General features: G+C 69.5%; 56 protein-coding genes, 3 tRNA genes and 4 pseudogenes (1 of these 63 running past the window's edge). 24 read left to right on the top strand and 39 right to left on the bottom strand.

Annotation, left to right across the window (positions count from 1 at the left end; genetic code table 11):
- The 3 genes from ileS to SALMUC_RS12500 form a co-directional block, all read left to right on the top strand.
- A protein-coding gene (gene ileS, locus SALMUC_RS12510; RefSeq protein ID WP_020039728.1) for an isoleucine--tRNA ligase crosses the window boundary here: on the top strand, positions 1 to 2,408 show its 3' portion. 580 nt of this gene lie to the left of the window's left edge; the window shows 2,408 of its 2,988 coding nt (coding positions 581–2,988); its start codon lies beyond the left edge, outside the window; the stop codon is at positions 2,406 to 2,408.
- Positions 2,409 to 2,484: 76 nt separating this feature from the next.
- On the top strand, positions 2,485 to 2,970 hold the full coding sequence (locus SALMUC_RS12505) for a histidine phosphatase family protein (protein ID WP_020039729.1): 486 nt from the start codon (positions 2,485 to 2,487) through the stop codon (positions 2,968 to 2,970).
- On the top strand, positions 2,967 to 3,206 hold the full coding sequence (locus SALMUC_RS12500) for a DUF3253 domain-containing protein (RefSeq protein WP_020039730.1): 240 nt from the start codon (positions 2,967 to 2,969) through the stop codon (positions 3,204 to 3,206). Before SALMUC_RS12505 ends, SALMUC_RS12500 begins: the two co-directional genes overlap by 4 nt.
- A 4-nt stretch (positions 3,207 to 3,210) precedes the next feature.
- On the opposite strand, the gene SALMUC_RS12495 is transcribed toward SALMUC_RS12500, so the two are convergent.
- Entirely contained in the window at positions 3,211 to 3,645 is a 435-nt protein-coding gene (locus SALMUC_RS12495; protein ID WP_020039731.1) for a Fur family transcriptional regulator, read from the bottom strand.
- Positions 3,646 to 3,774: 129 nt separating this feature from the next.
- Here SALMUC_RS12495 and SALMUC_RS12490 point away from each other — a divergent pair, with 129 nt between their 5' ends.
- Genes SALMUC_RS12490 through SALMUC_RS28920 form a run of 4 tightly spaced genes read left to right on the top strand, consistent with a single transcriptional unit; the run spans position 3,775 to position 7,266 of the window.
- On the top strand, positions 3,775 to 4,662 hold the full coding sequence (locus SALMUC_RS12490; protein WP_020039732.1) for a metal ABC transporter substrate-binding protein: 888 nt from the start codon (positions 3,775 to 3,777) through the stop codon (positions 4,660 to 4,662).
- Entirely contained in the window at positions 4,659 to 5,531 is an 873-nt protein-coding gene (locus SALMUC_RS12485; protein WP_020039733.1) for a manganese/iron ABC transporter ATP-binding protein, read from the top strand. The genes SALMUC_RS12490 and SALMUC_RS12485 overlap by 4 nt, the downstream gene beginning before the upstream one ends.
- Positions 5,528 to 6,385: a metal ABC transporter permease gene (locus SALMUC_RS12480; protein ID WP_020039734.1), complete on the top strand. Its 858-nt coding sequence runs from the start codon at positions 5,528 to 5,530 to the stop codon at positions 6,383 to 6,385. Before SALMUC_RS12485 ends, SALMUC_RS12480 begins: the two co-directional genes overlap by 4 nt.
- Positions 6,385 to 7,266, top strand: coding sequence for a metal ABC transporter permease (locus tag SALMUC_RS28920; RefSeq protein ID WP_156883494.1), 882 nt, complete (start codon positions 6,385 to 6,387; stop codon positions 7,264 to 7,266). The genes SALMUC_RS12480 and SALMUC_RS28920 overlap by 1 nt, the downstream gene beginning before the upstream one ends.
- On the opposite strand, the gene SALMUC_RS12475 is transcribed toward SALMUC_RS28920, so the two are convergent.
- Together SALMUC_RS12475 and SALMUC_RS12470 are read right to left on the bottom strand one after the other, a co-directional pair.
- Positions 7,230 to 7,306, bottom strand: a tRNA-His gene (locus SALMUC_RS12475). The genes SALMUC_RS28920 and SALMUC_RS12475 overlap by 37 nt on opposite strands.
- A 53-nt stretch (positions 7,307 to 7,359) precedes the next feature.
- Positions 7,360 to 7,842, bottom strand: coding sequence for a GNAT family N-acetyltransferase (locus SALMUC_RS12470; RefSeq protein ID WP_020039735.1), 483 nt, complete (start codon positions 7,840 to 7,842; stop codon positions 7,360 to 7,362).
- A 78-nt stretch (positions 7,843 to 7,920) separates the two neighbouring features.
- Here SALMUC_RS12470 and SALMUC_RS12465 point away from each other — a divergent pair, with 78 nt between their 5' ends.
- Entirely contained in the window at positions 7,921 to 8,115 is a 195-nt protein-coding gene (locus tag SALMUC_RS12465; protein WP_020039736.1) for a DUF6324 family protein, read from the top strand.
- 54 nt (positions 8,116 to 8,169) lie between these two features.
- Here the strand turns inward: SALMUC_RS12465 and SALMUC_RS12460 are convergent, their stop codons facing one another.
- Positions 8,170 to 8,631 (bottom strand): MmcB family DNA repair protein, encoded by a 462-nt coding sequence (locus SALMUC_RS12460; RefSeq protein WP_037371866.1) that lies wholly within the window; start codon positions 8,629 to 8,631, stop codon positions 8,170 to 8,172.
- Positions 8,632 to 8,740: 109 nt separating this feature from the next.
- Between SALMUC_RS12460 and SALMUC_RS12455 the strand changes: the two genes are divergently transcribed.
- Both SALMUC_RS12455 and SALMUC_RS12450 read left to right on the top strand, forming a co-directional pair.
- A complete protein-coding gene (locus SALMUC_RS12455) occupies positions 8,741 to 10,060 on the top strand; it encodes a hypothetical protein (RefSeq protein ID WP_020039738.1) in 1,320 nt (439 codons plus the stop codon).
- Positions 10,060 to 10,803 (top strand): COG3904 family protein, encoded by a 744-nt coding sequence (locus tag SALMUC_RS12450; RefSeq protein ID WP_020039739.1) that lies wholly within the window; start codon positions 10,060 to 10,062, stop codon positions 10,801 to 10,803. Before SALMUC_RS12455 ends, SALMUC_RS12450 begins: the two co-directional genes overlap by 1 nt.
- A gap of 316 nt (positions 10,804 to 11,119) precedes the next feature.
- Here SALMUC_RS12450 and SALMUC_RS12445 read toward each other — a convergent pair whose 3' ends face one another.
- On the bottom strand, positions 11,120 to 11,449 hold the full coding sequence (locus SALMUC_RS12445) for a hypothetical protein (RefSeq protein WP_020039740.1): 330 nt from the start codon (positions 11,447 to 11,449) through the stop codon (positions 11,120 to 11,122).
- 109 nt (positions 11,450 to 11,558) lie between these two features.
- Positions 11,559 to 12,131, bottom strand: coding sequence for an HdeD family acid-resistance protein (locus tag SALMUC_RS12440; RefSeq protein WP_051155906.1), 573 nt, complete (start codon positions 12,129 to 12,131; stop codon positions 11,559 to 11,561).
- A 329-nt stretch (positions 12,132 to 12,460) separates the two neighbouring features.
- Here SALMUC_RS12440 and SALMUC_RS31540 point away from each other — a divergent pair, with 329 nt between their 5' ends.
- Complete coding sequence (locus SALMUC_RS31540; protein WP_020039742.1) at positions 12,461 to 14,608, top strand: calcium-binding protein; 2,148 nt, start codon at positions 12,461 to 12,463, stop codon at positions 14,606 to 14,608.
- Between the two features lie 15 nt (positions 14,609 to 14,623).
- Here the strand turns inward: SALMUC_RS31540 and nusB are convergent, their stop codons facing one another.
- From nusB to rlmB, 5 genes and pseudogenes are all read right to left on the bottom strand, one after another.
- Positions 14,624 to 15,109 carry a transcription antitermination factor NusB gene (gene nusB, locus SALMUC_RS12430; RefSeq protein ID WP_020039743.1) on the bottom strand — a complete coding sequence of 162 codons (486 nt, stop codon included), beginning with the start codon at positions 15,107 to 15,109 and terminating at the stop codon, positions 14,624 to 14,626.
- A 4-nt stretch (positions 15,110 to 15,113) separates the two neighbouring features.
- Positions 15,114 to 15,656 carry a 6,7-dimethyl-8-ribityllumazine synthase gene (locus tag SALMUC_RS12425; RefSeq protein ID WP_020039744.1) on the bottom strand — a complete coding sequence of 181 codons (543 nt, stop codon included), beginning with the start codon at positions 15,654 to 15,656 and terminating at the stop codon, positions 15,114 to 15,116.
- Positions 15,656 to 16,783, bottom strand: coding sequence for a 3,4-dihydroxy-2-butanone-4-phosphate synthase (ribB, locus tag SALMUC_RS12420; protein WP_020039745.1), 1,128 nt, complete (start codon positions 16,781 to 16,783; stop codon positions 15,656 to 15,658). Before ribB ends, SALMUC_RS12425 begins: the two co-directional genes overlap by 1 nt.
- Positions 16,784 to 16,889: 106 nt before the next feature.
- Entirely contained in the window at positions 16,890 to 17,219 is a 330-nt protein-coding gene (locus SALMUC_RS12415) for a hypothetical protein (RefSeq protein ID WP_020039746.1), read from the bottom strand.
- 37 nt (positions 17,220 to 17,256) lie between these two features.
- Positions 17,257 to 18,037, bottom strand: a pseudogene (gene rlmB, locus SALMUC_RS12410) (23S rRNA (guanosine(2251)-2'-O)-methyltransferase RlmB).
- Between the two features lie 128 nt (positions 18,038 to 18,165).
- On the opposite strand from rlmB, the gene SALMUC_RS29780 reads away from it, so the two are divergent.
- Positions 18,166 to 18,249 (top strand) — tRNA-Tyr (locus SALMUC_RS29780).
- A gap of 141 nt (positions 18,250 to 18,390) precedes the next feature.
- Here SALMUC_RS29780 and SALMUC_RS12405 read toward each other — a convergent pair.
- From SALMUC_RS12405 to SALMUC_RS12395, 3 genes are read right to left on the bottom strand one after another with little or no spacing between them, the layout of a single operon-like run.
- Positions 18,391 to 19,179 (bottom strand): metal ABC transporter permease, encoded by a 789-nt coding sequence (locus SALMUC_RS12405; protein WP_020039748.1) that lies wholly within the window; start codon positions 19,177 to 19,179, stop codon positions 18,391 to 18,393.
- Entirely contained in the window at positions 19,180 to 19,905 is a 726-nt protein-coding gene (locus SALMUC_RS12400) for a metal ABC transporter ATP-binding protein (protein ID WP_020039749.1), read from the bottom strand.
- Entirely contained in the window at positions 19,902 to 20,381 is a 480-nt protein-coding gene (locus SALMUC_RS12395; RefSeq protein ID WP_020039750.1) for a transcriptional repressor, read from the bottom strand. The genes SALMUC_RS12400 and SALMUC_RS12395 overlap by 4 nt, the downstream gene beginning before the upstream one ends.
- A gap of 80 nt (positions 20,382 to 20,461) precedes the next feature.
- On the opposite strand from SALMUC_RS12395, the gene SALMUC_RS12390 reads away from it, so the two are divergent.
- On the top strand, positions 20,462 to 21,442 hold the full coding sequence (locus SALMUC_RS12390) for a zinc ABC transporter substrate-binding protein (RefSeq protein WP_037371863.1): 981 nt from the start codon (positions 20,462 to 20,464) through the stop codon (positions 21,440 to 21,442).
- Between the two features lie 20 nt (positions 21,443 to 21,462).
- Here the strand turns inward: SALMUC_RS12390 and SALMUC_RS12385 are convergent, their stop codons facing one another.
- From SALMUC_RS12385 to hisD, 15 genes and pseudogenes are all read right to left on the bottom strand, one after another.
- Positions 21,463 to 22,239: a LamB/YcsF family protein gene (locus tag SALMUC_RS12385; RefSeq protein ID WP_020039752.1), complete on the bottom strand. Its 777-nt coding sequence runs from the start codon at positions 22,237 to 22,239 to the stop codon at positions 21,463 to 21,465.
- A gap of 13 nt (positions 22,240 to 22,252) precedes the next feature.
- Positions 22,253 to 23,266, bottom strand: a complete 1,014-nt coding sequence (locus SALMUC_RS12380; protein WP_020039753.1) for a 5-oxoprolinase subunit C family protein — start codon at positions 23,264 to 23,266, stop codon at positions 22,253 to 22,255.
- On the bottom strand, positions 23,263 to 24,003 hold the full coding sequence (locus SALMUC_RS12375; RefSeq protein WP_020039754.1) for a 5-oxoprolinase subunit B family protein: 741 nt from the start codon (positions 24,001 to 24,003) through the stop codon (positions 23,263 to 23,265). Before SALMUC_RS12375 ends, SALMUC_RS12380 begins: the two co-directional genes overlap by 4 nt.
- Before the next feature lie 197 nt (positions 24,004 to 24,200).
- Positions 24,201 to 25,448, bottom strand: a complete 1,248-nt coding sequence (locus SALMUC_RS12370; RefSeq protein WP_020039755.1) for an aminotransferase class V-fold PLP-dependent enzyme — start codon at positions 25,446 to 25,448, stop codon at positions 24,201 to 24,203.
- Between the two features lie 2 nt (positions 25,449 to 25,450).
- Positions 25,451 to 25,651 carry a DNA gyrase inhibitor YacG gene (locus SALMUC_RS12365; RefSeq protein ID WP_020039756.1) on the bottom strand — a complete coding sequence of 67 codons (201 nt, stop codon included), beginning with the start codon at positions 25,649 to 25,651 and terminating at the stop codon, positions 25,451 to 25,453.
- Positions 25,648 to 26,665, bottom strand: a pseudogene (locus tag SALMUC_RS12360) (ribonuclease E/G). The gene SALMUC_RS12365 and the pseudogene SALMUC_RS12360 overlap by 4 nt, the downstream one beginning before the upstream one ends.
- The gene (locus SALMUC_RS12355; RefSeq protein ID WP_020039758.1) at positions 26,662 to 27,273 is read right to left on the bottom strand and encodes a Maf family protein; all 612 of its coding nucleotides are present in this window, start codon (positions 27,271 to 27,273) and stop codon (positions 26,662 to 26,664) included. Before SALMUC_RS12355 ends, SALMUC_RS12360 begins: the two are co-directional and overlap by 4 nt.
- A 2-nt stretch (positions 27,274 to 27,275) precedes the next feature.
- On the bottom strand, positions 27,276 to 27,494 hold the full coding sequence (infA, locus tag SALMUC_RS12350; protein ID WP_005978431.1) for a translation initiation factor IF-1: 219 nt from the start codon (positions 27,492 to 27,494) through the stop codon (positions 27,276 to 27,278).
- Between the two features lie 83 nt (positions 27,495 to 27,577).
- Positions 27,578 to 28,462: a carbon-nitrogen hydrolase family protein gene (locus tag SALMUC_RS12345; RefSeq protein WP_020039759.1), complete on the bottom strand. Its 885-nt coding sequence runs from the start codon at positions 28,460 to 28,462 to the stop codon at positions 27,578 to 27,580.
- Between the two features lie 105 nt (positions 28,463 to 28,567).
- On the bottom strand, positions 28,568 to 29,149 hold the full coding sequence (locus tag SALMUC_RS12340; protein ID WP_020039760.1) for a GNAT family N-acetyltransferase: 582 nt from the start codon (positions 29,147 to 29,149) through the stop codon (positions 28,568 to 28,570).
- Positions 29,149 to 29,547 (bottom strand): ketosteroid isomerase-related protein, encoded by a 399-nt coding sequence (locus tag SALMUC_RS12335; protein WP_021120318.1) that lies wholly within the window; start codon positions 29,545 to 29,547, stop codon positions 29,149 to 29,151. Before SALMUC_RS12335 ends, SALMUC_RS12340 begins: the two co-directional genes overlap by 1 nt.
- Positions 29,544 to 29,990 carry an arsenate-mycothiol transferase ArsC gene (locus tag SALMUC_RS12330; RefSeq protein ID WP_020039762.1) on the bottom strand — a complete coding sequence of 149 codons (447 nt, stop codon included), beginning with the start codon at positions 29,988 to 29,990 and terminating at the stop codon, positions 29,544 to 29,546. Before SALMUC_RS12330 ends, SALMUC_RS12335 begins: the two co-directional genes overlap by 4 nt.
- Before the next feature lies 1 nt (position 29,991).
- Entirely contained in the window at positions 29,992 to 30,471 is a 480-nt protein-coding gene (locus SALMUC_RS12325; RefSeq protein ID WP_020039763.1) for a UPF0262 family protein, read from the bottom strand.
- A gap of 78 nt (positions 30,472 to 30,549) precedes the next feature.
- Positions 30,550 to 31,215 (bottom strand): hypothetical protein, encoded by a 666-nt coding sequence (locus SALMUC_RS12320; RefSeq protein ID WP_020039764.1) that lies wholly within the window; start codon positions 31,213 to 31,215, stop codon positions 30,550 to 30,552.
- Positions 31,208 to 32,509 carry a histidinol dehydrogenase gene (hisD, locus tag SALMUC_RS12315; RefSeq protein WP_020039765.1) on the bottom strand — a complete coding sequence of 434 codons (1,302 nt, stop codon included), beginning with the start codon at positions 32,507 to 32,509 and terminating at the stop codon, positions 31,208 to 31,210. Before hisD ends, SALMUC_RS12320 begins: the two co-directional genes overlap by 8 nt.
- Positions 32,510 to 32,680: 171 nt before the next feature.
- On the opposite strand from hisD, the gene SALMUC_RS12310 reads away from it, so the two are divergent.
- Complete coding sequence (locus SALMUC_RS12310) at positions 32,681 to 33,076, top strand: c-type cytochrome (protein WP_020039766.1); 396 nt, start codon at positions 32,681 to 32,683, stop codon at positions 33,074 to 33,076.
- Positions 33,077 to 33,101: 25 nt separating this feature from the next.
- On the opposite strand, the gene SALMUC_RS31815 is transcribed toward SALMUC_RS12310, so the two are convergent.
- From SALMUC_RS31815 to SALMUC_RS30460, 4 genes and pseudogenes are all read right to left on the bottom strand, one after another.
- Positions 33,102 to 33,281: a DUF2948 family protein gene (locus SALMUC_RS31815; RefSeq protein ID WP_021120315.1), complete on the bottom strand. Its 180-nt coding sequence runs from the start codon at positions 33,279 to 33,281 to the stop codon at positions 33,102 to 33,104.
- A 92-nt stretch (positions 33,282 to 33,373) separates the two neighbouring features.
- A pseudogene (locus tag SALMUC_RS31810) lies at positions 33,374 to 33,514 on the bottom strand (DUF2948 family protein); the annotation flags it as partial.
- 53 nt (positions 33,515 to 33,567) lie between these two features.
- Positions 33,568 to 34,839, bottom strand: a complete 1,272-nt coding sequence (murA, locus tag SALMUC_RS12300; RefSeq protein WP_020039768.1) for a UDP-N-acetylglucosamine 1-carboxyvinyltransferase — start codon at positions 34,837 to 34,839, stop codon at positions 33,568 to 33,570.
- A 3-nt stretch (positions 34,840 to 34,842) separates the two neighbouring features.
- On the bottom strand, positions 34,843 to 35,016 hold the full coding sequence (locus SALMUC_RS30460) for a hypothetical protein (RefSeq protein ID WP_020039769.1): 174 nt from the start codon (positions 35,014 to 35,016) through the stop codon (positions 34,843 to 34,845).
- A 99-nt stretch (positions 35,017 to 35,115) separates the two neighbouring features.
- Here SALMUC_RS30460 and SALMUC_RS12295 point away from each other — a divergent pair.
- The 6 genes from SALMUC_RS12295 (at position 35,116) to SALMUC_RS12270 (ending at position 40,085) form a co-directional block, all read left to right on the top strand.
- Positions 35,116 to 35,190 (top strand) — tRNA-Thr (locus tag SALMUC_RS12295).
- A gap of 194 nt (positions 35,191 to 35,384) precedes the next feature.
- Entirely contained in the window at positions 35,385 to 37,262 is a 1,878-nt protein-coding gene (locus SALMUC_RS12290; RefSeq protein WP_021120314.1) for a calcium-binding protein, read from the top strand.
- A gap of 100 nt (positions 37,263 to 37,362) precedes the next feature.
- Positions 37,363 to 38,562 (top strand): 3-deoxy-D-manno-octulosonic acid transferase, encoded by a 1,200-nt coding sequence (locus tag SALMUC_RS12285; RefSeq protein WP_020039771.1) that lies wholly within the window; start codon positions 37,363 to 37,365, stop codon positions 38,560 to 38,562.
- 38 nt (positions 38,563 to 38,600) lie between these two features.
- A complete protein-coding gene (locus tag SALMUC_RS12280) occupies positions 38,601 to 39,062 on the top strand; it encodes an NUDIX hydrolase (RefSeq protein ID WP_020039772.1) in 462 nt (153 codons plus the stop codon).
- 62 nt (positions 39,063 to 39,124) lie between these two features.
- Complete coding sequence (locus tag SALMUC_RS12275; protein ID WP_020039773.1) at positions 39,125 to 39,598, top strand: DUF1178 family protein; 474 nt, start codon at positions 39,125 to 39,127, stop codon at positions 39,596 to 39,598.
- Positions 39,599 to 39,620: 22 nt separating this feature from the next.
- The gene (locus tag SALMUC_RS12270) at positions 39,621 to 40,085 is read left to right on the top strand and encodes an SgcJ/EcaC family oxidoreductase (protein ID WP_020039774.1); all 465 of its coding nucleotides are present in this window, start codon (positions 39,621 to 39,623) and stop codon (positions 40,083 to 40,085) included.
- A gap of 4 nt (positions 40,086 to 40,089) precedes the next feature.
- On the opposite strand, the gene SALMUC_RS12265 is transcribed toward SALMUC_RS12270, so the two are convergent.
- Both SALMUC_RS12265 and SALMUC_RS12260 read right to left on the bottom strand, forming a co-directional pair.
- Positions 40,090 to 41,418 (bottom strand): PQQ-like beta-propeller repeat protein, encoded by a 1,329-nt coding sequence (locus tag SALMUC_RS12265; protein ID WP_020039775.1) that lies wholly within the window; start codon positions 41,416 to 41,418, stop codon positions 40,090 to 40,092.
- Positions 41,419 to 41,453: 35 nt separating this feature from the next.
- A complete protein-coding gene (locus tag SALMUC_RS12260) occupies positions 41,454 to 42,113 on the bottom strand; it encodes a hypothetical protein (RefSeq protein WP_020039776.1) in 660 nt (219 codons plus the stop codon).
- 266 nt (positions 42,114 to 42,379) lie between these two features.
- Between SALMUC_RS12260 and SALMUC_RS12255 the strand changes: the two are divergent.
- A pseudogene (locus SALMUC_RS12255) lies at positions 42,380 to 43,697 on the top strand (efflux RND transporter periplasmic adaptor subunit).
- Positions 43,694 to 47,392, top strand: coding sequence for an efflux RND transporter permease subunit (locus SALMUC_RS12250; RefSeq protein ID WP_020039778.1), 3,699 nt, complete (start codon positions 43,694 to 43,696; stop codon positions 47,390 to 47,392). The pseudogene SALMUC_RS12255 and the gene SALMUC_RS12250 overlap by 4 nt, the downstream one beginning before the upstream one ends.
- 12 nt (positions 47,393 to 47,404) lie before the next feature.
- Here the strand turns inward: SALMUC_RS12250 and SALMUC_RS28915 are convergent, their stop codons facing one another.
- Both SALMUC_RS28915 and SALMUC_RS12245 read right to left on the bottom strand, forming a co-directional pair.
- Positions 47,405 to 47,563 (bottom strand): DUF2256 domain-containing protein, encoded by a 159-nt coding sequence (locus SALMUC_RS28915; RefSeq protein ID WP_020039779.1) that lies wholly within the window; start codon positions 47,561 to 47,563, stop codon positions 47,405 to 47,407.
- Between the two features lie 112 nt (positions 47,564 to 47,675).
- Entirely contained in the window at positions 47,676 to 47,873 is a 198-nt protein-coding gene (locus tag SALMUC_RS12245) for a hypothetical protein (protein WP_020039780.1), read from the bottom strand.
- A gap of 115 nt (positions 47,874 to 47,988) precedes the next feature.
- On the opposite strand from SALMUC_RS12245, the gene pepN reads away from it, so the two are divergent.
- A complete protein-coding gene (pepN, locus tag SALMUC_RS12240) occupies positions 47,989 to 50,538 on the top strand; it encodes an aminopeptidase N (protein ID WP_020039781.1) in 2,550 nt (849 codons plus the stop codon).
- 219 nt (positions 50,539 to 50,757) lie between these two features.
- Here pepN and SALMUC_RS28910 read toward each other — a convergent pair whose 3' ends face one another.
- Positions 50,758 to 51,444: an HNH endonuclease gene (locus SALMUC_RS28910; protein WP_217626332.1), complete on the bottom strand. Its 687-nt coding sequence runs from the start codon at positions 51,442 to 51,444 to the stop codon at positions 50,758 to 50,760.
- 237 nt (positions 51,445 to 51,681) lie between these two features.
- Here SALMUC_RS28910 and SALMUC_RS12235 point away from each other — a divergent pair, with 237 nt between their 5' ends.
- Positions 51,682 to 52,275, top strand: a complete 594-nt coding sequence (locus SALMUC_RS12235) for a hypothetical protein (protein ID WP_021120310.1) — start codon at positions 51,682 to 51,684, stop codon at positions 52,273 to 52,275.
- A gap of 70 nt (positions 52,276 to 52,345) precedes the next feature.
- Here SALMUC_RS12235 and SALMUC_RS12230 read toward each other — a convergent pair whose 3' ends face one another.
- Positions 52,346 to 53,266 (bottom strand): lytic transglycosylase domain-containing protein, encoded by a 921-nt coding sequence (locus SALMUC_RS12230; RefSeq protein ID WP_021120309.1) that lies wholly within the window; start codon positions 53,264 to 53,266, stop codon positions 52,346 to 52,348.
- Positions 53,267 to 53,490 lie beyond the last annotated feature (224 nt).

Raw genomic sequence — 53,490 nt, 5'->3', positions numbered from 1 at the left:
GCTCCAAGCCGGTGATGTGGTCGCCGGTCGAGAAGACCGCGCTGGCCGAGGCCGAGATCGAGTATCACGACCACAAGAGCAGCACGATCTGGGTGCCCTTCCGCATCGCGCGCGGCGGCCATGTCGCCATGCCCGAGGGCGAGGACGACGATTTCGCCGGCGCCGACTCCGAGCTTCTGGCCAAGGACCTGCAGGGCGCCAAGGTGGTGATCTGGACCACCACGCCCTGGACCATCCCCTCGAACCGGGCCGTCGCCTACTCGCCCGAGATCGCCTACGGCCTCTACGAGGTCACCGGCCGCCCCGAGGAATGCTGGGCCAGGATCGGCGACCGCTACATCCTCGCCGACGCGCTGGCCGAGCAGACGCTCTCGGCCGCGCGGCTTGAGGACACGATGTATCGCCGCCTGCGCGATGTCTCGCCGCAGGAGCTGTCGACGCTGACGCTCGAGCACCCACTGAACGGGGCCGAGGGCGCCGAGGGCTTCTGGGACTACGACGTGCCGATGATCGACGCGGACTATGTCACCGACGACGCCGGCACCGGCTTCGTGCACACCGCCCCCAGCCACGGCGCGGACGACTACGAGAGCTTCCTCAAGCGCGGCTGGCTCGACCGGATGACGCACAACGTGGGCGAGGAATCGGAATTCCTGCCGCATGTGCCATTCTTCGCCGGGCTCACGGTCTTCGACCGCAAGGGCAAGGAAGGCAAGGCGAACGGCGCGGTGATCGCCAAGCTGGTCGAGGCCGGCGGCCTCATCGCGCGCGGCCGCATGACCCACAGCTACCCCCATTCGTGGCGCTCCAAGGCACCGGTCATCTTCCGCAACACGCCGCAGTGGTTCGCCGCCATCGACCGCGAGGTCGGCGACGGCCACGACGGCTACGGCACCACGATCCGCGAGCGCGCGCTGCGCTCCATCGACGAGCTGGTGAAATTCACCCCGCCCTCGGGCCGCAATCGCCTGCACTCGATGATCGAGACGCGTCCCGACTGGGTGCTGAGCCGCCAGCGCGCCTGGGGCGTCCCGCTCACCTGCTTCACGAAGAAGGGCGCGCTGCCGACCGACCCCGACTTCCTGCTGCGCGACGACAAGGTCAACGCCCGCATCGCCGAGGCCTTCGAGGCCGAGGGCGCGGACGCCTGGTACGTCGAGGGCGCCAAGGAGCGCTTCCTCGCGCCCGACTACGACCCGGCCGAGTGGGAACAGGTCTTCGACATCCTCGACGTCTGGTTCGACAGCGGCTCGACCCATGCCTTCGTGCTGCGCGACCGCGAGGACGGCACCCAGGACGGCATCGCCGACGTCTACATGGAGGGCACCGACCAGCACCGCGGCTGGTTCCACTCCTCGCTGCTGCAGGCCTGCGGGACCATGGGCCGCGCGCCATACCGCAACGTGGTAACCCACGGCTTCACGCTCGACGAGAAGGGCAACAAGATGTCCAAGTCGCTGGGCAACGTGATCGCCCCCGACGAGGTCGTGAAGCAGTACGGCGCCGACATCCTGCGGCTCTGGGTGGCGCAGACCGACTACACCGCCGACCAGCGCATCGGCCCCGAGATCCTCAAGGGCACCGCCGACAGCTACCGCCGCCTGCGCAACACCATGCGGTTCATGCTGGGCGCGCTGGGGCACTTCTCCGAGGCCGACCGCGTCGATCCGGCCGAGATGCCGGAACTCGAGCGCTGGGTGCTGCACCGGCTGGCCGAACTCGACCAGGTCGTGCACGAGGGCTACCGCGCCTTCGACTTCCAGCACGTCTTCAGCCAGGTCTTCACCTTCTGCACGGTCGACCTCTCGGCCTTCTACTTCGACATCCGCAAGGACGCGCTCTATTGCGACGGCGACACCGCGCGGCGCCGCGCGGCGCGGACGGTGATGGACCTGCTCTTCCACCGGCTGACGACCTGGCTGGCGCCGATCCTCGTCTTCACGATGGAGGACGTCTGGCTCGACCGCTTCCCCGGCCAGGAGAGCTCGGTGCACCTGCAGGACATCCCCGAGACGCCCGCCGCGTGGCGCGACCCCGAGCTTGCCGGCAAGTGGCAGAAGGTGCGCCAGGCCCGGCGCGTGGTGACCGCCGCGCTCGAGATCCAGCGCAGCGACAAGGTCATCGGCGCCTCGCTCGAGGCCGCCCCGGTGGTCCACGTCGAGGATCCGGAGATCCTGGCGGCGCTCAAGACGGTGAACTTCGAGGACATGTGCATCACCTCGGACATCACCGTGACCGCCGACCCGGTCCCGCCGGAGGCCTTCCGCATGGCCGAGGTGCCGAACGTGGGCGTCGTCTTCGAAAAGGCCGAGGGCGAGAAATGCCAGCGCTGCTGGAAGATCCTGCCCGACGTCGGCACGCACAAGCACGAGGGCACCTGCGCCCGCTGCGACGCGGCGCTCGGCTGAGCACCGCGGAAAATCGCTTCGCAAACGGCCGGAAGGGGACTACCCTTCCGGCCTTTCTTGTCCGGGATTCTCCATCATGCTCCGCCGCTACTTCCTGCTGATCGCCGCCTGCGCGGGCCTCGCGGCCTGCGCTGAAACCGGGCCGGTGAACATCGCGCCCGACACCACCATCTACATGACCCGCCACGGCGACCGCGCGGCCGAAAACCTCAGCGACCTCGGCCGTGACCGCGCCCGGGCACTGGTCGCCGCGCTGGAAGGCGCGCCGATCGACGCGATTTATTCGCCCGACATCCAGCGCAACCTCGACACCGCCGCCCCGCTCGCCGAGGCACGCGGCCTGCCGGTCGAGACCCGCGCACCGCAGGCCCCCACCGCGCGGCTTGCGCGCGAATCCGCCGGGCGCAGCGTCGTCTGGGTCGGCAACAAGGGCAACATCACCACGATCTGGGAGACCCTCGGCCTGCCCGGCGCACCGCCGCTGGGCTACGGCGATCTGGCGGTGATCCGCACCGACGCCGAGGGGCGCGTCACCATCGAGCGCCGCCGCTACGGCCCGTGACCGGCGATGCGGAGATCGCCCGGGTCCTGCGTAACCTCGCGAAGGAGCGCGGCGCCGAGCGCAGCTTCTGCCCCTCCGAGGCGGCCCGCTCGCTGGCGGCGGACTGGCGCCCGCTCATGCCCGAGGTCCGGCGCATCGCACGCGAGATCGGGCTGGTGGCCACGCAAAGGGGACAGGAGGTCGATCCGGTCTCAGCGCGCGGCCCGCTCCGCCTGCGCCTGCCGCCGGGCGACTGAGGCCTCAGCCCTCGCCGGCCTTCTTGCGGACGTAAAGCTCCATGCGGTGGTGCACGATCTCGTAGCCCAGCTCGGCCGCGATCTGCTTCTGCAGATGCTCGATCCGATCCGAACAGAACTCGATCACCTCGCCGCTCTCGACGTCGATCATGTGGTCGTGATGCTCGGTCTCGGCGTGTTCGAACCGCGCGGCGTCGCCTTCGAACTGGTGGCGGTGGATGACGCCCTGCTCCTCCAGCGCGGTGAGCGTCCGATAGACCGTCGAGAGCGAAATTCCGGGCATTCGCGCCACAGCACGCCGGTGCAGCTCGACCGCGTCGGGGTGATCCTCGGCATCGGCCAGCACGTCCAGCAGCGCCGCGCGTTGGCGCGTGATCCGAATGCCCGCGTCGCGCAGGGCCTTCTTCAGTCTGTCGGTGCGCTGGTCCGTGGCTGTCATTGCATCTCAGTTGCATATCCGCAGGGCAGGCATCAAGCCCCTCCTGCAAGTCAGTTGCAGGAGGCTTGACAGTTGCAAATCGTTCCTAGATGCATGTCACAAGACCCCACCGTCATCCGGGAGATGCCCATGTTCGTCCGACGCTCGATCCTCGCGCTGCCGCTGGCCCTGCTCGCCGGCCCGCTCGCCGCGCAGGAGGACCGGCCCAAGGTCGTCACCACCTTCACCGTGATCGCCGACATGGCGCAGAACGTGGCCGGCGACGCGGCCGAGGTGGTCTCGGTCACCCGCCCGGGCGCCGAGATCCACGGCTACGCCCCAACCCCCCGCGACCTGCTGCGCGCCCAGGACGCCGACCTGATCCTGTGGAACGGGCTGAACCTCGAGCTCTGGTTCCGTCAGTTCCTTGCCAACCTCGGCGAAGTGCCTTCTGTCACTATCAGCGACGGCATCGACCCGCTGCCGATCGCCGGCGGCGCCTACGAGGGCAAGCCGAACCCCCACGCCTGGATGGCGCTGGATTCGGCCGAGATCTACGTCGACAACATCCGCGACGCGCTGAGCGAGATCGACCCCGACAGCGCCGAGACCTATGCCGCCAACGCCGAGGCCTACAAGACGCGCATCGCCGAGACCGTCGGCCCCCTGCGCGAGGCCGCCCGCGCCCTGCCCGAGGATCGCCGCTGGCTGGTCACCTCCGAGGGCGCCTTTTCCTACCTCGCGCGGGACTTCGGGCTGCAGGAACTCTACCTCTGGCCCATGAACGCGGACGCACAGGGCACGCCACAGCAGGTGCGACAGGTCATCGACCGGGTGCGCGAGCATGACATCCCGGTGGTCTTCTCGGAATCCACCGTCTCGGACAAGCCGGCGAAACAGGTCGCCCGCGAGACCGGCGCGGCCTACGGCGGCGTGCTCTACGTCGACAGCCTGAGCGAGGCGGACGGCCCGGTGCCCACCTACCTCGACCTGCTGCGCGTGACCTCGGAAACCATCGTGGAGGGGCTCACGCGATGACGGACGGCATCCGCGCCGAGGGGCTGACGGTCACCTACCGCAACGGCCACACGGCCCTGCGCGACGCCTCCTTCTCGGTCCCCGAGGGCACGATCACCGCGCTGGTGGGCGTGAACGGCGCGGGCAAGTCGACGCTTTTCAAGGCGCTCATGGGCTTCGTCCCGGTCGCCAAGGGCAAGGTCGAGATCATGGGCCGGCCGGTGCGCGCCGCGATGAAGCAGCAGACCATCGCCTATGTTCCGCAATCCGAGGAGGTCGACTGGTCCTTCCCGGTGCTGGTCGAGGACGTGGTGATGATGGGCCGCTACGGCCACATGGGTTTCCTGCGCCGCGCGCGCGAGGCAGACCACGAGGCCGTCGAGGCCGCCCTCGCCCGCGTGAACATGAGCGATTTCCGCAAGCGCCAGATCGGCGAGCTCTCGGGCGGGCAGAAGAAGCGCGTCTTCCTCGCACGAGCCCTGGCGCAGGACGCCCGCGTGATCTTGCTCGACGAGCCCTTCACCGGCGTCGACGTCAAGACCGAGGAGCAGATCGTCGCCCTGCTCAAGGACCTGCGCACCGAGGGCCGTGTGATGCTGGTCGCGACCCACAACCTGGGCAGCGTGCCCGAATTCTGCGACCGCGTGGTGCTGGTCAAGGGCACGGTGCTGGCGCATGGCCCCACGCGCGAGGTCTTCACGCCCGAGAAACTGCGCGAAACCTTCGGCGGCGTGCTGCGGCACTTCATGCTCGAGGGCGAACGCCTGCACGACGACGCCGACCCCCGGCGGCTCGAGGTCATCACCGACGACGAGCGCGCACTGGTGGTCTACGACGACCGCTACCGCACCAAGGAGCCGCGCAACCGCGACCGCGGGACCGGGGAATGAGCGTGCTGCTGGAACCCTTCGGCTACGGCTACATGACCAACGCCATCTGGGTCTCGGCGCTGGTGGGCGGGGTCTGCGCCTTCCTCTCGGCCTACCTGATGCTCAAGGGCTGGTCGCTGATCGGCGACGCGCTCTCGCATTCCATCGTGCCGGGAGTCGCGGGCGCCTGGATTCTGGGCCTGCCCTTCGCCTTCGGCGCGTTCCTGTCGGGCGGACTGGCGGCGCTGGCCATGCTCTTCCTGCGCCAGCGCACGGGGCTCAAGGAGGACGCGGTCATCGGGCTGATCTTCACCTCGTTCTTCGGGCTGGGGCTCTTCATGGTCTCGCTCAACCCCATGGCCGTCTCGGTGCAGACCATCACCATGGGCAACATCCTCGCGATCACGCCCGAGGACACGCTGCAACTGGCGATCATCGGGGGCGTCTCGCTGGTGGTGCTGCTGGCCAAGTGGCGCGACCTGCTGGCGGTCTTCTTCGACGAGAACCACGCCCGCAGCATCGGGCTGAACCCCGGCGCGCTGCGGCTGCTGTTCTTCACGCTTCTGGCGGCCTGCACGGTGGCCGCGATGCAGACCGTGGGCGCCTTCCTCGTGATCGCGCTGGTCGTGACGCCCGGAGCCACCGCCTACCTGCTGACCGACCGCTTCCCGCGCCTGCTGATACTCTCGGTCGGCATCGGCACGGTGACCAGCGCGGTCGGCGCCTACGTCAGCTACTTCCTCGACGGCGCCACGGGCGGGATCATCGTCTGCCTGCAGACGGCGCTTTTCCTGCTGGCCTTCGTCTTCGCGCCCACCCACGGCACGCTGGCCGCGCGCCGCCGGGCCCGCGCCGCACTGCGGGAGGCGCCGTGATGGACACGCTCCTGCTGCCTCTGCAATTTCCCTTCATGCAGAACGCGCTGCTGATCGCGGCGCTGATCGCCCCCGCGGCGGCGATCCTGTCGTGTTTCCTGGTGCTCAAGGGCTGGTCTCTCATGGGCGACGCCACCAGCCACGCGGTGCTGCCGGGCGTGGTGCTGGCCTATGTCGCGGGCATCCCGCTCATCATCGGCGCCTTCGTGGCTGGACTGATCTGCGCGCTGGCCACGGGCTTCATCAAGGACCACTCCCGCGTGAAGCAGGACACCGTCATGGGCGTGATCTTTTCCGGCATGTTCGGGCTGGGCGTGGTGATCTACACCCAGATCGAAAGCGACATGCACCTCGATCACATCCTCTTCGGCAACATGCTGGGGGTGGGCACGGCGGATCTGTGGACCTCGGGCCTCATCGCCGGCGCGGTGGCGATCATCCTCGTGCTGAAATGGCGCGACCTGCTGGCCCATGCCTTCGACCCCGTGCAAGCGAGGATGGTCGGGCTCAACGCAGGCCTTCTGCACTACGGGCTGCTGGCGATCCTCTCGGCGACCATCGTGGCGATGCTGTCGTCGGTGGGAATCATCCTCGCCATCGCGATGCTGATCGCGCCAGGCGCCATCGCCTTCCTGCTGGCCCGGCGCTTCGCGACCATGATGGCGGTGGCGGTCGCCGCGGCGCTGCTGGCGGGCCTCTCGGGCGTCTACGCGAGCTTCTGGATCGACAGCGCGCCGGCCCCCACGATCGTGCTGATTCTGACCGGGCTCTTCCTGATCGCGATGTCTGTGCGCAACTGGCGGCTGAAGTTGGCCACGGCGCGAGGATCGAAGCTGGAGGAGAATGGTACCGCCTCCCCGGCTCGAACGGGGGACCTCTAGATCCACAATCTAGCGCTCTAACCTACTGAGCTAAGGCGGCACGTGGCGGGGATTTAGCGCCGCCCCCGCGCGATTGCAACCCGAAATCCGCCCCTAAAGTGCCCGTTCCCAGCCCTGTTCGACAAGGTCCACGCCAAAGCTGTGGCAGGGTTCGGACCGCACGAGGGCAAAGCCGTTGCGGGCGTAGAGCGCGCAGGCGGCGCGGTGGCTCTCGTGGGTCCAGAGGCTCATCCGCCGATAGCCCGCCTCGCGCGCGAACCCCATGCAGGCCTCCAGCATGCGCTGGCCCAGCCCCCGGCCCCGCGCCTCCGGCACCAGCAGGAAGAGCCGCAGCTTGGCCGTCTCGGCGTCGGCGCGCACGCAGAAGATGCTGCCCAGCGGCGTCTCGCCCTCCCAGGCGATCCAGCCCCGCTCGCATTCGGGATCGTGATCCGCCTCGAAGGCCTCGAGAATCTCGGCCACGAGCGCACCGAACGAAGCATCGAACCCTTCTTCGCGGCCGTAGAGCAGCGCGTGCTGCGCCACCAGCCAGGGCCGGTCGTCGGGCGTGTAGGGATGCAGCGCGATCTCGGTCATGCCGGAACGATTTCACCGGCACGCTTGCAAATCAAGCGGTCGCGGTCTACCTGCCATCCACCCCTGACGGAGGCGAGAATGGGTATCAACACCGAACGCGACATCGAGGCCAACCTGCAGATCGGCCCCACCGACCACGGCATGGTGCGCCTTTTCATCCTGGGCGAGGACTTCGAGATCCCGATGGATTTCGACCCCGAAGAGGCCGAGGAAATCGCCGACGAGATCCGCGCCGCGGCCGCGGCCGCCCGCAAGGCCAAGCCGCGCCGCTGAGGCGGGCCAAATCTCTCCGAAAAGATCTGCAGATTCCTTCGAAGGAATTTGCGCCTAGACGCCCGCGTCGAGCCGCGCCTCGGGGTCGCGCAGCGCCTGCAGCCGCCGTGCCGCATGCTGCGCGAACCGCCGGATGAGCGCATTGCGGCGGGCGCCGGCAAGCTTTGTCTCGGGCCCCATGCGCAGGATCTCGGCATCGTAGGCATCCGCGATGATGAGCCCCGTGCCCTCGGGCAACAGGTCGGTCGGAAATTGTTCGTCCACCGCCCAGAAATAGCGGTCGCACCAGTCGAGATAGCCCTGCCACTTGCCGTCGCTGGTGAAATCGGCCCGGCTGCTCTTGCATTCCACGACCCAGATCTCGCCCTTGGCGCCCAGCGCCATGACGTCGACGCGCTTGCCACGCTCGGGGACGAACTCCTCAACCACGGCAAAGCCATGGCCGGCGAGGTGACGGCAGACCCCGCGGGCCAGCAGCTGGCCCGGCATGAGTGCGCTATCGGGTTGGTAGGTCATGGGGCGAAATTATGAACATATAGTGAACAGATGCAACCCCGCGCGCCTGCCCCTTTTATCCGACGCCTCGGGCATTAACTTTTCAGCAACGCGAGACGGAGACACGGGTATGACCGACGAGACCGGCCTGACGCAGGCTCAGGCGCGCGGCGTGCGACACGCGCGCGAACTCGAGGGCCATATCGGCTGGCTCGACACCTTTTCCGGCACCGCCCTCGGCGTGCTTTCGGTGGCCTCGGGGATCTACACCTACCTCGGCGTCTCCTCGCTGCTGGACGAAAACGGCGCCATGTCGGTCTTTGCGGCCATCGCCTATTCCACCGCCGTCTCGGTCGGCATCTTCGTCTTCTGGTCCTACATGCTGCGGCTCTTCCCCTCGGTGCGCACCGCCCGTGCGCGCGCCGGCCTCATGGCAGCCATGGGCGTCGGCAGCCTCGCCATCGTGGCGATGTCGTCCTGGCTGAACGCCGCCGCGCTTGCGGGCTCGGCCGCCGTCGAGCAGCACCTTGCAAAGACGGTGCAGGACTACCAGACCTCGCTTGAACGCAGCCACGAGATCACGCTCTCGGCCCAGTCGCTGGAACGCGACGTGGCCCGCGTGCGGCAGAGCTTCGTCGACCTGTCGGAGCAGGAAGCAGCCGGTTCGCTTTCGGGACTGGCGGGGCGCGGCGCGGTCTTCCGCGTGCTGCGGCAGAAATCCGACGAGCTGGAGCGTCTGCAGAACCAGATCGCCGAGCAGGAGCCGCTGGTCTCGGAAGCCTTCGCGCGCGGCAACACCATCCTGTCGCGAATGCGTGCGCTCACCGTCGAGCAGGGCCCGGTCGAGGCACGCACCGTGGAATTCTCGGAATCCGCCGTCGAGCTGCAGGGCATCATCGCGCAGCTGCGCCAGCTCTCGGTCGCGCCGCTGGTCGAGCGTGCCGCGCAGGACCTCGCCGAATCCGTTGTCCTGCCCGAGCTCGACGCCAGCAATGCCGCCGACCGCGGCAACCAGTCCGCCACCATCGAGTCGGTGCTGACGGTCCTCGGCCAGCGCGCCAACACGCTCATCGGCGCCGCACAGGGCGTCATGGCCATGACACCGGCGCCCGAAGTGAACTACACGCCGGTCTCCTCGGCCGATGCGGTGATCCTCTACGCGCGCAACTTCGTGCCCTCCTGGGCCGGGGCCATCGCGATCGACCTGCTGCCCGCCGTGCTGGTCTTCATCCTGGCCATCACCCAGGCCGCCATTCGCGACGGCCGCGAGGGCGCCGCGGTCGAAGACACGCTGACGCTCGCCGAACTGCGCGCCGCGCTCAACGCGGTGCGCGACGTCGAGGGCGCGCTGGCGGAGATGCCCGACGGGCGCCGGCACGAGGCGGCGCAGGACGAGGCTCAACAGGACACCGGCAGCGAGATCAAGCGCCTGCCCGGGAAGTCGGCCTGATGCGCGCCTCGGCCGTCTCGCGCGTGCTGACGGGCGTGCTGGTCTTCCAGCTCGGCATCGGCGCCCTGCTGGTCTTCGGCGACATGCGCACCGGCGGCTTCTCGCTGCCCGGCTTCGGCCCCGAGGCGCCGCGCCTCACGCAGCCCGTGCGCCCCGGCGACCAGCGGCGCGTCTTCTCTCCGGACCGCGACGCGCCGCCGCACTCGCCCCTGCGCGACGCGGGCCCCCTGCCCGAGCGTCTCACCCTGACACAGGTCGAGGGCGCCACCTGGCGGCTCGAAGGCGGCATCGAGGCCGGCGACGCCGAGCGCATCGCAGGACGGCTGGCCGAGGTCGAGCCGGCGGTCGAAGAGGTCGTGCTCCAAAGCCCCGGCGGTTCGGTGCAGGATGCGCTCACGCTCGGGCGGGTCCTGCGCGACAGCGGCATCGCCACGCGGATGCTGAGCGGCGAATACTGCTACTCCGCCTGCCCCTATCTCTTCGCGGGCGGCAGCGAACGCAGCGCCGAGGACGGCGCCTCGGTCGGCGTGCACCAGCACTACTTCGGCCGCAACACCATCCTGCCCGCCTTCGTCGCGGTCGAGGACATCCAGCGCGGCCAGGGCGAGGTCATGGCCTACCTCGACGAGATGGGCGTCGATCCGCTGCTCATGCAGCCCGCGATGAGCACCGCCGCGGACGAGATCTACATCCTCCTGCCCGAGGAAATGGAGCGTTACGGGCTGGTCACCACCGGCGACTGACCCAAGCGCATGACAGGGCGATGAAACGAATTCTGCGCAGCCCCTTGTCCGACTCGGGCCGGCGCCTTATCTCGCGGGTCAGGCGGGTTCTGCCCTTCCCGTGACATGGTTGCATTCCGGTGGCCTTAAGCAATTCCGAGGGAGCTGGCTCTGTCCGGATCCTGGTCCGGTTACCTGGCGCCCACCTGTATATACAGGTCCTCGGGAATGAGATAACCCCACGGTTGGCGTGGTTCCCGCCGCTTCGCCTTTTCTGCCAAGCAAGACACGAAAAAGCGCCCCTCGGGGCGCTTTCGTCGTTCACACGCAGTCGCTGTCAGAGCAGCCGGCGCCGTGCCCGCTGCTCGCCTGCGGCGGCCTCGACCCGGACCGGCACCGGCGCGCGTGTCGCGGGCTGCCTGCGGCCGCCCGACGGCGGCGTGCCGTGGTCGGCCATGCGCATGATGGTGATGCCGAACTGCACCCCCGCGAAGACCAGCCCGTTGAAGAGCCACAGCAGGAAGACCGCCAGCATGCCGGCCTCGGTGTGGGTCACGAGATGCGCCAGGTTGGCCACGTTCTGCCAGAGCAGCAGCGCGACAAAGACGCCGGACAGGCCGAAGCCGATGGTGCATTGGAGGATGTAGAGTCGCACGAGTCGCGGCATGGGCGCCTCCCGGTCGATGCGTTTCGGATGCAACAAAGGTAATATGTTTCGCGCCCCGGTCAACGCCGCGATCCGCCCCCGAGGCCAAATGCCCCAGGTCGGCGCCGGTTCAGAGCCGCCCGGCCGTCCGCGCCAGCGCCACGAAGGAGATGCCGCTCGTCAGCAGGTTGATGCCCAGGAACAGCCCCAGCGCCCAGAGCGCTGTGCCCGGCAGGCCCGCCAGAAGCAGCACGCCCAGCACCAGCGACACGACGCCCGAAAGACCGGCCCAGGCCCAGCCCGGCCCCGCGTTGCCGTGGCCGGGGCGGTGCTGCCAGGACATGGCCAGCTCGAAGATTCCCTGCGCGACAAAGACGATGGCCATGAGCACGGTCAGGCCCACGAGCCCCGTTGTCGGAAAGAAGGACAAGTAGACGCCACCCGCGAGGTAAAGCACGCCGATGAGGCCCGTCAGAACCGCGGGCGTCCAGCTGCGCGCCTGGAAGGCATACCACAGCAGCACGGCGCCGCTCACGAGGAACAGCCAGCCCAGCAGCACCTTGATGGCGATGGAGGCGAACAGCGGGAAGACGATCGCGAGCAGTCCGATCACGATCAGCGCGACGCCCATCCACTGGAAGGTCTTCGCGTTCTGCTTGATGGCGCGCTGCAGGTCGCTCGGCAATTCCGGTGGTTCCTGCATTCCGGTGGCTCCCGTGACTGCTCCCGACAGGAACATGGGGCCACGACAAGGCCGATTCTGCAATGTCTTCAAGCGCTCGGAGCCAAGCGAAGGATCCGGCGGACACAGTCGGGCGAAGCAACGCGGACACCGAACGGCGCGCCCCTTTGATCCGCCATGGGAGTTGCGGGAATCATTCGCGCGCGCGACACTCCGTCGAGGCAATGGCCGGTCCCGCGCACTCGGGCCGGATCACGCCGAGCCCACCGAGCACGGAGGCCGCAAGTTTCCGGCCCCTGGACGGATCACGTCTGAAGTAGTTGCTTTTAACCAGTTGATACGAGGCCCACATGGCAATCATCCAGGAAACCACCGACGCCGCCGCCGATCTGTCCACCAGCTACAGCATCACGCCGGGCGACCGTTTCGACGGCGAAATCGCAGAGGGCGGCGACATCGATGTCGTCGAGATCACGCTCGAGGGTGGCTATTCCTATGGCATCAGCGTGGGCGCCTCGGCATACCTGAATGGCATCGACGATCCGTACCTGCAGATTCTCGACGAGTCGGGGCGGATCGTCGACAGCGACGACGACGGAGGCCCCGGGACCGACGCGCTGATCAAGCTGACGCTGGACGAAACCACCACCTTCTACCTCGCTGCCTCCGATCACTACGGCAGGTCGACCGGCGGATACTCTATCGAAGTCATCCAGGAGATCGCCGAATCCGCGGCAACGCGGGCCACGCTGGCGGCCAATACGATTTTCGAGGGACAAGTCGACTATTTCGGCGACGACGACTGGTTCGAGGTCACGCTCGAGGCCGGCCACAGCTACGGCATCGCCCTCTCCGGCGATGACCGCGCAGGCGAGATCCCAGATCCCTATCTGGTCCTGCTCGACGCGGGCAGCCGCGTCGTGCTGCGGGACGACAATGGCGGCCAGGATACGGATGCGCTGATCGAGTTCACTCCGACCGAGAGTGCCACCTACTACGTGTCGGCAGGAAATGACGACTATGCCGGCACCGGCGGCTATTCGCTCGAACTGATCGAGGAGGTCGCCGAAAGCACGCTGACGCAAGCCGAGGTCACGCCGAACCTGCTGTACGAGGATTCCATCGACTACTACGGCGACCAGGACTGGATCGCGATCACGCTGCAGACAGGCTATTCCTACGGCATCCAGCTCTCTGGAGACGGTCGTTCCGGCGAACTGGTGGATCCCTACCTGGCCCTATTGGATGGCGAAGGGCGTGAGGTCCTGACCGACGACAATTCGGGACGCGACACCGATGCGCTGATCGAGATCACCCCCACGGAAACCGGCCTGTACTATATTTCGGCGGCCGCGGACGACGATTTTGGCACTGGCGCCTATGCCTTGATGGCCTACGAAGAGATTGCCGAGTCCACGACGACGACGGCGTCGCTCGGTCTCGGAACGCCAGCCGAGGGACGGATCGAGTATTACGGCGACGCGGACTGGTACGGCGTCGAACTGGTCGCGGGCGAGACCTACCAGTTCGATCTCGAAGCATTCGGCGAGACGGCCCCCTTGAGCGATCCATACTTGAATCTCTACGATCCCAGCGGCGCTTACCTTGTGTCTGACGACAACAGCGGCGCCGGGCGCGCCTCCCATATCTCCTTCACCGCCCCCGAAAGCGGCACGTACTTCATCTCCGCCTCCGACGACACCTACAATGCAACCGGCGATTACCTAATCTCAATGGGCGGCGACGCGATCGGCGACGTGATCGGCGACAACGGTCCGAACCTGCTTGAGGGCGGGTCCGGCGACGATTACCTCCGCGGTCTCGGTGGCAACGACACGCTCGACGGCGGCGCCGGCGCGGACCTGCTCGACGGTGGCGCCGGCCGGGACACGGCAAGCTACGAGAGCTCCACGACCTCGGTCCGGGTGGACCTGCTGAACGACGCCTTCATGTACGGCGATGCAGTCGGAGACAGTTTCGTGGGTATCGAGGTCTTTCGCACCGGCGGAACGGTCGATCAACTGCGCGGCGCCGACGCCGACGACGAGTTCTACACAGGTGGGCTCAGCGACCGCCTTTACGGGCGCCGCGGCGACGACATGCTTTTCGGCGAAGATGGCGCGGACGCCTTCTACGGCGGACTGGGCGCCGACGTGATGACCGGCGGCGAACAGGAGGGACGACGCGACCGCTACATCTATTTCGCGATCCAGGAATCGGGCGTCGGGGCCGGAAACCGCGACCTCGTGACCGACTACGTCGCCGGCGAAGACCGGATCGAGATCTCGCGTTTCGATGCGGACACGACGCAGGGCTTCAAGCAGGCCTTTGCCTTTGTCGGCGACGCCGGCCTGTCCGGCACGGCGGGGGAACTAGGATACCGCCATGAAAGCGGCAACACCATCGTTCAGGCCGACGTGGACGGCGACGGCGCGGCCGATTTCGAGATAGAACTCGCCGGCATCATGGAGTTGACCGAGGCCGACTTCCTGATCTAGGGCGCAAGCCCCGCCTCAGAAAGCCTCGGGCCGGGCCTCGCGCGCCATGTGGTCGAGCACGGCGTTGACGAACTTGGGCTCGCGGCCCTCGGGGAAGAAGGCGCGCGCCACCTCGACGTATTCCGAGATCACGACGCGCGGCGGCGCGTCGGTCGCCACCAACTCGGCCCCGGCGGCGCGGAAGAGTGCGCGCAGCGTCGGGTCGATCCGGGTGATCGGCCACTTGGCCACCAGCGCGCGGTCGGTCATCTGGTCGATCCGCGCCTGCCAGTTGATCGCCTCGGACAGGATCTCGACGAAGAGGTCGATGTCGCCGTCCAGCAGCTCTACGCCCTCCTCGATCTCGGCGCCGAAGCGAAAGTCGAGGAACTCGCGCTTGACCTTCTCGAAGCCCTGATCCGTGACTTCCATCTGATAGAGCGCCTGCACGGCATAGAGCCGCGAAGCGGATTTCATGCGGCGCTTGAGATTGCCGGAGGGTTCTGCGGGGGCAGCGGTCATACGGTCAGTGTCCTAAGGAATCGCCCGCGATCTGATATTCGTCTCGGGCGGGCACGAATCCCACCCCCTTGCGGGCGCCGCCCCACCTACGGGCCAGCGCGATCAGATGCAAGGCCGCCGCGGCCGCGCCGCCGCCCTTGTTCTGCCCGGCCGGGTCGGCGCGTACGTCGGCCTGGGCCTTGTTCTCGACCGTCAGGATGCCGTTGCCGATGCACAGCCCCTGCAGCCCCAGCAGCGTCAGCCCGCGCGAGCTGTCGTTGCAGACGGTCTCGTAATGCGTGGTCTCGCCCCGGATCACGCAGCCCAGCGCGACGTAGCCGTCGAAGTTCGACATGCGGCCCGCGATGCCGATGGCCGAGGGCAGTTCCAGCGCGCCCGGCACCTCGACGGTCTCGTGAAAGCCGCCCGCCTCCTCGATCGTGGCGATGGCGCCCGCCAGCAGGTTGTCGGCGATGTCGCGGTAGAAGGGCGCGACCGCGATCAGGATCTTCGGCGCCTTGTCGAAGCTCGGCAGCGGCAGGGTGGCGTGGGGATCGTGTTCGGCCATCAGGCGCCTCCGGGGATCTTGCGGGTGCCGACGATCTCGAGCCCGTAGGCGTCGAGCCCCACCACGCGCGGGAGCGGTGAATTGGTCAGCAGGATGAGCTTGGACAGGCCCAGCGAGGACAGGATCTGCGCGCCGAGACCGTATTGCCGCAGCGTCTTGGGCGAAACCTCGTCGTGGGCGTCGAGCTTCATGGCGGTGTCGCGCAGCAGCACGACCACGCCGCGGCCCTCGTCGGCGACGGCCGTCATGGCGTCGCGGAACTCGTCGGCGCGGCCCCCGGGGCCGGCGCCCACGATGTCGAGCATCGGGTCCATCGCGTGCATCCGTACCAGCACCGGCTCGTCGACCGAGACATTGCCCTTCGTGAGCACGATGTGCTCGTCGCCGTGGGTCGTGTCGGCATAGATGCGCATCCGCCATTCGCCGCCGAACTCCGACGAGATCATCTCGTCCTTCTCGACCTGCACGAGGTTGTCGTTGCGCCGGCGGTAGGCGATTAGGTCCGAGATCGTACCGATCTTGAGCCCGTGGCGCTGCGCGAAGGAGACCAGCTCGGGCAGCCGAGCCATCGAGCCGTCCTCGTTCATGATCTCGCAGATCACGCCGGCGGGGCTGAGCCCTGCCAGCCGCGAGACGTCCACCGCGGCTTCGGTGTGGCCGGCGCGGACCAGAACGCCGCCGTCCTTGGCGCGCAGCGGAAAGACGTGGCCGGGCGTCGCGATATCGGCCGCGCCCTTGGAGGCATCCGTGGCCACTGCGATGGTACGCGCGCGGTCGGCGGCCGAGATGCCGGTGGTCACGCCCTCGCGCGCCTCGATCGAAACGGTGAAGGCGGTCTCGTGCCGGCTGGAGTTGTTCGTCGACATGAGCTGCAGGCCCAGCTGCTCGATCCGCTCGGGCGTCATCGACAGGCAGATCAGACCGCGCCCGTGGGTTGCCATGAAGTTGATCGCGTCCGGCGTCGCCCATTGCGCGGGAATCACCAGGTCGCCCTCGTTCTCGCGGTCCTCGTGGTCGACCAGGATGAACATGCGCCCGTTTCGCGCGTCCTCGATGATCTCCTCGACCGACGAGATCGCGTCTTTCCAGTCGTCTTCCACCGGGCCGGCGGTCTGGTAGTCCTGCATGGCGCCCTTCCTTGTCTGGTCCCTGCCAGATAGGGGATTCAGCCGCCGGAGGGAAGCGTGCTCTTGCCCGTGGCGGCGCGCGGAGCGGCCCCTGCCCGACCGGCGGTCAGTCGAAAATGTCCTCGATGAGATCGAAGAGGCCCTTCGCCGCGCTCTTGCCTTTGCGCTTTTTCGCCAGCTTCTTGCGGGCCTTCTTATGCACCTTGCGCAGCTTCTTGTCCCAGGGGCTTGCGGGCGGGTCGTCGCGGGGCGTCTGGCGCGGGGCCGGCTTGCGGCGCGGCGAGTCGCGGTCGACGGCGTCGGAGCGCAACTGCTTGAGATCGTGCAGCGGCGCGCCGCAGGAGGCGCAGGTCAGCTCGTGCCGGCCTTGGTCCAGAACCAGCGCGGCCCGGGTGCCGCAGTAGGTGCAGGTGGCGATCTTGGTGTTTCTCGACATCACCCCGATATGGAGGCACGCCGATCCGTGCGCAAGCTCATGGACGCGCTGCGTAAAGCGCCACCGCCGCCGCGTTCGACACGTTGAGCGAGCCGAAGCCGCCCGCGAAATCGATCCGCACCAGCGCGTCGCAGGTCTCGCGGGTTTTCGGGCGCAACCCCGGCCCCTCGGCGCCCAGCACCAGGGCGATCGGGCGGCCGCGGCGCCCTTCGATGGCCTCCTCGACCGTCTGCGGCGCCTCGCCGTCGAGACCCAGCACGAGGTAGCCCATGTCCTGCAGCGCCCGGATCGTCTCTGCGAGGTTGCGCTCGCGCAGGTAGGGCTGGCGCTCGAGCGCCCCGCTGGCGGTCTTGGCGAGCGCCCCGGTCTCGGGGGGCAGCGTGGTGGATCGTGCCGATCACCGCCACCGCGCCGAAGACCTCGGCCGAGCGCAGGATCGCGCCGACGTTGTGCGGGTCGGTCACCCGGTCGAGCAGCACCAGCCGCGCCGGCCGCTCGCCCTCGGGGATCGCCATCTCGGCCAGCGGGCCCCAGTCGAGCGGCTTCACCTCGAGCGCGGCGCCCTGATGCACCGAGCCTGGATCGAGCGGGGCGCGGAACTTGCGCGGGTCCTGCACCTCGGGGGTCATGCCCGAGGCCTCGATGGCATCGGCGAGCTTGGCCTGCGCGTTGGGCGTCACGATGAGTTGCAACCGCTCGCGCCGGGGATTCTCCAGCGCGTCGCGCACGGCGTGCAGGCCGAAGAGCCAGAGCGTCTCGGCGGCGCGGGCGCGTTTCGCCTGCTCCTTTTCCACCACCCATTTCGGTTTCTTCGCCATGGTCCCCGCCCTTTCGCTGGAGTGCCGATCACTGCATCCGCGCCGCGCCCGCTGCAAGGGATTTTCCTGTTGACGCCGAATTTCGGCAATTGTAGTCAGCGCCTCACACCGCAGCGACGGTGTTGAGTGGGCGACAGGCCGCAAGGTGTGGCAGGGGACTGTAACTCCCTCGCGGAGACGCACGCTAGGTTCGATTCCTAGGTCGCCCACCACTCATCCAACCGAACGCGATGACCGCGGCTCTGCTGCAGCTTGGCCCTTTTGCAGGGCGTTTCCTTGACGGCACGCCGGTAGTCCACGGCGTGCCATTTGCGTATTTAGGAACAAGAAGAAGGACCGGGGCCGGCCCGGCCTCAGCCCCTCCCCCGGCCGAAGGCGGCGCTTGCTAGGAAGATGACCGCGGCGGCGCAGACCATCGAGGGTCCGGCCGGGGTGTCGAAGAGCCAGGCGGCCTCGAGCCCCGCCAGTGCCGCGGTCCCGCCGACGGCGGCGGCGATGAGCGCCATGGCCTCGGGCGTGCGGGCGAAGGGGCGTGCGGCGGCGGCCGGGATCAGCAGCATGGCGCCGATCAGCAGCGCGCCCACGACCTTGATCGCCACCGCCACCGTCACTGCCAGGGCCAGCGTCAGCACATGCTGCTCGCGCCGCGGATCGATGCCGGAGGCATGGGCGAGATCGGGCGAGAGCGTCGCCGTCAGCAGCCGCTGCCAGCGCCAGAGGATCAACGCCACGACCAGCGCGGCGCCGCCCCAGATCACCGCGAGATCCGTGCGGGTCACCGCGAGGATGTCGCCGAAGAGATAGGCCGAGAGATCGAGCCGGGCGCCGGGCACGAAGGTGATCGCCACGAGGCCCGCCGCCAGCGCCGAGTGCGACAGCACGCCCAGCAGCGTGTCCACCGCCAGGCCACGCCCGCCCAGCGCGCCCACGGCGAGTGCCATGATCAGCGCCATGACCAGCGTGCCCGCGAAGATCGGCAGCGAGAGCGCGAGCGAGAGCGCCACGCCCAGGATCGCGGCATGCGCCGTGGCGTCGCCGAAGAAGGCCATGCGGCGCCAGGCCACGAAGCAGCCCAGCGGGGCCGCGGCCAGCGCCAGCCCCAGCCCCGCCAGCGCGGCGCGGATCAGGAAATCGTCGAGCATTCAGGAAGCGTCCGCGTGATCGTGGCTGTGGGTGTGTTCGTGGCGGTAGAGCGCCAGTGCCCCGTGGGTGCCGGTGCCGAAGAGCGCGCGGTACTCCGCCGCCTGTGCCACCGTTTCGGGGTGGCCCTCGCAGCAGACATGGCCGTTGAGGCAGACCACCCGGTCCGAGGCGCTCATGACGACGTGCAGCTCGTGGCTGACCATGACGACGGCGCAGCCGAGGTGGGCGCGGATCTCCTCGATCCGGCGGTAAAAGGCGGCGGAGCCGGGCTGGTCCAGTCCCTGCGTCGGCTCGTCGAGCAGCAGCACCTGCGGCTCGTTCAGCAGCGCGCGCGCGAGCAGCACGCGCTGGAACTGGCCGCCGGAGAGGCCCGCCATCTGGCGGCCCTCCAGCGCCTCGGCGCCGGCCTCGCGCAACGCGGTGCGGGCCGTCGCGGTCTCGACCCGGGCGGGCAGCGACAGGAAGCGGCGCACGGTCATCGGCAGCGTCGGGTCGATGCGCAGCGCCTGCGGCACGTAGCCCAGCCGCAGCCCCGGCGCGCGGGTGACGCTTCCCCGGTCGAGACGCACCGCGCCGATCAGGCTGCGCAGCAGCGTCGACTTGCCGGACCCGTTGGGCCCCACGATGGTGACGATCTCGCCCGGATCGATATGGAAATCGACGCCCTGCAGCACCCCGTGGCCGCCCAGCGTCACCTGCAGGTCGCGCGCACTCAGCAGGCTCATGCGGCGCGCTCCCGGCAGGCCGGGCAGAGGCCCTCGGCCTCGACCACCATGCGCTCGGGGAGGAAGCCCAGGTCCGCGGCCGCCTCGCGCACGGCGCCGGCGATGGCGCGCGAGGGCATCTCGGCCACCGTCCCGCAGGTGCGGCAGATCAGGAAGGCGGGCGCGTGACGCTCGCCCGGATGCGTGCAGGCGACGAAGGCGTTCAGCCGCTCGATCTTGTGCGCGAAGCCATGCGTCGTCAGGAAGTCGAGCGCGCGGTACACCGTCGGCGGCTGGGCGCCCGACTTCTCGGCGCGCAGCACGTCCAGCACCTCGTAGGCGCCCATGGCACGATGCTCCTGAAGCAGGATCTCGAGCACGCGGCGGCGCTGCGGCGTGAGCGAGAGTGCCTGCGCGGCGCAGGCCCGCTCGACCGAGGCGAGGCCGTCTGCGATGCAGCTGCCATGATCGTGGGGAGCGAATCCAAGCGGGTCCATGCGATCTCCTTTGCAGGGGTTGATATGTTATATCGTTTCCAGTAGCAACCGATGTGACGTTATAACATCACACAAGGAGACTGCATGCTGCGTCGCGTCCTCCCGCCCTTTTCGTCGCGAGCCCCCTGGCGGCCGAGCCCCCCGCCGTCGTCGCCGACATCGCCCCGGTCCATGGCCTCGTCGCCGATGTCATAGGCGAACTCGGCGAACCGGGTCTGCTGGTGCCGCCCGCCACCTCGCCGCACGGCTACGCGCTGAAGCCCTCCGAGGCGCGCGCCCTGCAGAACGCCGAGGTCGTCTTCTGGGTGGGTGAGGCCCTCACGCCGGACCTCGGCCGCAAGATCGGCTCCATCGCCGGCGATTCGCGCGTGGTCACGCTTGGCGAAGCGCCGGGCACCGGGCACCTGCCCAGCCGTGAGGCGGCCGTTTTCGGCGCGCAGGAAGCGCCGCATGGCCATCACGATCACGAAGACCATGACGACCACGGCCACGCCGAGGAGGAGCACGCACACGAGGAAGACGCCCATGCCGGCCACGCCCACGGCCCGGACGATCCGCACCTCTGGCTCTCGCCCGACAACGCCGCGGCCTGGCTCGACCATATCGCGACCGTGCTGGCCGAGACCGACCCCGAGAACGCCGAAACCTACGCGGCCAATGCCGAGGCGGCCCGCGCCACGCTCGAGAGCACCGTCGCGCAGGCCCGCGAGACCCTCGCTCCGCATCACGAGGATCGCTACATCGTCTTCCACGACGCCTACCAGTACCTCGAGGCCTCCTTCGAGTTGCAGGTGGTGGGCGCGATCCAGGTCTCGGCCGCGACGCCGCCCAGCCCCGGCCGGCTGGCCGAACTGCGCGAGGCGGCCGCCGAGGCCGGCGTCACCTGCATCTTCGCCGAGCCGCAGTTCGACCCGCGCCTCGTCGCCACCGTGAGCCAGGGCACGGAGCTGCCCGTGGCCGAGCTCGACCCGCTGGGAGCCACGCTGACCACCGGCGCGGGCTTCTACCCGGAACTGATCTCCGAGCTCGCCGGCCGCATCGCCGATTGCGCGGCGGACTAGGACAGCCCCCGCACCGGCGCTCAGACCGCGCCGGTGCGCCCCGAGAAGACCTCGAGCGTGACGCCCGCGCCCTCCAGCGCGCCGCGCACGCTGCGCGCGATCTCGAGCGCGGTCTTGCCGTCGCCATGCAGGCAGATCGTGTCGACCGCCGCCGGGATGCGCTTGCCGCTCTCGGTGACGATCGCACCCGCCTGCACCATCTCGACCATGCGCCGCGCAGCCTGCTCGGGGTCATGGATCACCGCCCCCGGCTGGCTGCGGTCCACCAGCGTCGCGTCATCGTTGTAGGCGCGGTCAGCGAATATCTCGCCGGCCCAGCGGCAGCCCAGCGCCTCGACGGCCTCCTGCTGCGCGGTGGCGGCCAGCACCATGACGATGATCTCCGGATCGACCGAGAGCGCCCCCTCGTAGGCCGCGCGCGCCAGCGCCGCGTCCTCGGCGCACATGTTGGCCAGCGCGCCGTGCAGCTTGAGGTGACGCACCTCGCCCCCTGCCGTCTGCGCCAGCGCACGCGCCGCGCCCAGCTGGTAGGCCACGAGGTTGCGCAGGCTGTCGGGCGGCACATGCATGCGCCGCCGGCCGAACCCCTGCATGTCGGGAAAGCCGGGATGCGCGCCGATCCCGGTGCCGCGCGAGACCGCCGTGCGCATGGTCGCGGCCATCACGTCCCAGTCGCCGGCGTGGAAGCCGCAGGCAATATTGGCCGAGGTGATGACCTCGAGCAGCGCCGCGTCCTGCCCCATCACCCAGGGGCCGTAGCTTTCGCCCATGTCCGCGTTCAGATCGACGCTCGTCATCTCGCTCTCTCCCTCAGTGGTCGTGGTGCTCGCCGCTGGAAAAGCCGCTGACGAGCTTGTGGCTCAGAAGATCCGGCACGTCGGCAGGATCGCGCACCAGCGCCTCGACGCGGCGCGGCAGCTCCTTCAGCGCCCGACGGCGTGCGGCCTCCGCCTCCAGCGCCTCCTCGAGCGTGACGAAGCGAAAGCCCAGCTTCGCCCCCGCCGGCGCCTGCGCCACGCGCGGCAGGTCGGCGGGTATCACCGTCGCCAGCCGCGGGTAGCCGCCTGTGGTCTGGCATTCCGCCATCAGCACGAAGGGCGCCCCGTCGCCGGTGATCTGGATGTCCCCCGGGCTGATGACCTCCGAGACCACCGAAAGCCCGCCCTCGACGCCATAACCCGCGCCATCGGGCACCACCTTCACGCCCATCCGGTTGGCGCGCTGGTCGCGGGTGAAGCCCTCCTGCCCGAAGCGCGCGCGCTGCTCCTCGGGGAACAGATGCGTCTGCAGGCTCTCGACCACCCGCAGCGTGCCGCCGGAAAACCGGTCCTCGGCCCTGATGCGCCGGCCTGTCTCGCCGCCCCGGTCCGGCCCCACCGCGAGCCGCGCACCCGCCACGATGCGCGCCCCGAGGTTGGCCGTCAGATGCGCCGACTGCGCGCCCAGAACTTCGGGCTCGTCAAAGCCGCCGCCCAGGCTCAGGTAGCCCCAGGCCCCGGCGGTCACCGGCCCGATCTCCAGCACCGCGCCCGCCGGCAACAGATGCGCCGCATGCCACTCGACCGGCGTGCCGTCGATGCTCGCGCGCATCGGCGCCCCGGTCAGCGCGACGCGCATCGCCTCGGTCGCCTCGAAGGCGCCGCCCAGGCCCCCCATCTCCAGCGCCGTGCCAAGGGGCTGCCCCAGCAGCGCCGCCCCCTCGGCCAGCGCGAGCCGGTCCATGGCCCCGCCGCGCGACAGCCCGTAGGCGATCCAGCCAGGCCGGCCCATGTCCTGCAGCGTCAGCTGCGGGCCTGCCTCGCGGACGATCAGTGCAGCGCTCATGACAGCGCCTCCCAGCTCGCGCCGCCCGCGGCCTCCGCGCGCATGTTCGCGAACTCGGCCTCCGAAACGGCCGGAAAGATCACCTCGTCCCCCGGCGCCAGAAGGAAAGGCCGCTCGTCGCCCATGCGAAAGAGCGGCGCCGCCGTCTGGCCCACCTGGCGCCAGCCCGTCGGCGCGGTGACGGAAAAGATCACGAACTGCCGGATCGCCAGCACCAGCGCCCCCTTCGGCACCTGCGGCGTCAGGTCCTGCTGGCGCGGGATGTCCCAGGCCTCCGGCAACTCGCCCAGGTAGGGCTGGCCGGGCGCGAAGCCCAGCGCCGTCACCCGCACCCGCGCGCCAGAGAGCGACTCGACGGCCTCCGCTTCACTCATCCCGGCCGCCTCAGCCGCCTCGGCCAGCTGAGGCCCGCTCTCGCCGCCGTAGCAGGTCGGGATCCGGTGCAGCCGCCGCCCCTCGGGCAGCGGCGCCTCCAGCCAGTCGCGATCCGCGATCAAGTCCTGCAGTCGCGCCGTCAGGTCGGCATGCGACAGCCCCAGCGGATCGAACCGCAGGTAGGCCGAAACCAGCGACGACGAGGTCTCCTCGACCCCCGACCAGCCCGCGCGCTCCACCGCCGCGCGAAAGGCCAGCGCGGCCCGGTTCGCCGCCTCCGACAGCCGGTCGCCGAAGCTCACCAGCATGCCGTCGGTGCCGACGGTGCGGATCATGGGAAAATGGCCTGATTCCGGCGACATGCACAGCACTCCTGCCCTCGGGATACCCCAAGTGTCGGCCAAACGCGCCCCCGCCGCAAGCGGGCGCGGCCCGCGCACCTTCTTCTTGGTCCAAATACGCCGGGGTGAATGCCGCCGCAGGCGGCAGAGGGGCTGGCCCCTCTGCGCGCACCGCAGGTGCGCGCCCCCGGGCGACGCGGCGCAGCCGCGGCGCAACCTCAGGCCGCGAGGATCTCCTTCATCGCGCCCAGGAATGCCGCCACCTCGGCCTCGGTGTTGTAGTGGGCCAGCGACACGCGCACGCAGTCCGCCTGCCCCAGCGGATCGAGGATGTTGCCCGAGTAATGATCCGCCTTGCGCGTGTGCACGCGGATGCCGTGCCCCTCCAGCGCGCTCACGACCTCGGGCGAGGGCCGCCCCTTGGCCCAGAAGCTCACCAGCCCCTCGCGCGCCGGGTTCTCGACGCCGCCCACGACCTCGACCCCCGGCATCTCGGCGAGGCCCGCGAGGTTGCCGGTGCCGTGCAGCATCGCGTCGGTCAGGCGTGTCTCGTGATCGTGGATCGCGCGGCCCGCAGCCTCGATCCGCCCGCGCGGGTCGGGCGCTTCCGAGACCTGCGCTCCCAGCCACTCGAAATATTCCACCACGTCCGAAAAGGTCGCGTAGGCGCCCGTGTCTCGCGTGCCCAGCTCCCAGCTGCCCGCCGGGCCGCCCTTGAGCGCATCGTGCGGCAGCGCCGTCAGCCTATCCGAGGCCCAGGCCAGCCCGTAGCCGTGGCGCGAGAAGACCTTGTAGGGCGAGATGACGTAGCCGTCGATGCCGCAGGCCTCGATGTCGATCCCGCCGTGGCAGGCGTGCTGGATGCCGTCGACCACGATGATCGCCTCGGGCGCCACCGCACGGATCGCCGCGGCGATGGCCGGCACGTCCATCGCCATGCCCGTCACCGGCGAGGTGTGCAGGATCGTCGCCACCTTCACGTCGGGCGTGACATGTTCGGCATAGGCCTCGGCCGTGACCCGCCCCGTGGCGTCGTCGTGCGGCACCTGGACATAGTCCTTGCCCGCGACCTCGGCCCAGCGCGCGCAGGCGCTGCGCGAGGCGGGGTGTTCCACCGTCGAGCCCAGCACCTTGCCCGGCCCCGTGCCCAGGCAGGCATCGGCGATCAGCCGGAACAGCAGCTCGGTGCCGCTCTCGCCCACGAAGACCGCCCCGCCCGAGGCGCCGAGGAAGGCGCGCGCGTCCTCCTTGGCCTTGGAGATGATCTCCATCAGCGCGCCGGAGGCCGCGTTGGCCCGGCCCTGGTTGTCGGGAATCGCGGCGAAGCGCGCCGAGGTCTCGACCACGGACTTCAGCGTCAGCGCGCCCCCGGCGTTCTCGAAGAACACGCGCGGCCCGGTGAAGGGGCATTCCTCGACATGGGCAAAGCGCCCGCGGATCTCGGTCAGAAGCTCGGGGGTGATCATGCTCAATGCTTTGTCTGGTCGTCATCGCCGCGCAGGGCGGCCCGTTCGGCGGCCTCGAAGGCCTCCTCGATGTCCTGCGGATCGCGCGAGGGCACCGCGTAGTCGCCCTTGAGCCACTTCGCGAGGTCCAGATCCGCGCAGCGCCGCGAGCAGAAGGGGCGATAGGTCTTCGCGGTCTCGTTGCCGCAGATCGGGCAGCTCATCCCAGCACCTCGTGCAGGGGCACCCGCTCGCGCTTGCGCTGCAGCTCCATGAGCCCCAGCTGCGTCCAGCCGGCGAGCACCGTTTCCATCTCGTCCTGGCGCAGCGCGGCGCGCAGGACCTGTTCCATCTGCTTGCGGTCCTTCTTGGGCGCGGGCGCGGGATCGACGATCACCTGCCCGCCGAGGCCCCGCAGCCGCAGCTGGCGCGGCAGTTCGCGCAGCGCGGCCATGTTGGCCTTCAGCCCTGCCGCCGGCGAGGTGTCGCCGCCGGTGTTCACGTCGACCGCCACCAGCGCGCGCGTGGGCTCGATGCACATCGACCCGCCGCCCGGCAGCGGCACCAGCGGGCGGCGCAGGGCGTCGATCATCTCGTGCACGCCGTGGCGCTCGAAGGCCCCCGGATCGGCATCGACGTCCGGCGCGTCCCATTCGCGCCAGGCCAGCGCCTGCGCCCCGTCGCCCTCGACCAGCACCTCGGCCTCGCCCGAGGCATCGGCCAGCACCTGTTCGCAGATCCGGCAGGTCGCCACGATGTCGGCGGCGATGTCGTCCTCGTCCGCCCCCGCGCAGGAGGAGCGCAGGATGAGCCCCGTGATCCCCCTCCATGACCTCGTGCGCGATGCCGAGCAGCGCGTCGCGCGTGTCGTCGTCCTTGATCTGGCGCGAGACGTTCAGCCCCGGCGCGCCGGGCGTGACGATGGCATAGCGTGACTTGAACAGCAGCCGGGTCGTGACCGGGATCGCCTTGCCGGGCTCGGCAAAGCCCGTGACCTGCACCAGCAGAGGCTCGCCGGGGCTCAGGCCCTTGACCTGCCGCAGGAAGGCCTTGCCGTCCGGCGTGCGCAGGAACATGCCGCCCTGCCCCTTCATCGGGCGCTCGGCGATGCCGCGATAGATGGTGCCCGGGCGCGGCCGGTCGGTGTCGATCAGCAGATCGTGCAGCTGCCCGTCCACGATCAGCGCGGCGGCCTCGGCCCCGTCCAGGGTGTCGAGCGCGATGGTCCGTCCCTTCATGCCACGGTCCCGTAGAGCGGGTATCCCGCCGCCTGCAGCAGCCCGGCCGTCTCGGCCAGCGGCAGTCCGACGACGGCCGTGAAGGAGCCGTTGATCCACGGGATGAAGGCCCCCGCGGGTCCCTGGATGCCGTAGCCGCCCGCCTTCCCGCGCCAATCCTCGCTGGCGAGATAGGCGTTCAGCTCCTCGTTCGAGAGCGGTTTCATCTTCACCTGCGTGACCACGTCGCGCTCCCAGACCTTGTCGCCGCGCCGCACGGCGACGGCGGTGATGACGCGGTGGCGCCGCCCGGAAAGCTTTGTCAGGAACTCGGCCGCCTCGCCCGCATCGGCGGGCTTGCCGAGAATGCGGCGGCCCATGGCGACGGTCGTATCGGCCGAGAGCACGATCTCGTCCGCGCCGGCCTCGATCGCCTCGGCCTTCTCCCGCGCGATGCGCACGCAGTAGGGCCGCGGCAGTTCGCCGTCGCGCGGATCCTCGTCGATGTCGGGAGGACGGACGTCATGCGCCTCGACGCCGAGCTGCGCAAGCAGGTCGCGTCGGCGCGGACTGCCCGAGCCGAGAATCAGTCGCGGCGCCGGGCCTTCGCCGGTCAGCCCGTCGCGCACGATTACTTGAAGCGGTAGTTGATCCGACCCTTGGTCAGATCGTAGGGGGTCATTTCGACCTGGACCTTGTCGCCGGCCAGAACGCGGATGCGGTTCTTGCGCATCTTGCCTGCCGTGTGCGCGATGATTTCATGGCCGTTCTCGAGCTCGACCCGGAAAGTCGCGTTGGGCAGGAGTTCCTTCACGACGCCGGGGAATTCGAGAGTGTCTTCCTTGGCCATGGTGTCTCCTTGCTGTGCGGATCCGCTCTGTCGCGGAACGCCGATCATATGCGCCCATTGCGAACGATTTTCAAGGGTTCATATCACCTGAGGTCCCGCAAGATGGCAGGGCGGTCACGCCCGGCCTGCTCGTCCCAGTGGGTGCGGTTGAGCACGACGCCATCCTCGCGAACCCGCGCCACGGCGTCAAGGTCGAGCTCGGCATAGGTCCAGCCGGGCACGTCCAGCGCCCCCTCGGCCAGCACGCCCGTCGAAGGAAAGCCCTTGTCCGGCGGGCCGAAGACGCCCCCTGCCCCGCGGCTCGTGTCGACCGACTCGGACCAGTCGCAATCGCCCACGGTCGAGGCCATGACCGTCACGCACTGCTGTTCCAGCGCCCGCGCCATCGCGCCGATGCGCACCCGCCAGTAGCCCGCCAGCGCCTCGGTGGTCGAGGGCACGAGGATCAGCTCGGCCTCGCTCAGCGCGCGGGCCAGCAGCGGGTACTCGCTGTCGTAGCAGATCAGGATGCCGATCCGGCCCAGCGCCGTGTCGAAGAGGCTGAGCGGCCCGCCCGGCACGACGCCCCAGTCCTCGCGCTCGAAGCGGGTCATGATCTGCTTGTCCTGCACGCCCACGGCGCCCCCGGGCGTGAAGACACGCGCGCGGTTCACCGGGCGCGGCCCGATCTCCGGATCGAAGACCGGCGCCGAAGCCGCGAGGATGTGGACGTCGTGACGCGCGGCCAGTTCGGCGTGCAGCGCGTCGGCCGCGGGGATCCGCTCGGAGACCGCGTGCAGCGAGGCCTCGAGATCGAGCGCCACCTCGCGGCCCGCGAGCGTCGCCAGCTCCATCGCGCCATACTCGGGAAAGACCAGCAGGTCGGCGCCCTCGCCCGCCGCCTCGGCCACCCAGGCCGCGATCTTGTCGGCATAGGCCTCCCAGCCCTCGAGGAAGTCCATCGGGTAGGCGGCGGTGGCGATCTTCATGAGGGGGGCCTTCTGTTCTGGCGGGGTTTGAGGGCTCTGCCCTCTGCCGCGCTGCGCGCGGCATTCACCCGGCGTATTTGGCGGAAAGATGAAGGACGGGGCGGGCTAGAGAGGGCGGCTCCAGAATTGCAGCTCGTGGTCGGTCTCGGCGGGCTGGTCCACGTCCTTCCAGCGGAAGGTGGCGGTGACGCCGGGCAGCGGCGCATAGCCGCGCTTGCGCCAGAAGGGGTCGAGCGGGGCATGATCCGCCGGCCGCAGCGGGTGTTCGGCGGGGCGCAGCACGCCGCAGAAGGCGCTGATCCTGCGGCCCATGGCGCGGGCATGGTCCTCGCGCAGGTCGAAGAAACGGTGGCCGATGCCCCGGCCGCGATAGCCGGGCAGCAGCACGGATTCGGCGCAGTAGAAGATCTCCTCGAGCGGCATCCCCGTGCCCTCGAAGGCGGCGGCGAAATCCTCGGCGTGGTCCTCCATCGGCGTGCCCGTAGCCGCGCCCACCAGCCGGTCCCCGTCGAAGGCGCCCACCAGCACCGCGCCGGGGCTCTCGCGGTAGGTCTGCAGGTAGTCGCGTTCGTAGGCGACATCGCCGTCGTAGAGGTAGGGAAAGTCGCGGAAGACCGTGATGCGCAGGCGCGCCACCTCGTCGAGCGCCGCGTCCAGCGCGGGCCCCGTCAGCACCTCGACCCGCATCAGGAGACCTGCGCCGTCCAGTCGGCGAGGTTGTAGTAGGTCACCACGCGGGCGATCTTGCCGTTCTCGACGGTAAAGAACGATCCCGCCGGCAGGCGGTAGGTCTGGCCCTGCGCCTCGGGCAGGCCCTCGTCGGTCTGCAGGTAGGTGCCGTTGACCACGTATTCGGCGGCGGCGCGCGTGCCGTGCTCGGCCTCGAAGACCACCATGTCGGTCAGCCGCTCGTCGTAGCAGCGCGCCATGTGATCGCAGAAGGCGGCGAAGGCCTCCTTGCCGCGGCGGATCTGCCCCTCGTTGACGTGATGCGCCACGTCCTCGGCAAGGCAGTCCAGCATCGCGGCGGTGTCCTTGGCGTTGAAGGCCGCGAAATAGCGGGCGATCAGGTCGGTGGTGCTCATGGCGTTCCCCATTTCTCTTCGAGCCGTTCGCGGATCTGGTCCCGCGTCTGGCGATAGGCCTCGAGCTTGGCCTCGCGGGTCTCGCCGAGGCCCGTCGGGTCCATCACCGGCCAGTATTCCACCTTGAGGTGGTAGAATCGCGTCAGGTCCAGCGCCGCGCGCTGCGAGGCCGGCGACATCGCGACGATCAGGTCGAACCCCGAGAGCGCCTCGCCCATCTCCTCGAGCTCCTCGAAGCTGCGCGAGCGGTGGCGGTCGAGCTCGACCCCGATCTCGCGGCAGACCGAGATGGCGAAGCCGTCGATCTCGAGGTCGTTCACCACGCCCACCGACTGGACGTAGGCGTCCGTGCCGTAGAGCTTCTTCATGATGCCCTCGGCCATGGGCGACCGCACGGCGTTGTGGTCGCAGCAGAAGAGCACCGATTGCGGCAGAGACGCCACGTCAGGACCCGTAGTGCAGCACGCAGATGAGGGTGAAGAGCCGGCGCGCGGTGTCGTCGTCGACCTCGGCCTTGCCCTCCAGGCGCTCGCGCAGGATGCGCGCGCCCTCGTTGTGGATGCCTCGGCGGGCCATGTCGATGGTCTCGATCTGGCTGGGTGCGGCGGTCTTGACCGCGTCGAAGTAGCTCTTGCAGATCTGGAAGTAGTCCTTGACCACCTGCCGGAAGGGCGACAGCGAGAGGTGGAATTCCGCGGCCTTCTCGTCGCCCTCGGTGGCGACGTCGAAGACAAGCCGGCGCTCGCGGATCGACAGCCCCAGCTTGTAGGGCCCGGGCAGCACCTCGCGCCCGTCGCGGGCGGGCAGCGAAAAGCTGTTGTCTTCCATGAGATCGAACATGGCGACGCGGCGCTCCTGCTCGATCTCCGGCGTGGGCGGCGGGAGATTCGCGTCGTCCAACTCGATATGCGCGATGTGGCTCATGGGCACTGGTCCTTCACCGGATGCGAAAGGCTTAGCGCGTGCGCGGGCGCGCCGCAATGCGGCCGGCGCCCGGCCGGTTCATCGCAGAACGAGCCCCGCCAGCATCAGCGCCAGCCCGGCAAGCTGCGCGGCAAAGGTCGCGCGGCCGGCGGCGGTGCCCGGCATCGGCGGGTAGAGGCGCACGAGGAAGGGCATGAACACCAGCTGGAACAGGATGTAGCCCTCCGACAGGCCCTCCTCGCCGGCATCGGCCATCATGCCGATCACCAGCAGCAGCGCCAGCGGCGGCACACCCGCGTAGAGCAGCGGGCCGAGGCGGCGCCCACTGAAGGGGCGCCTCAGATCGAAGCGCCCGCCACCGTCGGCGGGTTTCGCGCGGCCGGCCGCCACCATCGCGACGAGGCCCAGCACGGCGCCGCCCGCGACGCCCGCCACCAGGCCGTGCGGCAGTCCGGGGCTGCCGTCCCATGACTGAAGCGCGAAGTAGGCGCCCAGAAAGCAGGCGAACTGGCCGACGAGGCCGATCCTGTGCGACGCTCGCGCCCGGCCGCCCGAGACGCCCAGCAGCGCCGCCTGCAGCGCGCCGAATCCGAAGAGCCCCAGCGCGCCGGCATAGACCGCGCGCATCGGGCGGTTGTCGACCGCGCCCTCGCCCCCGGTCACGGCCCAGAGCACCGCCGCCATGCCGAGGCCGGCGAGCAAGGGCGCGAAGGCGCCGAGACGTGTCGCCAGTCGATTAGCCATTGAGCTTGCGCAGCCTTGCGGTGACGCTCAGCCCGTGGGCCTGCAGGCTTTCCGAGGCCGCCAGCCGCTCGGCCGCCGGGCCGATGGCCTGCAGCGCGCCGGGCGACATCCGCGCCATGGTCGTGCGTTTGAGGAAGTCCAGCACCGACAGCCCCGACGAGAACCGCGCCGAGCGCGCCGTGGGCAGCACGTGGTTCGGGCCGCCCACGTAGTCGCCGATGGCCTCGGGCGTCCACTGCCCGAGGAAGATCGCGCCGGCGTGGCGGATGCGCCCGGCCAGCGCATCGGGATCGGCCACGCAGAGTTCGAGGTGCTCGGGCGCCACACGGTCCGAAAGCCGCGCCGCCTCCTCGAGATCGCGCGCGAGGATGACCGCGCCGAAGTCGCGCCAGCTTGCCCCCGCGATGCTGCGGCGGTCGAGCGTCTCGAGGTGGCGTTCGACCGCCTCGGTCACGGCCTTGCCGAAGCCTTCATCCGTGGTGATGAGGATCGCCTGCGCACTCTCGTCGTGCTCGGCCTGGCTCAGCAGGTCGAGCGCGATGAAGTCGGGGTCGTTGTCGGCATCGGCGATGACGAGAATCTCGGAGGGGCCCGCGATCATGTCGATGCCCACCTTGCCGAAGACGCGCCGCTTGGCCGCCGCGACATAGGCGTTGCCCGGCCCGGTGATCTTGTCGACGGGCGCGATGCTCTGCGTGCCGTAGGCCAGCGCCGCGATGGCCTGCGCGCCGCCCACGCGGTAGATCTCGTCGACCCCGGCGATGCGCGCGGCCAGCAGCACCAGCGGATTCGCCTGGCCGTCGGGCGTGGGCACCGTGATGCACAGCCGCTCTACCCCCGCCACCTTGGCCGGGATCGCGTTCATCAGCACCGAGGAGGGGTAGCTCGCCAGCCCGCCCGGCACATAGAGCCCTGCCGCCGCCACAGGCGTCCAGCGCCAGCCCAGCGTGGCGCCCTCGGGGTCGGTCCACTGCGCGTCGTCGGGCATCTGCCGCACGTGGTAGGCGCGGATGCGCTCGGCGGCACGCTCCAGAGCCGCGCGGTCCTCGGCCGGAACCTTCGCGATTTCCGCGTCCATCTCGGCCCGGGTGAAGGCCAGCCCGTCCGGGGCCAGCGACAGCCGGTCGAAGCGCTCGGTCAGGTCGATCAGCGCCGCGTCGCCGCGCGCGCGGACGTCGGCGATGATCCCGGCGACGGCTTCGTCGACGTCGGGGCTGTCCTCGCGCTTGGTGGCGAGAAGCTGCGAGAACTGGATGTCGAAATCCGCCTCGGCGGTGTCGAGAAAGACGGGCATGCGGGTCTCCTTGTCGGTCCTCTGCTTAGAGCCATGCCGCCGCGCGCTCAAGTCGTTGAGGCCGCTCATCACTCGGCGCCCGAATGACAGCCGTCACGGAACGCGTCGCCGCGCTCGGGTAAAATCGCCCTGTCGGCATGCCTTCGTGCCGGGAGCATAGGGAGACGGACCATGAGACTGCATCGAATCGGAGCCTACCTGTTCGCGATGGGGATGGCCGCGGCTGCCGCGGCCCAGAGCGCGGGCGAGGCGGAGTACATGAACGCCTGCGCGTCCTGCCACGGCGCGGAGGCCAAGGGCGACGGACCGCTGGCCGAGTTCCTGACGGTCGAGGTTTCCGACCTGACGCAGATCGCCGCGAGAAACGACGGGGTCTTTCCGCTGATCGACGTCATCCACATCATCGACGGGCGGACCGGCGGCCGCCCCCATGGCGACCCGATGCCGGTCTGGGGCCAGCGCTTCAAGGAAGCGATGGGTGAAGCCGGCCCCTACGCGAGCGAGATCGTTGTGCGCGGGCGCATCCTGTCGCTGGCCTACTACATCGAGTCGATCCAGGCGGAATGAGGCCCGACAGGCGGCGGTGCGCGCCTCATTCCGGGTGGCGCGGCGCCTTGCCCGAAATGGCCTCGTAGGGGCGCGTGACATCGCGCAGGCGCAGTTCCAGCGCCTCGACGTCCGCGCGCAGCACCCCGTCGCCCGCAAGGGTAAAGAGCAGACGGCCGGCGCCCTCGGCGCCGGGCTCGAAGGCCACGGAGAGGATCGACAGCACCGTCGTCGCGTTCCGACAGGTCCAGACCCTGGCGTCGCGACGTGCACCACGTTCTCGACGCTCAGCATCGCGCGCACCCGCTCGGGCGGATCGGCGTGCAGGCCGTCCTCGCGACGCAGCCGGTTGACCAGCAGCGCCAGCCGCTGGTGCCGCTTCTGCCAGGCCACGTCGGAGAGCGTCAGCACCGAATCCTGCAGCAGCGCCGAAAGCACCTGCAGGTCCTCGGGGTCCATGGCCGCCAGGTTGAGCGGCCGCCCGCCCGCGTCCTCGAATCGCGCGTCATCGGTCATTCCGCCGGCACCCTCTCGATCTTCGCGCCCACGCCCGAGAGCTTGCGCACGACGTGCTCGTATCCGCGGTCGAGGTGGTAGACGCGGCTGACCTTCGTCTCGCCCTCGGCCGCGAGGCCCGCCAGGATCAGCGAGACGCTCGCCCGAAGGTCGGTCGCCATCACCGGCGCGCCCTTGAGCTTCTCGACCCCGGTGACCCTGGCGGTCCCGCCCGAGACGTCGATGCTCGCCCCCATGCGCATGAGTTCGGGCGCGTGCATGAATCGATTCTCGAAGATCTTCTCCTCGAGCACGCTGGTCCCCTCGGCGGTGCAGAGCAGCGCCATCATCTGCGCCTGCAGGTCCGTCGGAAAGCCCGGGAAGGGCTCGGTCGTGACATCGACCGCCTGGATGCGCCCGTTCTTGCGCGCCACCTTGAGGCCCGCGTCGGTTTCCTCGACCGAGATGCCGGCCGCGTCGAGCCGTTCGCAGAAGGCCTCCAGCAGGTGGATGCGGCCGCCCAGGCACTCGACCTCGCCGCCGCAGACGGCGGGGGCCAGCATGTAGGTGCCCAGCTCGATCCGGTCGGTCACCACGCGGTGCGTGGCACCGCCCAGCCGGTCGACGCCCTGCACCTCGATCTCGTGCGTGCCCTCGCCGCTGATCTGCGCGCCCATCTTGCGCAGGCACTCGACTAGGTCCACGATCTCGGGCTCGCGCGCGGCGTTCTTCAGCACACTCGGCCCCTTGGCCAGCACCGCCGCCAGCAGCGCGTTCTCGGTCGCCCCGACCGAGACCAGCGGGAACTCGACCACGCCGCCCTGCAGCCCGCCGCGCGGCGTGCGCGCATGCACGTAGCCATCGCGCAGCTCCATCTCGGCGCCCAGCGCCTCCATCGCGCGCAGGTGCAGATCCACCGGCCGCGCGCCGATCGCGCAGCCGCCCGGCAGCGAGACCTCGGCATGCCCTTCGCGCGCGAGCAGCGGGCCCAGCACGAGGATCGAGGCACGCATCTTTCTCACGATGTCATAATCGGCGCGCGTGCTGGTCAGCGCGTGGCTCGACAGCGCGAGCACCTGCCCGTCCTGCAGCGCCTGAACCTCGGCGCCCAGCGACTGCAGCAGCGTGGTCATCGTGCGGATGTCGGAAAGCCGCGGCGCATTCGTGAGCGTCAGCGGCTCGTCCGAGAGCAGCGTCGCGGGCATGAGGGTAAGGCAGGCGTTCTTCGCGCCGGCGATGGGAATCTGCCCGGAGAGCGGGCCGTTTCCCGTGACGATGATCGAATCCATGCCTCAGCTGTCCTTTTCTTCGCTGCTCGTGACGCGGTCGTCCGCGGCGTCCTCGGCCCCCTGCGCGCGGGCCTTCGCCTGTGCCTTGCGGCGCGCGAGGTTGGTCTTGAGCGCCGCCTTGAGCCGCGTCTCGCGGGTGTTGTCCTTCGGGGGACGGTTGCCTGTCTTGCGCTCCATGGGCTCTCTTTAAAGCAGGGTGAAAAAAGCGTCCAGATTGCGCTTGCACCCCCGCGCGATTGCGTCTAATCACCCGCCACGCCAAACAGGGCGCCCGGCGCTGCCGTAGCTCAGGGGTAGAGCACTCCCTTGGTAAGGGAGAGGTCGAGAGTTCAAATCTCTCCGGCAGCACCACTTTCCAGCACCTCCCGAATCATACGCACCAAGGCACCGCCAGGGTCCCTGCGCGCGCGAGCGATCGTACGAATTGCTCCGAATCCTTACCCAAGGTAACCTCCCGCCATTGATTGAAGGCCGGTTGCCGCGCCCGTCCCCTCGGACCGGGCGCGCGTTGCAGGCGGTCGATTTTTTCGGCAGGGGATTCTTTCATGGCATTGATCGAAGGCGACAGCACCAGCGAATTTCTCGAGGGCACGAACGGCAACGACGTCATCCGCGGCTTCGGCGGCGACGACGAGATTCGCGGCCTTGCCGGCAACGACAGGCTGGAGGGCGGCGACGGTGGCGACACGCTCGACGGCGGGGCCGGCAATGACAGCATGTTCGGCGGCACGGGCGTCGACTGGTTCCGCGAAAGCGCGGGCGACGACACCTTCAACGGCGGCGAGGGCCGCGACCGCCTCGACTACCGCGAGGCGGTGGCCGGCATCTCGGCGAATCTCGCGACCGGCGTCGCGACCGATGGCACCGGCGGCACCGACACGCTGATCGACATCTTCCGCCTCATCGGCTCGGAGTTCGACGACGTGATGCGCGGCGACGACCTGCACAACAGCTTCACCGGCGAAGGCGGCGACGACCTCATCGACGGGCGCGGCGGCTGGGACTTCGTCTACTACGGCCGCGCCGGCGCCGCGGTCACCGTCGATCTCGACAGCGGCGTCGTCACCGGAGGCGAAGGCAACGACACCCTGCGCGGCATCGAGGGGCTCTCGGGCAGCGCCTTCGCCGACGTGCTGCTCGGCAACGCGGACGACAACTATTTCCAGCCCGACGTCATCGACGGCGGCGGCAGCGCCGGAACCGGCGGCGCCGACACCATCGACGGGCGCGGCGGCCTCGACGAGGTCAGCTACGAAACCTCGCCCGCCGGGGTCGAGGTCGACCTCGGGGCCGGCACCGCGCACGACGGATTCGGCTTCGTCGACAGCCTCAGAAACGTCGAAGGGGTCTGGGATTCGCCCCACGACGACGAAATCACCGGCACCGATGGCCCGAACGTGTTCCGGGACACCGGCGGCAACGACAGCATGCTGGGCCTCGACGGGGACGACGTGTTCATCAACCTCGGCGGCGGGCTCGACACCTACGTCGGCGGCGCCGGCAGCGACACGCTCGTGACCGATCTCACCGGCCTCGCGCTGAACGTCCTGCGCTTCGACGCAATCGCCGGCACCCACGGGCGCGACGGCGCCCCCGCCGGGGCGCTCGACACTGTCGACGGGATCGAGAACTTCTCCATGATCGGCGACTGGAACGGCATCCTGGTCGGCGACGATGGCGCCAACAGCCTCGTCTCGGATGCTGGCGACGATACGCTCACCGGCAACGACGGCAACGACACGCTCTCGGGCGGCGGCGGCGCGAACGTGATCGACGGAGGTCCCGGCCGCGACCTGCTGGACTTCGCCGATGTCGAGGGACGCGCCTTTGCCGATCTTCGCATCGACCAGCGCGGTGCAGCCTTTCTGCGCTTCTACGACGTGGGCCAGCCCCAGGGCGACACCTACGCCGGGATCGAGGATATCGCCGGCGGCGACTGGGCCGACAACCTGCGCGGCGACGGCGGCGCAAACCATCTCGCGGGCGGCGGCGTGTCGGACCGACTCTACGGTCGCGCGGGCGACGATCAGCTCGACGGCGGCACCGGGGCCGACGCGCTTTACGGCAACACCGGGGCCGACGTAATGACGGGCGGCCCGGACGAGGGCCGACGCGACCGCTACATCTATTTCCAGGCCGAGGAGTCGGGCACCGGCGCGGGCAACCGCGACGTCATCACGGATTTCGTCGCCGGCGAGGACCGGATCGAGTTGTCGCGCTTCGACGCGGACACCACGCAGGGCTTCAAGCAGGCCTTCGACTTCATCGGCGATGCCGCCTTCTCCGCCGCCGGCCAGCTCGGCTATCGGCACGAAGGCGGCAACACCATCGTGCAGGCCGACTTCGACGGCGACGGTGCGGCGGACTTCGAGATCGAGCTCGGCGGCGTGATGGACCTGAGCGCAGGCGACTTCCTGATCTGAGCGCCCGACCGGCTGGCGACCCAAGGCGCGATCCCGCCCGCGGGCTTGTGTCGCGCCCCTGCGCCCCGTAAGCCGCATGGCGTGCCCGGGAAGGATCGCCATGCCCCTCTACCGCCTGCTGGTCTCGCTCTTCGCGCTCTGGACGCTCGCCCGTGCGGCGCTGCGCGGTGATGGCACGGCCCTGCGCGAGCGGCTGGCCTTCGGCCCGGTGGAGCCCGGCCCGCACCTCTGGCTGCACGCCGCCTCCAACGGCGAGCTGGCCTCGGCCCGCCCGGTGATCGAGGCGCTGCGCCGCGCGCGGCCCGACCTCGCGATTCTCGTGACCTGCAATTCGGCCACCGGCGTGGCGCTCGCCCGCGACTGGGGGCTGACCGCGCGGCTCGCGCCGCTCGACCTCGCGCATGTCGCGCGCCGCATGCACCGGCGCTGGCAGGTCACCGCGCATGTCGCGATGGAATCCGAGCTCTGGCCGCACCGCGTGCTGACCTGCCCGGGTCCCGTGCTGGTGCTGGGCGGCCGGCTCAGCGCGGGCACCGCGCGCGGCTGGCGCGCCTTCGGCGCACTGCAGCGCCGCGTGCTCGGGCGCCTCGCCTGGGTCTCGGCGCAGGACGCCGCCTCGCTCGAACGCTACCGCGAGGGCGGCCTGCCGCCCGAAGCCGCGGGTCCCGTCGTGGATCTCAAGTCCTTCTACGCCCCGCCCGACCTGCATGACCCCGCGCTCGAGCAGGCCTTCGTGCGGGGCAGCACATGGCTCGCCGCCTCGACCCACCCCGGCGAGGAGGAGATCGTCCTCGATGCCCACCGACGCGCCCGCAGGCAGGAGCCGGACCTCCGGCTCATCCTCGCCCCGCGCCACCCGCGCCGCGCGGACGAGATCGAACGCATGATCGAGGCCGCCGGGCCGAGCTGCGCCCGCCGCAGCCGGGGCGAGGCACCAAGGGCCGAGGTCTACCTCGCCGACACGCTGGGCGAGATGGCCCTCTTCTATCCGCTGGCGGGCCGGGTCTTCATCGGCGGCACGCTGACCGACCGCGGCGGCCACACACCCTACGAGCCCGCCGCCTTCGGCGCGGCCCTGCTGCACGGGCCGGACGTGGCCAACTTCCGCGCCCCCTTCGCGGCGCTCGATGCCGCGGGTGCCGCCCTGCCCGTCGAGAACGCCGCCGGGCTGGCGCAGGCCCTCGGCGAGCTGCGCGCGCCCGCCGAGCAGCAACGCCTCGGCGCCGCCGCACAGGAAACGCTGGCATCGGGGCAGGATGTCGAATCCCTCGTCGCGGAGGTGCTGCAACGGGTGGACTAGGGCCCCGCCCTGGGTCAGTTTGCGACCAAGGGGGCGCCATGACCAAGCAACCCAAACACGAGCAGCTTTTCTCCAACGCACCGGATCAGGTCCCGCACCTGCAATATGCCGCCCTGTGCTACCGCAGGCGTGGCGGCAAGCTGCAGATTCTCATGATCACCAGCCGCGGCGGGCGGCGCTGGACGCTGCCCAAGGGCTGGCCCATGCGCGGCCGCACTCCCGCCGAGACCGCCGCCCGCGAGGCCTGGGAAGAGGCCGGCGTGCGCGGCACGCCCGCGCGCAATTCGGTCGGCGGCTACACCTACCGCAAGCGCAGCACCCGGCAGACCCACCTTGCCATGGTCTTCCCGATCGAGGTCAGCAAGCTGGACAAGCGGTTCCCCGAACGCCGGATCCGCAAGCGGCGCTGGGTCAGCCGCCGCCGCGCCGCCGAAATGGTGGCGCAGCCCGATCTCGCGCAGCTGCTCCTGCGCTTCGATCCCGATAACCTTGGCCGTTAAGAGACCTTGAACTCGCCCTTGCCATGTTTACTTTGGGTCCAGCCTTCAGACAGGCGTGAAAGATGATCAATTACTCCCTGAAATGCGGTGCGGACCACCGCTTCGACAGCTGGTTCCAATCCGCCGAGGCCTTCGACAAGCTGCAATCGGCCGGCATGGTTGCCTGCGCGATCTGCGGCTCGACCGACGTGCAAAAGGACCTCATGGCGCCCAGCGTCAGCTCGCGCCGCAAGGACGGCGCGCCGCCAGAGGAGAGCGCGCAGCAGGACGGCGGCGACGAGGCGCCCGCGCCCGGCCCGCTCAGCGAGCCGGCCTCTCCCGCCGAACAGGCGCTGCGCGCCCTGCGCGCGCAGGTCGAGGCGAACTCCGATTACGTCGGCCGCGACTTCGCCCGCGAGGCGCGCGCGATGCACTCCGGCGAGGCGCCGCAGCGCGCCATCTGGGGCGAGACCCGCGGCGACGAGGCCAAGGCATTGATCGAAGAGGGCGTGCCCGTCACGCCCCTGCCCTTCCGGCCGACGCGAAAGAACAACTGATGCGCGCCGCGACCGGCTCCGCGTGAGCGACCCGCGCCTTCCGTCCGATCCCGGCGACTTCCCCGCCGCCTTTGCCCGCGCATGGGCCAGTCGCGAGGGCGCCGAGATCGCGGCGCTCTTCACCGAGGACGCTGATTTCGTGAACGTCACGGGCCTCTGGTGGCACGGCCGCGCGGCCATCGCCGCGCCGCACGACTACGCCTTGAAAAGCTTCTTCTCCGAGACGTCCCTGCGCATCGGCCGCTGCGAGGTGCGAATGCTGGGCCCCGACCACGCGCTCGTCCGCGCCCGCATCCACCTCAAGGGCCAGCGCACGCCCGATGGCGGCACCGCCGACCCGCGCCAGACCATCTTCCTGTTTGTTCTGCAACGCGATGTCAGTGGCTGGCGCGCGGTCAGCGCCCAGAACACCGAGGTCAGCCCGGGAAAGGAAACCCACCTGTCAGAAGGCGGCGGGCACCGCGCGGTGGACTACCGCGCGGAGTGACGCCTCAGCGGTAGGCGACCAGCCGCCCGTCTCCGGTCGCGAGGTAGAGCACCCCGTTCGCGATCGCCGGCCGCGTCGTCGCACCGCCGGGGATCTCGACGGCCGAGAGGAGCGCGCCGTTCTCCGGGTTGAAGCTGCGCAGCGCCCCGTCGGAGGAGGCGACGATCAGCCGTCCGCCCGCCAGCACGGGGCCATGATGCGCATAGGCCGAGTCGCGCCGCTTCTGCGGACGCCGCACCGGCTCGTAGCCGGGCAGATCCACCGCCCAGACCTGCTCGCCGGTGGCGGCGTCGAGGCGGACCAGTTCGTTGCGGTCGGACACCAGGAAAACCGAATCTCCCGCCGGCCAGACCGGCCCGCGCGCGCCAAGGTCCGCGGTCCAGAGACGTTCGCCGTTCTGAAGCTGCAGCGCCACCATGCGGCCCGAATGGTTGCCCACGTAGACGCGGTCGCCGTCGATCAGCGGATCGCCGGTGATGTCGTCCACGGTCGAGATGGCGTACCCGCTGCGCTTGCCCACCACGTCGGCGTTCCAGACCCGCAGGCCGCCCTGCCGGAAGGCCCCCTGCACCGCGCCCGAGCCGAAGGCGAAGATCGCGTATTCGTCGCTCACCGCGGGCGCCGGGGCGCCGGCCACGTTGTTGATGTTGTCCGGCGTCTCGAGCTGCCAGCGGATGCGGCCGCTGTCGGCCTCGATCGCCCAGCCGCGCGAATCCGCCGAGGTCACGTAGACCAGCCCACCGAAGGCCGTCGGCGCGCCGGTGGCCGTGCCGCCCAGCTTCTGGGTCCAGATCTCGGCCCCCGTCGCCGGGTCCAGCGCGGCCAGCCGGCCGAAGCCCGAGGCGACGTAAAGACGTCCGTCCGCCGCGGCGAGACCGCCGCCCTGCGCCTGGTAGGCAGCGTCGCGCAGCGGGACCATACTCTTCTGCCAGAGCAGCTCGCCCGAGGTGGAAAAGGAACTCAGCGTGTGATCGGCGTCCATCGCGAAGATGCGCCCGCCCGAGACCACGGGATCGACGTTCAGCCGCTTGCGGCGGGTGTCGCCCTCGCCCAGCTCGACCGAGAAGACGCGCGACAGCGCGCCGTTCAGTGCCGGGTGATCGACCCGCGCGAATTCCGAAACGGGGCTCTGAGCCCAGTCAGCATTGCCACGCGTCGCGGACAGCGCGATGGCGCGGGCCGTGTTCGGCGGTGTCGGCGCGTCCGACAGCGCCGCGTCCTGCAGGACCTCGCGCGTGCCCAGCCGTTCGCCGGGCAGGATGACCTCGCGCTCCCCGCAGGCCGCCAGGATCGTGAGCCCGACAAGCCCCGCCGAAATCGTGGTGATGCGCACGTTCCTGCCCCCGTCTTCTGCCGTTGCGCGCCGGTTCACCCGGCCTCTTCGGGCGCGCCGCCCAGCGCCACAATCAACTGAGACGCCCGCTGGCGCAAGCCCGGCGTCACCTCGGAATCCTCGACGATGCGGCCCAGCCGTTCGACCGCGGCATCGCCCTCGCCCTGCTCGACCTCGAGCAGCGCGAGCTGTTCCTCGGCCAGCAGTCGCAGCGGACGGCCCGGCGTCGCAAGGGCCTCGAGCCGCTGGCGCCGGTCCTCGACCGACATCGCCTCGCCCGCGCGGGTCACCGCCTTGAAGGCCGCGATCTCGCGGTAGATCTCGGGGACCTCGCCGTTGCCGGCCACGCCTTCCAGCGCCGAGACGGCGGCGTCCTCGTTGCCCGCCGAGGCCCGTTCGGCGGATTCCAGCATCCGCAGCACCGCCGCGCCCTGCGCCCCCGGCGCCTCGACCGAGGCCAGCGCCTCGGCGCGCGCCTCGGGATCCTGGGGCTCAAGCGCTGCAAGGATGGCGTCGCCAAAGGCCTGCGCCTCGGCCCGGTCGCGCGAGGCGGCGTATTCGCGCCAGGCCGCACCCGCCACGATCAGCACGACCAGCAGGATCGCGATCCAGCCGTAGCGCCGCATCATGCCGAAAAGCCGGTCGCGACGGACCTCTTCGGTCACCTCGTCGATGAAGCTGTCTGTCTCGCTCAATTTGGCCTCGCTCGCTCGATTTGCCCCCTCTTACAGTGGCGGGCCGGGCGTGCCAAGGCGTCTCGCCGGGGCGAAAATGCACCGCTCCGCGACAGCCCGACGCAATCTCCTCTACGAACTTGAAGGAATCCCCGGCAGCGCTTAAACTGAACCAAGCAGTTCAGTTGGGCGCCACAGACGAAGGCCGCGCGTTCGGGGGGACTGCCCGACCCGTACAAGTGAACCACCGTCTGCTGCCTCGCGTACTTCGTAGTAAAGGTCATGAAATGCGCATCATCTCGATCCTCGCCGCGGTCATCGTCGCCGCCGTGCTCTACGCCGTTGTGATCGAACGCGACCGGCTGCTCGACTGGGCCCAGCGGATCGCGCCCGCCGAAGGCCCCGAGACGGCCGCCGCCGAGGCCCCGGAAACCGTGGCGCCCGAAACCGCCGATGCGCCCGAAGCCGAAGCCGAGGCGGACGAGCCCCGCGTCGTGCGCGTCATGGCGATGCACTCCACCGCGCAGGAGATCGACGACGCCGTCGTCACCAGGGGCGAGACGCAGGCCTCGCGCGAGGTCACGGTCATGGCCGAGACCAGCGGCCGCATCGTCAGCGCCCCGCCGTCCCAAGGGCAGCCTCGTGACCGAGGGCGAGCTGCTGTGCGAACTCGACCCCGGCACCTCGGGCGCCTCGCTCGCCGAGGCGCAGGCGCAGCTGGCACAGGCCCGCGCCCAGCGCCCGCAGGTCGAGGCGCGCATCCCCGAGGCCGAGGCGATGCTCGAACAGGCCCGTGCTCAGGTCGAGGAAGCCGAGATCAACCTCACCGCCGCCGAGGAACTGTCGCAGGGCGGCTTCGCCTCGCGCACCCGCGTCGCCTCGGCCCGCGCCGCCCAGCGCACCGCCGAGGCCGCCGTCAGCAGCGCCGAGGCCGGGTTGAAATCCGCCCAGTCGGGGCTCGAGGGCCTCGAGGCGCAGATCGAAAGCGCCCGCGCCGCCGTCGCCCGGGCACAGACGGTGGTCGACAACCTGACCATCGAGGCGCCCTTCGGCGGCGTGCTGGAAAGCGACACCGCCGAGCTGGGCGCGCTGATGAGCGTTGGCGCCCCCTGCGCGACCGTGCTGCAGCTCGACCCGGTCAAGCTCGTGGGCTTCGTCCCCGAGACCGACGTCACCCGCGTCGAGACCGGCGCCCGCGCCGGCGCCCGGCTCACCGGAGGGCAGCAGGTCGTGGGCGAGGTCACCTTCGTCTCGCGGCAGGCCGACGCCACCACCCGCACCTTCCGGGTCGAGGTCACGCTGCCCAACCCCGACCTCGCGCTGCGCGCCGGCCAGACCGCCGAAATCGCCATCGAGGCCGAGGGCGCCAAGGCGCATCTGCTCCCGCAATCCGCGATGACCCTCGACGACACCGGCGCCATCGGCATCCGCGCCGTCTCGGACGAGGGCACCGCCCGCTTCATGCCCGTCACCGTGCTGCGCGACACCCGCGAGGGCATCTGGGTCGCGGGCCTGCCCGACGAGGTCGACGTCATCACCGTCGGCCAGGAATACGTCACCGACGGCGTCACCGTCGACGCATCCTTCGAGGAGGTCCTCCAGTGACCGGCATCGTCGACTGGGCCGCCACGCGGGCGCGCATGGTCCTGGCCTTCATCGTGCTTTCGATCGCGGCGGGCGGCTACGCCTACTGGACCCTCCCCAAGGAGGGCGAGCCCGACATCGAGATCCCCGCGCTCTTCGTCTCGGTCCCCTTCCCCGGCATCTCGGCCGAGGATTCCGAGGCCCTGCTGGTGCGCCCGATGGAGACCGAGCTGTCGGACATCGACGGGCTCAAGACCATGTCGAGCACCGCCGCCGAGGGCTATGCCGGCGTGGCGCTGGAATTCGAGTTCGGCTGGAACAAGACCGAAACCATGGCCGAGGTCCGCGACGCCATGAGCACCGCCGAGGCGGATTTCCCCGAAGGGGCCGAGACCTACACGATCAACGAGATCAACTTCTCGGAATTCCCGATCCTCATCGTCTCGCTCACCGGCCCGATCCCCGAGCGCACCATGGCACAGGTCGCCAAGGACCTGCAGGACGAGATCGAGGGCCTCGACGCCGTGCTCGAGGCCGGCATCGCGGGCAACCGCGACGAAATGCTCGAGGTCACCATCGACCCGCTCAAGCTGGAGTCCTACAACGTCACGGCGGGCGAGCTGATCAACGTCGTGCAGAACAACAACCTGCTCGTCGCGGCGGGCGAGGTCGAGACCGACCGCGGCGCGTTCTCGGTCAAGATCCCCTCGAGCTTCCACGACCCGCGCGACGTCTACGACCTGCCGGTGAAGGTGAACGGCGACCGCGTGGTCACGCTCGGCGATCTCGCGACGATCCACCTCACCTTCGAGGACCGCGCCGGCACCGCGCGCTTCAACGGCGACACGACGGTCGCGCTGCAGGTGGTCAAGCGCAAGGGCTTCAACGTCATCGACACCGCGCAGGCCGTGCGCGAGACGGTCGACGCCGCCCGCGCCGACTGGCCCGACGAGCTCAAGGCGGCAGTCACCGTCACCGCCTCGAACGATCAGTCGCGCATCGTCGAGTCGATGGTGAAACAGCTCGAGGGTTCGGTGCTGACCGCCATCGCGCTGGTCATGATCGTGGTGCTGGCCGCGCTCGGCACCCGTGCGGCGCTGCTCGTGGGCTTCGCGATCCCGACCTCCTTCCTGCTCTGCTTCGTGCTGCTGGCCGCGATGGGCATCACCATCTCGAACATCGTGATGTTCGGCCTGATCCTCGCCGTGGGGATGCTGGTCGACGGCGCCATCGTCGTGGTCGAATACGCCGACAAGCGCATCGCCCAGGGCACCGGCCCGATGCACGCCTACGTCGAGGCCGCCAAGCGCATGTTCTGGCCCGTGGTCTCCTCGACCGCGACGACGCTCTGCGCCTTCCTGCCCATGCTCTTCTGGCCCGGCGTCGCGGGGCAGTTCATGGGCATGCTGCCGGTCACGCTGATCTTCGTGCTCTCGGCCTCGCTGGTGGTGGCGCTGGTCTACCTGCCGGTCATGGGCGGCGTCACCGGGCGCTTCTCGCGCAGCCTGCACCGCGCCTCGACGCGCCTGCGCCGGGCGCTGCCCGCATGGCCGCTGCGCGCGGCGCTGGTGCCCGTCACCCTGCTGGGCATGTTCACCGGCGCCATGCTGGTGCTGAACCCCGACTTCCTCGGCGTCACGCCCCTGTCGGGCTACACGGCGCGCCTGCCCGGCGTCGCGGTCTTTCTCGCCTTCGCGGTCGCGGCCTCCGTGGCGCTCGACGCGGCCAAGCTGGAGCACCGCCGCAAGCGCATCCGCGGCCGCTACCGCCGGCGGCCCTTCGGGCGGCTGATCTGGGCGCTCACCGCCAACCCGGTGATGCCGCTGGTCACCATCGGCGCGGTGATCTTCTTCGTCATCTCGGTCTTCAGCTACTACGGCGAGAACAACAACGGCACCGAGTTCTTCCCCCCCACCGAACCCGAGCAGGCGCTGCTCTACGTCCGCGCGCGCGGCAACCTCTCGATCCAGGAAAAGGACGCGCTGGTGCGCCGCGCCGAGGAGATCGTGCTGGCCCACCCCGGCATCGAGACGGCCTTCTCCTTCGCCGGCGACGGCGGGCTCGAAACCAACACCGGAGGCGCCCAGCCGCCAAAGGACACCATCGGCCAGATCCAGATCGAGACCGTCCCCTGGGAAGACCGCCGCGACCGTCCCGAGCTCGACGGCGACCGCGTGCTGGCCGAGATCACCGACCGGCTCGACGCGATCCCCGGCATCAAGACCGAGATCATCAACCTCGCCATGGGGCCCTCCTCGGCCAAGCCCGTGCACCTGAGGCTCAGCGGCGACGACTGGGAGGACCTGCTCGCCGCCACCGCCACCGCCCGCGAACGTTTCGACGCCCTGCCCGGCCTGCGGCTGGTCGAGGACACCCGCCCCCTGCCCGGCATCGACTGGCAGATCGATGTCGACGTCGAAAAGGCCGGCCGCTACGGCGCCGACGTCGCAACCGTGGGCGCCATGGTCCAGCTCGTCACGCGGGGCGTCCTGCTCGACACCATGCGCGTCGAAAGCTCCGACGAAGAGATCGAGATCCGCGTCCGCCTGCCCGAACAGGACCGCGTGCTCTCTACCCTCGACAGCCTGAAGGTGCGCACCAACGACGGGCTCATTCCGCTGTCGAACTTCGTCACCCGCCAGCCGGTCGAGAAGCTGGCCGAGATCAGCCGCGTCGACCAGACCCGCACCTTCGACCTCAAGGCCGCCGTGGCCGAGGGGCTGGTGAAATTCACCGGCGAGGGCGAGGTCCGCGGCTACGGCCGCGAGGACGCGGACGGCACCCTGCAATTGGGCGACACCCGCTACGCGGTCACGCAGACCGCCGGGGACACCGAGACCGACACGCTCTCGCGCATGGCCGCGGCGGGCGCGCTGTCCGCCACACCCGTCACGCCCACCGACCGGATCGACATGCTGACAGGCTGGCTCGAGAGCGATCCCTTCGCGGGCGACATCGGCTGGGAATGGACCGGCGACCAGGAGGAACAGGCCGACAGCCAGGCCTTCCTCGCGCAGGCCTTCACCGCGGCGCTGGCGCTGATGTTCATCATCCTGCTGGCGCAGTTCAACAGCTTCTACAACGCGGTGCTGGTGCTGCTGGCGGTGGTGCTGTCGACCGCGGGGGTCTTCATCGGGATCCTCGTGCTGGACCAGACCTTCTCGACGATCATGTCGGGCACCGGCGTCGTGGCGCTGGCGGGTATCGTCGTGAACAACAACATCGTGCTCATCGACACCTACCAGGACTACGCCCGCTACATGCCCCGGATCGAGGCTATCATCCGCACCGCCGAGGACCGCATCCGCCCGGTCTTCCTGACCACGGTGACCACCATCGCGGGCCTCGCGCCGATGATGCTGGGCCTCAGCCTCGACTTCTTCGCCGGGGGCTACTCGGTCGACTCGCCCACCTCGCTGATGTGGAAGCCGCTGGCGGCGGCGGTGGTCTTCGGTCTCGCCATCGCGACGGTGCTGACGCTGGTCTTTACCCCCGCAATGCTGGCGCTGAGGGTCTGGTTCACCACCTACCTGCACTGGATTGCCCGGGCGCTCGCCGCGCTCTCGCTGGGCCGGCAAAGCCGCGCCGCCCGCGACTGGGCGCTCAACCGCGCCGCGCGCGGCGTCCGCGCGCCGGAAATCGTCTGGGACGAAGCGCCCGACCGTCAGGACATCGCGCCCGCGCCGGGCACGCCCACGGTCCGCGCCGCCGAGTAGCGGCCCGGGCCCCTACCCGGAGGCGGCCCTGCCCGCCTTCGGCTTCACGCGCCGGCACCGGTCCGAGCAGTAGCGCACCTCGTCCCAGACCTTCGCCCACTTGCGGCGCCAGGTGAACGGGCGCCCGCAGGTGGCGCATGTCTTGGTCGGCAGGTCGGATTTGCGGCGCATTCCCATGAGGCCGCATGATGGGGCATCCCGCGCCCCTGTCCAGTCGGATCCGCGCACGAAAAAGCGGCGCAACGCCACGCGCTGCGCCGCTTTTTCCGCGATGGGCGGCCGATCACTCGGTCGCCGCCGCCTCGCTGCCGGTGGCTGCCGGGGTCTCGACGGTCGCGCCGTCCTCTGCCGGGTTCAGCGAGTAGAACGCGAGCCATCCCACGAACAGCAGGGCAACCACGATGAGAGCGCCCCAGATGCCCCAGAGCGACGGACGATGCGCCCGTTCCTGGTTGCGAACATTGGTGTCGGGTGCCGACATGGATACCTCCTGTACTACATCAGCCCGCAGCGCGGTTGCCGCTGCGGGTTCAGGGGCATAACACTGCGTCGGACCCCCATGTTCCGTCCCCTCACGGGGTCGAGAGGAGAGAGTGATGAAAGACGCCAGCCCCCAGACCATCCACCTTGCGGACTACACGCCCTTCGGCTGGACGGTCCGGGACGTGCACCTCACGGTGAAACTGTCGCCCCGCGCGACCCGCGTCGTCGCCCGCATCCACTTCGCCCCGCGCGGCGATGCCCCCGCGCAGGATTTCTTCCTGCATGGCGAGGAGCTGACCCTCCTGCGCGCCGCCATTGACGGCGCCGAGGTCACCCCCGAGATCACGCCGCAGGGCCTGACCTGCCCGGTGCCCGACGGCCCCTTCCTTTGGGAGAGCGAGGTCGAGATCGCCCCCGCCGACAACACCGCGCTCGAGGGCCTCTACATGTCGAACGGCATGTACTGCACCCAGTGCGAGGCCGAGGGCTTCCGCAAGATCACCTACTACCCCGACCGCCCCGACGTGATGGCCACCTTCACCGTGCGCATCGAGGGCGACGAGCCGGTCAAGCTCTCGAACGGCAACCCCGCCGACAGCGGCGCGGGTTGGGCCGAGTGGCACGACCCCTGGCCCAAGCCTGCCTACCTCTTCGCCCTGGTCGCGGGCGACCTGCGCAACCACCCCGGCAGCTTCACCACGAAGTCCGGCAAGGAGGTCGAGCTCAACATCTGGGTCCGGCCCGGCGACGAGGGCAAATGCGCCTTCGGCATGGAGGCACTCAAGAAGTCCATGACCTGGGACGAGGAGGTCTACGGCCGGGAGTACGATCTCGACATCTTCAATGTGGTGGCCGTCGACGACTTCAACATGGGCGCGATGGAGAACAAGGGGCTGAACATCTTCAACTCCTCCTGCGTGCTGGCCTCGCCCGAGACCTCGACCGACGCCAACTTCGAGCGCATCGAGGCGATCATCGCGCACGAGTATTTCCACAACTGGACCGGCAACCGCATCACCTGCCGCGACTGGTTCCAGCTCTGCCTCAAGGAGGGGCTGACGGTCTACCGCGACAGCCAGTTCACCAGCGACATGCGCTCGGCCGAGGTCAAGCGCATCTCCGACGTGATCGCGCTCCGCGCCCGCCAGTTCCCCGAGGACCAGGGCCCACTCGCCCACCCGGTGCGCCCCGAGAGCTTCCAGGAGATCAACAACTTCTACACCGCGACGGTCTACGAAAAGGGCGCCGAGGTCATCGGCATGCTCAAGCGGCTCGTCGGCGACGAGGAGTATTACAAGGCCCTCGACCTCTACTTCGAGCGGCACGACGGCGACGCCGCCACGATCGAGGACTGGATCCGGGTCTTCGAGGATGCCACCGGCCGCGACCTGTCGCAGTTCAAGCGCTGGTATTCGCAGGCGGGCACCCCGCGCCTCTCGGTCTCCGAGGACTTCAGCGAGGGGACCTATACCCTCACCTTCCGCCAAACCACGCCGCCCACGCCCGGCCAGCCGGACAAGGCGCCGCAGGTGCTGCCCATCGCCGTGGGCCTGCTGAACCCAAACGGCCACGAGGTCGTGCCGACCACCGTGCTCGAGATGACCGAGGCCGAGCAGAGCTTCACCTTCGAGGGGCTCTCGGCCAAGCCCGTCCCTTCGATCCTGCGCGGCTTCTCGGCGCCCGTGGTGCTCGAACGCGACAGCGCGCCCGAGGAACGCGCCTTCCTGCTCGCGCATGACACCGACGCCTTCAACCGCTGGGAATCCTCGCGCGATCTCGCCCGCGACTGCCTCGTCGCCATGGTGACCGAGGGCGCCGCCCCCGACACCGCCTGGCTCGACGGGCTCGAGCGCGTGATCCGCGACGACACCCTCGACCCGGCCTTCCGCGCGCTGATGATGGGCGGGCCCACCCAGTCGGAAACCGCGCAGGTGCTGCACGAACGCGGCCACGTGCCCGACCCCGACGCCATCTGGGATGCGCACGAGAGCCTGCGCCAGGCCATGGCCGAGCGCTGGCAGGACCTGCTGCCCGCGCTGGCCGAGGAGGCCCGCGTGACCGAGGCCTACCGGCCCGACGCGGCGCAGTCGGGCAAGCGCGCGCTGGGATCGGCGGTGCTCGCGCTGCAGACCCGCCTCGACGGCGGCAAGGCGGCCGAAGCGCAGTTCGCCTCGGCCGACAACATGACGCTGCAGCTCTCGGCGCTCGCCTGCCTCGTGCAGGCCGGCCGGGACGAGGCCGCGCTCAGGGCCTTCCACGACCAGTGGCAGGACGACCGGCTGGTGATGGACAAGTGGTTCGCCCTCCAGATCGCGGCCACCACGCCCGACAAGGCGCCCGAGCGCACCGCCGCCCTGACCGAACATCCGGCCTTCGACTGGACCAACCCCAACCGCTTCCGCTCGGTGCTGGGCGCGCTGGCGATGCACCACACGGGCTTCCACGCCAAGGACGGGCGCGGCTACAAGCTGCTGGCGGACTGGCTCATCAAGCTCGACGCCAAGAACCCGCAGACCACGGCGCGCATGTGCTCGGCCTTCCAGACCTGGAAACGCTACGACGCGGACCGCCAGGCCCTGATGAAGGCCCAGCTCGAACGCATCGCCGCCCGCCCGGGCCTCTCGCCCGACACCGGCGAAATGGTCTCGCGGCTGCTGTCGTGATGCGGTGAAGTTTTAGAACAATAAGAGGCAGCCTCAACTCATTCGGGGCTGCCTGTACTCCACGTACTTGCGTCGCCGTTAAGGCTGTGCTTAGGCGCTCCAGCGGCAGGAACAAGTCGCATCCACACCGTTCCATGAGCTAGTATAATGAATCTGCGTCTTAAATCGCCTTCCTTCGCAAGAACTTGCATCCAGGCGATGCGAAAATGATACTGCAACTCATTGTCTCACGGCTCCAAATCTGTTTTTCAATTCTTTTAGCCCGATCTGCCCAACCTCCCGGTCTCTCATCCATGCGTGCGCTAAACGATGGCAGTTCGCGCAAATGGCAATGAGGTCGTCTTCGTCGCTTTGCCGAACCCCTTGCGAAAGCGGCAATAGATGATGCGCTTCAATAACATTCTTCCCAATGCAACCATATTTCTTGGCGTAGTCTACGCCACAAACTTCGCAGACCCCTTGAGCATGTTCTCGAACTCTCCGGGCGAGCTTTTGATTGCGTTCATACCTCCTATGAAGTTTTAGATATTCCGCTCCTTCTGAGCGACCAGCCTTGCCTCCGGAGCCTTCCTTGCGGTTCAATAACGGCAGGCCATCGTGAAAGTGAAATCTAATCTTGTCACCGGGCCTGCAGTCCTTCAAAGCATCGATTAAATTGGCACTATTAAACGTCAGCTCTTTTCCACTTGTTATCCCGCAGGCGAATGGTATGGGCGCATGCTTTTTGGGAAATTCTGCGTAACCTTTCACTTTGCGACCATCTTCGGCCCAACCGGCAAACTGTTCGTTCGACAGACTTAGTCCGAATGTCTTTCGGTTAGGGTTATGAACCTCATAGGCAACAATACCGTCTTCTTCAATCCAAGGCGTTCCCACCCGACGACCACTGCTTGACTTCTTGTTCATCTTCACCCCTTTCATTCAAATGGGTATTCCACTGGCAACGGCAACCAATAGCGTAGCAGGATCCCACTTATCAATCAAAACTCCCCTCATTTATCAGAAGAACTCATAGCATTGGGGATATTCTGGTCCACAGTTTTGCCCTGTTTTTGTTGCCATTATGGTCGTTCACTAGTCACTTGTTTCGACGCTGTAGGTCCACTAGCCTGACCTTGGCTGTTATTGCGTCGCGAGACCTCCGTGCCGTTCCCGCAGGGCCCGCTCGCCGGGGCCAGCGTGATGTTCGTCTTCATCGACAGCCTCGTGCAGCGCGACGCAGAGGGAAAGCCGCTCTCGCCGGCCAGCCGCCGCGCGGTGGCGCTGGTCTCGCTCGGCAAGCAGGACGGCGGCGACGCGGTGCGCCTCTACGTCCTGCGCATCTACACGACCACGCCCGGGGTCGATCCCTACGGCGTCAACGTCGCGGCCGAGATCGCGCGAACCCTCACCGTCGAGGGCCCCGCCAACGGCGGCCGCCAGCGCAGCGACGCCTGGGCGGTCACGCTGCCCGACGGCGGCACGCTCGAGCTGGACCTCGGTTACACGACCGGCAACCGCAACTGGACCCCCGGCGAGGCCTTTCCGCACTCGGCCAGCGAGCCGGAGTTCTCGCGGATCTACCGGTTCCGTCAGCTCGTGGACCTCGTGGCCAGCACGCCGCTCGGCAAGCCCGCCTCCGGCGAATTCAGCCTGACCGGCAGCGGTCCCGGGCTCTCCGCCCTGCTCGACGGCACCGAAGAGATCGTCGCCGTCATGGACGTGCCCGTCTACGTGCGCGAGATCTCCCTGCCCTGACCACACACCGGGGCAACGAAAAGGGCCGGCGCCTCACGGGAGCCGGCCCTGTCGTGTCAGATGCGGCGCCTCAGCGCGCGGAATAGGCCGGGTGCGTCCTGTCGTAGTCCGAGGGATCGGCGTGGCCCGAGGTGGCGATCACCTCGTCGGTCGCGGGCGAGGCCGGGCGCGGCGTCAGCGAGCGCATCTTCGGCCGGTCCGAAACACCCTCGGCCATGAGCTGGGGCACGTCGATCTCCTCGGGGCGCGAGACCGGGCGCAGCGAGCGCGGCAGGCCCTTGCAGTAGGGCTGGCTGCGCGTCCAGGCAATCATGTCCTCGCGCTTGACGCTCGAGTGGAACGGGCCCCAGTCGGCGGCCACGCCGCGCATGTTGCGGCTGACCACGCGGTCGCGCGCCACGGTCTTGGCCATGATGCGCAACCCGCAGGAGAGGTTCTTGTGCGGGTCCTTGAGCGCCGCGCCGGTGCGCGCCTCGCAATCGTAGAGCCGCGCGGTCGATGGCAGGATCTGCATCAGCCCGAACCACAGACCGCCGCCGCCCACGACGCGCGGGCGCCAGGTGCTCTCGTGCTTGGTCAGCGACGAGACCAGCCCCAGCCAGAAGGCCTCGCGGCTCGCGCGGGTGCCGCTGGCGTAGGAGGGGCACCAGGTCGAGATGTCCTCCGGCGTGATCTCCGGCAGGCGGCTGGCATGGCCGCGCAGTGCCGACAGGACGGTCAGCGACCAGCGCCGGCGTTCGCCGCTGTCCCCCCAGCGGGCCTCGGGAACGACCATGACGCGTCGCGCGACCGGTCGCGGGGACCGGGCGACGGCATTGACGGTTGGCGCGACCTCGGAGGGCGCGCCGGCGAAGGGCGCGACCGCGACGGGCACCGTCATCTGGGCGGCCGTGCCGGCCAGAAGCGGCGCCGGCAGCACGGCCAGCGCGATGGATAGGAGTCGTGGCAGCAACATGGCGCGGACCATGCCCCAGCGCTGACGTTCGGGCAAGCCAGGCGCCTTGACGCATCGGCGAGTCTTTGCCAACGCGGGCGCAAACGCCCTTTCGGCTCCGCCGTCTCGCCCTCACCCTGCCCCAATCGGGGAAGAGAGTCGGCTTCATGAAATTGTCCCTCAACATCCCGGCGATGGCCGCGTTTTCCCCGCGCCGCGCCGCGCCCACCGCGGCGGCCCCGGGCCCCGCGGCGCCGGATGCCCCCGGCCCTGCCCCCGAT

It is taken from the genome of Salipiger mucosus DSM 16094 (assembly GCF_000442255.1).
Classification (GTDB): Bacteria; Pseudomonadota; Alphaproteobacteria; order Rhodobacterales; family Rhodobacteraceae; genus Salipiger; species Salipiger mucosus.
Note: the sequence above shows the minus strand (reverse complement) of the source record. Positions and strands in the feature narration are given on the sequence as shown.

Bases quoted from the DNA above. Each gene is read 5' to 3' on its own strand.
- SALMUC_RS12280 (WP_020039772.1), top strand. From the start codon at position 38,601: ATGACCAAGCAACCCAAACACGAGCAGCTTTTCTCCAACGCACCGGAT.
- SALMUC_RS12425 (WP_020039744.1), bottom strand. From the start codon at position 15,656: ATGGCCGAACACGATCCCCACGCCACCCTGCCGCTGCCGAGCTTCGAC.
- SALMUC_RS12505 (WP_020039729.1), top strand. From the start codon at position 2,485: ATGCTCCGCCGCTACTTCCTGCTGATCGCCGCCTGCGCGGGCCTCGCG.
- SALMUC_RS12245 (WP_020039780.1), bottom strand. From the start codon at position 47,873: ATGTCGGCACCCGACACCAATGTTCGCAACCAGGAACGGGCGCATCGT.
- SALMUC_RS12395 (WP_020039750.1), bottom strand. From the start codon at position 20,381: ATGGACCCGCTTGGATTCGCTCCCCACGATCATGGCAGCTGCATCGCA.
- SALMUC_RS12445 (WP_020039740.1), bottom strand. From the start codon at position 11,449: ATGCCGCGACTCGTGCGACTCTACATCCTCCAATGCACCATCGGCTTC.
- SALMUC_RS12375 (WP_020039754.1), bottom strand. From the start codon at position 24,003: ATGTCGCCGGAATCAGGCCATTTTCCCATGATCCGCACCGTCGGCACC.
- SALMUC_RS12380 (WP_020039753.1), bottom strand. From the start codon at position 23,266: ATGAGCGCTGCACTGATCGTCCGCGAGGCAGGCCCGCAGCTGACGCTG.
- SALMUC_RS12285 (WP_020039771.1), top strand. From the start codon at position 37,363: ATGCCCCTCTACCGCCTGCTGGTCTCGCTCTTCGCGCTCTGGACGCTC.
- SALMUC_RS12485 (WP_020039733.1), top strand. From the start codon at position 4,659: ATGACGGACGGCATCCGCGCCGAGGGGCTGACGGTCACCTACCGCAAC.
- SALMUC_RS12415 (WP_020039746.1), bottom strand. From the start codon at position 17,219: ATGTCGAGAAACACCAAGATCGCCACCTGCACCTACTGCGGCACCCGG.
- SALMUC_RS12345 (WP_020039759.1), bottom strand. From the start codon at position 28,462: ATGAAGATCGCCACCGCCGCCTACCCGATGGACTTCCTCGAGGGCTGG.
- SALMUC_RS12400 (WP_020039749.1), bottom strand. From the start codon at position 19,905: ATGAGCCTGCTGAGTGCGCGCGACCTGCAGGTGACGCTGGGCGGCCAC.
- SALMUC_RS12275 (WP_020039773.1), top strand. From the start codon at position 39,125: ATGATCAATTACTCCCTGAAATGCGGTGCGGACCACCGCTTCGACAGC.
- ribB (WP_020039745.1), bottom strand. From the start codon at position 16,783: ATGCAGGACTACCAGACCGCCGGCCCGGTGGAAGACGACTGGAAAGAC.
- pepN (WP_020039781.1), top strand. From the start codon at position 47,989: ATGAAAGACGCCAGCCCCCAGACCATCCACCTTGCGGACTACACGCCC.
- SALMUC_RS12465 (WP_020039736.1), top strand. From the start codon at position 7,921: ATGGGTATCAACACCGAACGCGACATCGAGGCCAACCTGCAGATCGGC.
- SALMUC_RS12460 (WP_037371866.1), bottom strand. From the start codon at position 8,631: ATGACCTACCAACCCGATAGCGCACTCATGCCGGGCCAGCTGCTGGCC.
- SALMUC_RS28910 (WP_217626332.1), bottom strand. From the start codon at position 51,444: ATGAACAAGAAGTCAAGCAGTGGTCGTCGGGTGGGAACGCCTTGGATT.
- SALMUC_RS31540 (WP_020039742.1), top strand. From the start codon at position 12,461: ATGGCAATCATCCAGGAAACCACCGACGCCGCCGCCGATCTGTCCACC.
- SALMUC_RS12450 (WP_020039739.1), top strand. From the start codon at position 10,060: ATGCGCGCCTCGGCCGTCTCGCGCGTGCTGACGGGCGTGCTGGTCTTC.
- SALMUC_RS12290 (WP_021120314.1), top strand. From the start codon at position 35,385: ATGGCATTGATCGAAGGCGACAGCACCAGCGAATTTCTCGAGGGCACG.
- SALMUC_RS12310 (WP_020039766.1), top strand. From the start codon at position 32,681: ATGAGACTGCATCGAATCGGAGCCTACCTGTTCGCGATGGGGATGGCC.
- SALMUC_RS12490 (WP_020039732.1), top strand. From the start codon at position 3,775: ATGTTCGTCCGACGCTCGATCCTCGCGCTGCCGCTGGCCCTGCTCGCC.
- SALMUC_RS12370 (WP_020039755.1), bottom strand. From the start codon at position 25,448: ATGATCACCCCCGAGCTTCTGACCGAGATCCGCGGGCGCTTTGCCCAT.
- SALMUC_RS12440 (WP_051155906.1), bottom strand. From the start codon at position 12,131: ATGCAGGAACCACCGGAATTGCCGAGCGACCTGCAGCGCGCCATCAAG.
- SALMUC_RS12325 (WP_020039763.1), bottom strand. From the start codon at position 30,471: ATGAGCCACATCGCGCATATCGAGTTGGACGACGCGAATCTCCCGCCG.
- SALMUC_RS12335 (WP_021120318.1), bottom strand. From the start codon at position 29,547: ATGAGCACCACCGACCTGATCGCCCGCTATTTCGCGGCCTTCAACGCC.
- SALMUC_RS12385 (WP_020039752.1), bottom strand. From the start codon at position 22,239: ATGACGAGCGTCGATCTGAACGCGGACATGGGCGAAAGCTACGGCCCC.
- SALMUC_RS12340 (WP_020039760.1), bottom strand. From the start codon at position 29,149: ATGCGGGTCGAGGTGCTGACGGGGCCCGCGCTGGACGCGGCGCTCGAC.
- SALMUC_RS30460 (WP_020039769.1), bottom strand. From the start codon at position 35,016: ATGGAGCGCAAGACAGGCAACCGTCCCCCGAAGGACAACACCCGCGAG.
- SALMUC_RS12455 (WP_020039738.1), top strand. From the start codon at position 8,741: ATGACCGACGAGACCGGCCTGACGCAGGCTCAGGCGCGCGGCGTGCGA.
- SALMUC_RS28920 (WP_156883494.1), top strand. From the start codon at position 6,385: ATGGACACGCTCCTGCTGCCTCTGCAATTTCCCTTCATGCAGAACGCG.
- SALMUC_RS12320 (WP_020039764.1), bottom strand. From the start codon at position 31,215: ATGGCTAATCGACTGGCGACACGTCTCGGCGCCTTCGCGCCCTTGCTC.
- nusB (WP_020039743.1), bottom strand. From the start codon at position 15,109: ATGACCGCTGCCCCCGCAGAACCCTCCGGCAATCTCAAGCGCCGCATG.
- hisD (WP_020039765.1), bottom strand. From the start codon at position 32,509: ATGCCCGTCTTTCTCGACACCGCCGAGGCGGATTTCGACATCCAGTTC.
- murA (WP_020039768.1), bottom strand. From the start codon at position 34,839: ATGGATTCGATCATCGTCACGGGAAACGGCCCGCTCTCCGGGCAGATT.
- SALMUC_RS28915 (WP_020039779.1), bottom strand. From the start codon at position 47,563: ATGCGCCGCAAATCCGACCTGCCGACCAAGACATGCGCCACCTGCGGG.
- infA (WP_005978431.1), bottom strand. From the start codon at position 27,494: ATGGCCAAGGAAGACACTCTCGAATTCCCCGGCGTCGTGAAGGAACTC.
- SALMUC_RS12365 (WP_020039756.1), bottom strand. From the start codon at position 25,651: ATGAGCTGCCCGATCTGCGGCAACGAGACCGCGAAGACCTATCGCCCC.
- SALMUC_RS12405 (WP_020039748.1), bottom strand. From the start codon at position 19,179: ATGCTCGACGATTTCCTGATCCGCGCCGCGCTGGCGGGGCTGGGGCTG.
- SALMUC_RS12470 (WP_020039735.1), bottom strand. From the start codon at position 7,842: ATGACCGAGATCGCGCTGCATCCCTACACGCCCGACGACCGGCCCTGG.
- SALMUC_RS12495 (WP_020039731.1), bottom strand. From the start codon at position 3,645: ATGACAGCCACGGACCAGCGCACCGACAGACTGAAGAAGGCCCTGCGC.
- SALMUC_RS12480 (WP_020039734.1), top strand. From the start codon at position 5,528: ATGAGCGTGCTGCTGGAACCCTTCGGCTACGGCTACATGACCAACGCC.